At 68.3% G+C, this 57671-nt stretch carries 54 protein-coding genes and 2 tRNA genes (2 of these 56 cut by a window edge); 15 read left to right on the top strand and 41 right to left on the bottom strand.

Annotated features, from left to right (window positions below; translation table 11 throughout):
* Positions 1-551, bottom strand: partial view of a hypothetical protein gene (locus tag OG700_RS27585; protein WP_405618105.1) — the 5' portion only. It extends 562 nt beyond the left edge of the window; the window shows 551 of its 1113 coding nt (coding positions 1-551); it begins with the start codon at positions 549-551; its stop codon lies off the left edge, out of view.
* A gap of 356 nt (positions 552-907) precedes the next feature.
* Here OG700_RS27585 and OG700_RS27580 point away from each other — a divergent pair, with 356 nt between their 5' ends.
* From OG700_RS27580 to OG700_RS27565, 4 genes are all read left to right on the top strand, one after another.
* A complete protein-coding gene (locus tag OG700_RS27580; RefSeq protein WP_405618103.1) occupies positions 908-1882 on the top strand; it encodes an SGNH/GDSL hydrolase family protein in 975 nt (324 codons plus the stop codon).
* A gap of 135 nt (positions 1883-2017) precedes the next feature.
* Positions 2018-3622 (top strand): recombinase family protein, encoded by a 1605-nt coding sequence (locus tag OG700_RS27575; RefSeq protein ID WP_405622015.1) that lies wholly within the window; start codon positions 2018-2020, stop codon positions 3620-3622.
* Between the two features lie 424 nt (positions 3623-4046).
* Complete coding sequence (locus OG700_RS27570; protein ID WP_258036404.1) at positions 4047-4334, top strand: hypothetical protein; 288 nt, start codon at positions 4047-4049, stop codon at positions 4332-4334.
* Positions 4335-5278: 944 nt separating this feature from the next.
* On the top strand, positions 5279-6115 hold the full coding sequence (locus OG700_RS27565; protein WP_383298668.1) for a recombinase family protein: 837 nt from the start codon (positions 5279-5281) through the stop codon (positions 6113-6115).
* Between the two features lie 71 nt (positions 6116-6186).
* Here OG700_RS27565 and OG700_RS27560 read toward each other — a convergent pair whose 3' ends face one another.
* The 17 genes from OG700_RS27560 to OG700_RS27480 all read right to left on the bottom strand — a co-directional run bounded on the left by OG700_RS27560 (position 6187) and on the right by OG700_RS27480 (position 27533).
* Positions 6187-6888 (bottom strand): hypothetical protein, encoded by a 702-nt coding sequence (locus OG700_RS27560; protein ID WP_405618099.1) that lies wholly within the window; start codon positions 6886-6888, stop codon positions 6187-6189.
* Positions 6889-7021: 133 nt separating this feature from the next.
* Positions 7022-7885 (bottom strand): aldo/keto reductase, encoded by an 864-nt coding sequence (locus OG700_RS27555; protein WP_405622013.1) that lies wholly within the window; start codon positions 7883-7885, stop codon positions 7022-7024.
* A gap of 38 nt (positions 7886-7923) precedes the next feature.
* On the bottom strand, positions 7924-9111 hold the full coding sequence (locus tag OG700_RS27550; protein WP_405618097.1) for a JmjC domain-containing protein: 1188 nt from the start codon (positions 9109-9111) through the stop codon (positions 7924-7926).
* A 14-nt stretch (positions 9112-9125) separates the two neighbouring features.
* Positions 9126-9263, bottom strand: a complete 138-nt coding sequence (locus OG700_RS27545) for a hypothetical protein (protein ID WP_405618095.1) — start codon at positions 9261-9263, stop codon at positions 9126-9128.
* Between the two features lie 702 nt (positions 9264-9965).
* Positions 9966-10814 (bottom strand): helix-turn-helix transcriptional regulator, encoded by an 849-nt coding sequence (locus OG700_RS27540; RefSeq protein WP_365911329.1) that lies wholly within the window; start codon positions 10812-10814, stop codon positions 9966-9968.
* A gap of 18 nt (positions 10815-10832) precedes the next feature.
* Positions 10833-11357, bottom strand: coding sequence for a DUF6879 family protein (locus OG700_RS27535; RefSeq protein ID WP_405618092.1), 525 nt, complete (start codon positions 11355-11357; stop codon positions 10833-10835).
* A gap of 571 nt (positions 11358-11928) precedes the next feature.
* Positions 11929-13863 carry a TIGR03960 family B12-binding radical SAM protein gene (locus tag OG700_RS27530; RefSeq protein WP_405618090.1) on the bottom strand — a complete coding sequence of 645 codons (1935 nt, stop codon included), beginning with the start codon at positions 13861-13863 and terminating at the stop codon, positions 11929-11931.
* Between the two features lie 272 nt (positions 13864-14135).
* Complete coding sequence (locus OG700_RS27525; RefSeq protein WP_405618088.1) at positions 14136-15701, bottom strand: CHAD domain-containing protein; 1566 nt, start codon at positions 15699-15701, stop codon at positions 14136-14138.
* Between the two features lie 62 nt (positions 15702-15763).
* Positions 15764-16963, bottom strand: coding sequence for a rod shape-determining protein RodA (rodA, locus tag OG700_RS27520; protein WP_405618086.1), 1200 nt, complete (start codon positions 16961-16963; stop codon positions 15764-15766).
* 3 nt (positions 16964-16966) lie between these two features.
* A complete protein-coding gene (gene mrdA, locus OG700_RS27515) occupies positions 16967-19222 on the bottom strand; it encodes a penicillin-binding protein 2 (protein WP_405618084.1) in 2256 nt (751 codons plus the stop codon).
* Positions 19219-19884, bottom strand: coding sequence for a rod shape-determining protein MreD (mreD, locus tag OG700_RS27510; RefSeq protein ID WP_405618082.1), 666 nt, complete (start codon positions 19882-19884; stop codon positions 19219-19221). Before mreD ends, mrdA begins: the two co-directional genes overlap by 4 nt.
* 11 nt (positions 19885-19895) lie before the next feature.
* On the bottom strand, positions 19896-20855 hold the full coding sequence (gene mreC, locus OG700_RS27505; RefSeq protein ID WP_405618080.1) for a rod shape-determining protein MreC: 960 nt from the start codon (positions 20853-20855) through the stop codon (positions 19896-19898).
* A gap of 262 nt (positions 20856-21117) precedes the next feature.
* Positions 21118-22137 (bottom strand): rod shape-determining protein, encoded by a 1020-nt coding sequence (locus tag OG700_RS27500; RefSeq protein ID WP_331916554.1) that lies wholly within the window; start codon positions 22135-22137, stop codon positions 21118-21120.
* Positions 22138-22422: 285 nt separating this feature from the next.
* A complete protein-coding gene (ndk, locus tag OG700_RS27495; RefSeq protein ID WP_405618078.1) occupies positions 22423-22833 on the bottom strand; it encodes a nucleoside-diphosphate kinase in 411 nt (136 codons plus the stop codon).
* A gap of 117 nt (positions 22834-22950) precedes the next feature.
* A complete protein-coding gene (locus OG700_RS27490; RefSeq protein WP_405618076.1) occupies positions 22951-23313 on the bottom strand; it encodes a DUF4233 domain-containing protein in 363 nt (120 codons plus the stop codon).
* Positions 23314-23317: 4 nt separating this feature from the next.
* Positions 23318-24841, bottom strand: a complete 1524-nt coding sequence (locus OG700_RS27485; RefSeq protein WP_405618073.1) for a bifunctional folylpolyglutamate synthase/dihydrofolate synthase — start codon at positions 24839-24841, stop codon at positions 23318-23320.
* A gap of 70 nt (positions 24842-24911) precedes the next feature.
* On the bottom strand, positions 24912-27533 hold the full coding sequence (locus OG700_RS27480; protein ID WP_405618071.1) for a valine--tRNA ligase: 2622 nt from the start codon (positions 27531-27533) through the stop codon (positions 24912-24914).
* A 136-nt stretch (positions 27534-27669) separates the two neighbouring features.
* Here OG700_RS27480 and OG700_RS27475 point away from each other — a divergent pair, with 136 nt between their 5' ends.
* Positions 27670-28641, top strand: coding sequence for a hypothetical protein (locus tag OG700_RS27475; protein WP_405618069.1), 972 nt, complete (start codon positions 27670-27672; stop codon positions 28639-28641).
* A 97-nt stretch (positions 28642-28738) separates the two neighbouring features.
* Here OG700_RS27475 and clpX read toward each other — a convergent pair whose 3' ends face one another.
* The 5 genes from clpX to OG700_RS27450 all read right to left on the bottom strand — a co-directional run bounded on the left by clpX (position 28739) and on the right by OG700_RS27450 (position 33653).
* Positions 28739-30031, bottom strand: coding sequence for an ATP-dependent Clp protease ATP-binding subunit ClpX (clpX, locus tag OG700_RS27470; RefSeq protein WP_405618067.1), 1293 nt, complete (start codon positions 30029-30031; stop codon positions 28739-28741).
* Positions 30032-30362: 331 nt separating this feature from the next.
* Positions 30363-31046 (bottom strand): ATP-dependent Clp protease proteolytic subunit, encoded by a 684-nt coding sequence (locus tag OG700_RS27465; RefSeq protein ID WP_405622011.1) that lies wholly within the window; start codon positions 31044-31046, stop codon positions 30363-30365.
* A 55-nt stretch (positions 31047-31101) separates the two neighbouring features.
* Entirely contained in the window at positions 31102-31707 is a 606-nt protein-coding gene (locus tag OG700_RS27460) for an ATP-dependent Clp protease proteolytic subunit (RefSeq protein WP_405622009.1), read from the bottom strand.
* Positions 31708-31962: 255 nt separating this feature from the next.
* Positions 31963-33396, bottom strand: coding sequence for a trigger factor (gene tig / locus OG700_RS27455; protein ID WP_405618065.1), 1434 nt, complete (start codon positions 33394-33396; stop codon positions 31963-31965).
* A gap of 180 nt (positions 33397-33576) precedes the next feature.
* A tRNA-Pro gene (locus OG700_RS27450) sits at positions 33577-33653 on the bottom strand.
* A 135-nt stretch (positions 33654-33788) separates the two neighbouring features.
* Between OG700_RS27450 and OG700_RS27445 the strand changes: the two genes are divergently transcribed.
* Positions 33789-33862, top strand: a tRNA-Gly gene (locus tag OG700_RS27445).
* Positions 33863-33929: 67 nt separating this feature from the next.
* Here OG700_RS27445 and OG700_RS27440 read toward each other — a convergent pair.
* The 4 genes from OG700_RS27440 to OG700_RS27425 all read right to left on the bottom strand — a co-directional run bounded on the left by OG700_RS27440 (position 33930) and on the right by OG700_RS27425 (position 37001).
* The gene (locus OG700_RS27440) at positions 33930-34445 is read right to left on the bottom strand and encodes a hypothetical protein (RefSeq protein ID WP_405618062.1); all 516 of its coding nucleotides are present in this window, start codon (positions 34443-34445) and stop codon (positions 33930-33932) included.
* A 4-nt stretch (positions 34446-34449) separates the two neighbouring features.
* Entirely contained in the window at positions 34450-36177 is a 1728-nt protein-coding gene (locus tag OG700_RS27435; protein ID WP_405618060.1) for an alpha/beta hydrolase, read from the bottom strand.
* Between the two features lie 6 nt (positions 36178-36183).
* The gene (locus OG700_RS27430) at positions 36184-36636 is read right to left on the bottom strand and encodes a hypothetical protein (RefSeq protein WP_405618057.1); all 453 of its coding nucleotides are present in this window, start codon (positions 36634-36636) and stop codon (positions 36184-36186) included.
* Positions 36637-36806: 170 nt separating this feature from the next.
* Positions 36807-37001, bottom strand: a complete 195-nt coding sequence (locus OG700_RS27425; protein WP_405618055.1) for a hypothetical protein — start codon at positions 36999-37001, stop codon at positions 36807-36809.
* Positions 37002-37446: 445 nt separating this feature from the next.
* On the opposite strand from OG700_RS27425, the gene OG700_RS27420 reads away from it, so the two are divergent.
* Positions 37447-38682, top strand: coding sequence for an acyltransferase family protein (locus tag OG700_RS27420; protein ID WP_405618053.1), 1236 nt, complete (start codon positions 37447-37449; stop codon positions 38680-38682).
* On the opposite strand, the gene OG700_RS27415 is transcribed toward OG700_RS27420, so the two are convergent.
* Positions 38659-39108 carry an HD domain-containing protein gene (locus OG700_RS27415; protein ID WP_405618051.1) on the bottom strand — a complete coding sequence of 150 codons (450 nt, stop codon included), beginning with the start codon at positions 39106-39108 and terminating at the stop codon, positions 38659-38661. The genes OG700_RS27420 and OG700_RS27415 overlap by 24 nt on opposite strands.
* A 166-nt stretch (positions 39109-39274) precedes the next feature.
* On the opposite strand from OG700_RS27415, the gene OG700_RS27410 reads away from it, so the two are divergent.
* On the top strand, positions 39275-40483 hold the full coding sequence (locus OG700_RS27410) for a cation:proton antiporter (protein WP_405618048.1): 1209 nt from the start codon (positions 39275-39277) through the stop codon (positions 40481-40483).
* A 109-nt stretch (positions 40484-40592) separates the two neighbouring features.
* On the opposite strand, the gene OG700_RS27405 is transcribed toward OG700_RS27410, so the two are convergent.
* Both OG700_RS27405 and OG700_RS27400 read right to left on the bottom strand, forming a co-directional pair.
* Positions 40593-41837, bottom strand: coding sequence for an MFS transporter (locus OG700_RS27405; protein WP_405622007.1), 1245 nt, complete (start codon positions 41835-41837; stop codon positions 40593-40595).
* Positions 41838-41978: 141 nt separating this feature from the next.
* Positions 41979-43124 carry a PP2C family protein-serine/threonine phosphatase gene (locus OG700_RS27400; protein ID WP_405618046.1) on the bottom strand — a complete coding sequence of 382 codons (1146 nt, stop codon included), beginning with the start codon at positions 43122-43124 and terminating at the stop codon, positions 41979-41981.
* A 108-nt stretch (positions 43125-43232) separates the two neighbouring features.
* Here OG700_RS27400 and OG700_RS27395 point away from each other — a divergent pair, with 108 nt between their 5' ends.
* Positions 43233-44522 (top strand): GNAT family N-acetyltransferase, encoded by a 1290-nt coding sequence (locus tag OG700_RS27395; RefSeq protein WP_405618043.1) that lies wholly within the window; start codon positions 43233-43235, stop codon positions 44520-44522.
* A 28-nt stretch (positions 44523-44550) separates the two neighbouring features.
* Here OG700_RS27395 and OG700_RS27390 read toward each other — a convergent pair whose 3' ends face one another.
* Together OG700_RS27390 and OG700_RS27385 are read right to left on the bottom strand one after the other, a co-directional pair.
* Positions 44551-45384, bottom strand: coding sequence for an Fpg/Nei family DNA glycosylase (locus OG700_RS27390; protein WP_405618041.1), 834 nt, complete (start codon positions 45382-45384; stop codon positions 44551-44553).
* A gap of 143 nt (positions 45385-45527) precedes the next feature.
* Positions 45528-46016 (bottom strand): ribose-5-phosphate isomerase, encoded by a 489-nt coding sequence (locus OG700_RS27385; protein WP_405618039.1) that lies wholly within the window; start codon positions 46014-46016, stop codon positions 45528-45530.
* Between the two features lie 177 nt (positions 46017-46193).
* Here OG700_RS27385 and OG700_RS27380 point away from each other — a divergent pair, with 177 nt between their 5' ends.
* Positions 46194-47555 carry an FAD-binding oxidoreductase gene (locus tag OG700_RS27380; RefSeq protein ID WP_405618037.1) on the top strand — a complete coding sequence of 454 codons (1362 nt, stop codon included), beginning with the start codon at positions 46194-46196 and terminating at the stop codon, positions 47553-47555.
* Here OG700_RS27380 and OG700_RS27375 read toward each other — a convergent pair.
* Entirely contained in the window at positions 47552-48145 is a 594-nt protein-coding gene (locus OG700_RS27375) for a biotin transporter BioY (RefSeq protein ID WP_405618034.1), read from the bottom strand. The genes OG700_RS27380 and OG700_RS27375 overlap by 4 nt on opposite strands.
* A gap of 406 nt (positions 48146-48551) precedes the next feature.
* Between OG700_RS27375 and OG700_RS27370 the strand changes: the two genes are divergently transcribed.
* The 3 genes from OG700_RS27370 (at position 48552) to OG700_RS27360 (ending at position 51881) form a co-directional block, all read left to right on the top strand.
* A complete protein-coding gene (locus OG700_RS27370; protein ID WP_405618032.1) occupies positions 48552-49967 on the top strand; it encodes an amino acid permease in 1416 nt (471 codons plus the stop codon).
* 214 nt (positions 49968-50181) lie between these two features.
* A complete protein-coding gene (locus tag OG700_RS27365) occupies positions 50182-50619 on the top strand; it encodes a hypothetical protein (protein WP_405618030.1) in 438 nt (145 codons plus the stop codon).
* 182 nt (positions 50620-50801) lie between these two features.
* Positions 50802-51881, top strand: coding sequence for a hypothetical protein (locus tag OG700_RS27360; RefSeq protein ID WP_405618028.1), 1080 nt, complete (start codon positions 50802-50804; stop codon positions 51879-51881).
* Here the strand turns inward: OG700_RS27360 and OG700_RS27355 are convergent.
* From OG700_RS27355 to OG700_RS27320, 8 genes are all read right to left on the bottom strand, one after another.
* On the bottom strand, positions 51844-52809 hold the full coding sequence (locus OG700_RS27355; protein ID WP_405618026.1) for an erythromycin esterase family protein: 966 nt from the start codon (positions 52807-52809) through the stop codon (positions 51844-51846). The two genes, OG700_RS27360 and OG700_RS27355, sit on opposite strands and share 38 nt — an antisense overlap.
* Before the next feature lie 260 nt (positions 52810-53069).
* The gene (locus OG700_RS27350) at positions 53070-53876 is read right to left on the bottom strand and encodes an aminoglycoside phosphotransferase (protein ID WP_405618023.1); all 807 of its coding nucleotides are present in this window, start codon (positions 53874-53876) and stop codon (positions 53070-53072) included.
* A 327-nt stretch (positions 53877-54203) separates the two neighbouring features.
* Positions 54204-54575: a hypothetical protein gene (locus tag OG700_RS27345; RefSeq protein ID WP_405618021.1), complete on the bottom strand. Its 372-nt coding sequence runs from the start codon at positions 54573-54575 to the stop codon at positions 54204-54206.
* A 447-nt stretch (positions 54576-55022) separates the two neighbouring features.
* Positions 55023-55322 (bottom strand): hypothetical protein, encoded by a 300-nt coding sequence (locus OG700_RS27340; protein WP_405618019.1) that lies wholly within the window; start codon positions 55320-55322, stop codon positions 55023-55025.
* 262 nt (positions 55323-55584) lie between these two features.
* Positions 55585-55797, bottom strand: coding sequence for a DUF397 domain-containing protein (locus OG700_RS27335; RefSeq protein WP_405618017.1), 213 nt, complete (start codon positions 55795-55797; stop codon positions 55585-55587).
* Positions 55794-56000 (bottom strand): DUF397 domain-containing protein, encoded by a 207-nt coding sequence (locus OG700_RS27330; protein ID WP_405618015.1) that lies wholly within the window; start codon positions 55998-56000, stop codon positions 55794-55796. The genes OG700_RS27335 and OG700_RS27330 overlap by 4 nt, the downstream gene beginning before the upstream one ends.
* Positions 55997-56203 carry a DUF397 domain-containing protein gene (locus tag OG700_RS27325; RefSeq protein ID WP_405618012.1) on the bottom strand — a complete coding sequence of 69 codons (207 nt, stop codon included), beginning with the start codon at positions 56201-56203 and terminating at the stop codon, positions 55997-55999. The genes OG700_RS27330 and OG700_RS27325 overlap by 4 nt, the downstream gene beginning before the upstream one ends.
* A complete protein-coding gene (locus OG700_RS27320) occupies positions 56200-57084 on the bottom strand; it encodes a helix-turn-helix domain-containing protein (RefSeq protein WP_405622005.1) in 885 nt (294 codons plus the stop codon). The genes OG700_RS27325 and OG700_RS27320 overlap by 4 nt, the downstream gene beginning before the upstream one ends.
* Positions 57085-57303: 219 nt before the next feature.
* Here OG700_RS27320 and OG700_RS27315 point away from each other — a divergent pair, with 219 nt between their 5' ends.
* The gene (locus OG700_RS27315; protein WP_405618010.1) at positions 57304-57639 is read left to right on the top strand and encodes a hypothetical protein; all 336 of its coding nucleotides are present in this window, start codon (positions 57304-57306) and stop codon (positions 57637-57639) included.
* Positions 57636-57671 carry the beginning of a recombinase family protein gene (locus OG700_RS27310; RefSeq protein WP_405618008.1) on the top strand. Its footprint extends 297 nt past the window's final position, so 36 of the gene's 333 nt are visible here — the first part of the coding sequence; it begins with the start codon at positions 57636-57638; the stop codon falls past the right edge of the window. The genes OG700_RS27315 and OG700_RS27310 overlap by 4 nt, the downstream gene beginning before the upstream one ends.

The following is a 57671-nucleotide window of genomic DNA, read 5'->3' as shown; positions in this document are numbered from 1 at the left end:
ACCGGCACCAGTACATGGCGCCACAGCGCGACCCACGGCCACACGAACACCGCCTTGCCCAGCCACACCAGCGCCACGCCCAGCACGCGCCCGGTCGGCGTGACCAACGTCTCGTACAGCCAGGAGCAGACGAAGCCGACCCCGTGGCCGATCGGGGTGAGGACGCTCCCGTACAGCCACACCACCGGCACCACGAATCCGTACCACGCCACGGGCACCACCACGTACCACCACAGCGCCACCCACGGCCACACGAACACCGCCTTGCCCAGCCACACCAGCGCCACGCCCAAGGCCCGCCCGAGCGGGGCGAGCAGCGTCCCGAAGAGCCACGAGCAGGCAAGGCCGATACCGCGTCCGACCGGCCGGAACACCGAACGATGCAGCGCCCGCGCCCCGGCCGCGAGCAGATCCCACACCAGGCGCACCGGAACGACCAGCACCAGCACGACGATCCGGACCGGAATCCGGACGGCGGTGGTCAGACACCCCTCACCCGGCTCGTACCGCTCGGGTGCCGGCGACCCCGCGGGCGTCTTGTCCAGATCCATGCCCCTCATGACGCACCCGACGTGCGCCCGGCTCCCGGATCGGGATGTCCCATCACATTCGTGCCCGATTCGAGACCGGCACGAGCCAGGCCCGTCGATGATCGGGAACCGGACAGCGGCCGCGAGCCTGGCGCCGAGCCGGGACGTGGCCAGTTGATCAAACATCCGACTCACATCGCGCAAATACCGCACCGCACCCGTCAACTGTCGGATGCGAATCGGCAGCACACCGAAGCAAACCGCCCAAAAGTGGCTTTTTTCGCGATCGTTCGTAACTGTCCGTATCGGATCTGTTGCGGCGAGTCACAACCCCTCTACGGTCATAGCGGCATCAACGCCGTACACCTGGAGGATTCGTGACCCCTTTCCGCAAGCGCCTGACACTGCTGGGCTCGACCGCCGCGCTGGTCGCGGGGGCCCTCGTGCCGACGCAACTCGCCGGGGCGGCCCCGGCAACCGCGGCGGCGGCGTACGAGTGGGTGGCCCTGGGCGACTCGTACACCGCCGGGGTCATCCCGGCCGCGGGCGAGGTCTTCGAGGTCCCCCGCGACGGCTGCGAGCGCACCGACCTCTCCTATCCGCAGGTCATCGACCGCGACCTCGGCTCGCTCATCGAGCTGACCAACGTCAGCTGCGGCGCCGCCACGATCGAGGACATCACCTTCCGGGCCCAGAACCCGATCGGCCGCCATCTGCCGCCCTTCTCCGAGGACCCGGACTACCCGTTCCCCCCGGTGCCGCCCCAGTCCGAGGCCGTCAGTCCCGGTACCGACGTGATCACCGTCGGCGTGGGTGGCAACACCCTCGGGTTCGCCGACATGCTCTTCACCTGTCTGCAAGTGGGCTCTGGCAGCGGCGGCGTGGGCACACCGTGCCGGGACGAACTCGCCGACAGCGTCCCCGATCGGCTGTCCAAAGTGAGCAAGGAGTACGGCGAGATGCTCGCCGCGCTCAAGGAGAAGGCCCCGCACGCCAAGACCCTGGCCGTCGGCTACCCGACGGTCGTCCCCAACGACACGTCCAAGTGCCGGTACAACGACTGGGAGCAGTTCGCCTCGATCACCCCGGGCGACCTGGACTGGCTCCGTGACGACGTGCTGGAGCCCCTGAACAAGGTCATCGAGAAGTCCGCCGGCAACCACGGAGCGTCCTTCGTCGACCTGTACGACTCCTCCCGGAACCACAGCGTCTGTGACTCCGGCAAGTGGGTGGAGGGCGTCTTCACCGAGTTCCCGTCCGAGGTGGCCTTCGTCCACCCGAACGCCAAGGGCCACCAGAACGCCGCCGAGCACGTCTCATCGGCCCTGCTGAACGCCCTGGGCATCAACTGACCCAAGCAAGCCGCCTCCGGCCCATCGGCCGGAGGCGGCTTGTCTCCCGGCCTACTTCACGACGGTGAGCGGCAGCAACTTCTTGCCCGTCGGGCCGATTTGAATGTCCAGGTCCAGCTGAGGGCAGATGGACACATGGCTAAATCCATCGCTACTCTCCGAGCCATGAAGACGTACGACATCGACGCTGAGTGGACCGCTGCGGACCTGGCTCTGCTTAAGGAGCTGAAGAAGGCGGAGGCTCTGCTTCCTGCGGACGCCCCGCGCGCTCTGCTCTCTATCCGCCTGTCCGTACTTACCGAGGACACCACCTCGCCGGTGCGGCAGGAACTCGACCTTCGCCTACTGGCCAGGGACAAGGGGTACCGCGTCGTCGGCGTCGCTTCCGATCTCAACGTCTCGGCAACGAAGGTTCCACCGTGGAAGCGCAAGGAACTCGGCGAGTGGCTCAACAACCGATCACCCGAGTTCGATGCTCTGCTCTTCTGGAAGCTCGACAGATTCATCCGCCGCATGTCCGATCTCTCCACGATGATCGAGTGGTGCCAGCGGTACGGGAAGAACCTGGCCTCGAAGAACGACTCGATCGACCTTGAATCCACTGTCGGCCGGATGATGGTCACGCTCATCGGAGGCATCGCCGAGATCGAAGCGGCGAACACGTCAACCCGCGTGGCTTCACTCTGGGACTACACGCGGACTCAGGACGCGTGGCTCGTGGGCAAGCCCGCGTACGGCTTCGTCACGACGAAGGTGAACGGAAGATCGGCCCTTGCCATCGACCCTGTCGCACAGAAGGCGTTGCAGTGGGCGCGCCGCATGGCGCTGCGGGGAGTGTCCGCCCGGCGCATGGCTGTGTGTCTCGTCCGGTCCGGACTCATGTCCGCAGGGCTCACCACGACGACTCTCCTCCGTCGCCTCCGCAACCCGGCACTCATGGGTTACCGAGTGGAGGAGAACAAGAACAAGGGTGTGCGTCGCTCCAAGCTGATCCTCGGACACGATGGCAAGCCGATCAGGGTGGCCGAACCGATCTTCACTGAGGACGAGTACAACGAACTGCAAGAGGCCATCGACCGGCGCGGCAAGAACCAGCCCCAGCGTCAGACGCACGGCGCGACGCAGTTCCTCGGCGTACTGGTCTGCGCCGACTGCACGTCCAACATGACGGTGCACGTCACGTCCAACAAGTTCGGCCAGTACCGCTACCTCCGGTGCCAGAAGTGCAAGAGCGGGGGACTCGGCGCACCGGACCCACAGGGCGTGTACGACGTCCTGGTGGGCGATGTGCTGCGGGTGCTTGGCGACGTCCCCGTGCAAGTCCGCGAGTACGCCCAGGGTGCTGAAGCTCGCGCCGAGGTGAAGCGGCTTGAAGAGGCCATCGCCTACTACATGAAGGGACTTGAGCCGGGAGGCCGCTACACGAAGACGCGGTTCACTCAGGAGCAGGCAGAGAAGACGCTCGACAAGCTCACGGACGAACTGAGTGCGATCGATCCCGAGACCACACAGGACCGATGGACTCTCATCCACAACGGGAAGACGTTCCGTGAAGCATGGGAGTCCGGAGGGATGGAGGTCATGGCTGAGGACCTCCGCCGCGTGGGCATCACGTGCGAGGTCACACGCACCAAGGTCAAGGGCGTGCGTGCGCCCTCCGTACATCTGCGTCTGAAGATTCCCCGTGACGTACGCGAACGTCTCGTCATCAAGAGCGACGACTTCGCAGCGAAGCTCTGACAGCAGGGACAGGGAGGGGCTCGGCTTGACAGCCGAGCAACCCGCCACGTAGGAATACCTCCCCACTCTTTGACGGAGCGGGGACCGTAGCTCCCACCGTTCAGCGGTGGTAGAGCTGGCCACTCCGCGAGAGGCCGCGATCCCGAGGGGCTCGCAGGGACGTCGAGGGACTCCCGAAGCGCAGGACGGAACTGCGCGACTTCCAACCGCCGAGCCGTGGCTACGTGCTGCGCTCCATCGACAGGAGTCGCGAACCCTTGATCATCACGAGCGAAATCGTCTGGACCTGCGAGGCGTGTGCGTCGCCCCTCATCGATGGACACGCCCACACCTGCGGCCCCAACGACGGGAGCCGCGACCGGTGACTATCAGCTTCGGTCATGACCGCCCGTGGGGCGGGGTCTCTCAGCATGAGTACCGGCGCATGGCGCAGGACCATGGGCACCCACTCGCGTACCGGGTCCACTTCGCCGCCATCGGATGGGCCGACCGCCACGGACACGCCGCGTTCGAGCCGGGCCGCCTGGCCGCACTGCTCGGCAAGGACGGCAAGCGGCTATCCGACCAGAGCACCCGCAACGCGGTAGCACGCGCCAAGGATCTCCACCTCATCTCGCCCCGTTCCGGCGCGGCCTGCCTGGTGCTTCCGCCTCACCTGTTCCAGAAGGCCAAGGGTGCGCCGGTACCCTGCCGCGTCCACCAGGACAGGTGACCGCACACCACGCGTGTAGTCAGAGCACGCCTGGCGTGTGCTCATACAGCACCTGACCTGCACGAACGTTCACGCCCTCTCTTATCTATTTGGCTCCAGTGCAGTGCGGCCCCCTCCGGGGCCGACAAGGCGTAGCCCCTTGGCTCTACGGCGAACGGAAGCAGGGCGCGGCAGCGCCCACAAGGCAGGGCAGCGGCGAAGGGATAAGCGGCAGGCGGCGGCTACGCCGCCACAGTCCGCAGCCACTACGACAGAGCGGCCCGCAAGGGCCGAAGGAAGAAGCCCGGGAAGCAAGCCCAGTGGGGCGCTGCCACGCCCCCAGAGAGCTTGCCCGCAAGCAGTAGGGGCCTACTCCTTTGGCCGCTACGCGGCCACCTGTCGCAGCCACCTGAGGCAGGGCCAGTCAGCCCATATTCCTTGCACTCTTCCGCCGTCGCCCAGGCGGCAGGCGCAAGCCTGTGACCAGGCGCTACCCCGCAGCCGGCCGGACCTGAGAGCCCACCTGGGAAGGTCTGGAACCGTGGCACGATCTGAGCTGCTAAGACTAGGCGGTGCGAGCTTGCCCCTTTCGGGGGTCATCCCCCACCCCCTCGCCAGCCTGCTTCGACGGGCGTAACCCGAGCGGTCCGGTCGGCGTTGTCCAGACCGTGACAAGGGATGAGTGGATCGCTTACTGGCTTGCTCGCGCGCCGAGGCTTGGTGAAGAGCAGCTCGAAACAGTGCTTCGGCACTTCGGTATCGAGCGCACCCCGGGCGGTGAGTGGCGATCGACCGGCGTCGCTAAGAGTGACCAAGGCCATGCGTCTCAATAACCATCGATAGTGAGACGGTCTGCCACCGTCCCGTCGGTGTCCGTTTCGCTCCCGTCTCGCCGTCTCATAACCCGTCTCAAAAGATCCGCCTCATCACTGGCTTTCGAGACACGTTTATGAGACGGTCCTGTCATGACGAAGACGATCACCCCGGCCGAACAGGTCGAGCGCCACGACTGCCCGAAGTGCCAGGCACCCGCAGGAAGCCCTTGCCGTACCGGCGCGGGCAAGGTGGCAGCGAACTACCACACAGGCCGCTTCGCTCTGGTGCCCGCGCTCAAGGCTGAGCTGACCGTGAAGACTCCGGCCGACCGCAACCCCGGTAAGGCATGGGCGCAGGGCGCAACCGTGGCACAGGCACCCGAAGGGACGCCGGGCGCAGCGATCCGGCTTGGCTACGCTCGTTGCTCGACCGTGGGTCAGGAACTCCAGTCCCAGTTGGACGCGCTTGCCGGGGCGCAGTGCACCCGCGTGTTCTCGGAGAAGATCAGTACCCGTGTGAAGGAACGCCCGGAGCTGGAGAAGGCGCTCACGCTGGCACGCGAGTTCAAGCAGGCAGCACCTAACCAGCCGGTCATCCTGACCGTGGTCGAGATGAAGCGTCTCGCTCGCAGTGCGGCAGAGCTGATGTCCCTGTCCTCCGCCCTTCAGGCGGACGGCATCCAACTGGAACTCCTGTCCGGTCCCCTCCAGGGTGTGTACGACCCGAACGGGGCGGGCGCGATCGTGTTCGCAGTTCTCGCCGTCAGTGCGGAGGTCGAGCGGGAAGGCATCCGGGAGAAGACGTTGGAAGGCTTGGACGCTGCGGCCCGCAAGGGCAACCACGGAGGACGCCCGACTGTGGTGGACGACGACAAGCTAGCCGTGGCCCGTGCCCGGTACGCCAAGGGCGAGAGCGTGAGCGCCATCGCTAAGGCGCTGGGGATCTCCCGCGCCACTCTGTACCGGCACATCGGCGAGAGCGCCTGAGACGGACCTCTGCCCCTGTGTGCGGCGTGCCGCGCAGGGGCAGAGACTTCCGCACCAAAGGCCCCTCCCCGTCAGGCCGTGACTTCGGAGTGAGCCGGTACCGGCGGGCGAACGCCCGTCAGGATCTCCGCGTGAGCGAGCAGACAGGGAGCAAGGTCCGGGTACCAGCCACGGGCGACGGCTTGCAGCATCTCAGCCAGGGCCGCGAGTTCTCCGATTCGGCCGGCTGGACTGTCCAGGATCGAAGCGAACCTTTTCCGGATGCGGTCCGCTACGCCCGGCACCAGCAGGCTGTTCGCGTGGAGTAGACCCGCGTCGAAGCCGAGGGGCACCCGCCCCCACCGCTCCCAGTCCAGCAGGTTCATGGGCACGACCGTGAGGTTGCCCCAGTGCAGGTCACCGTGCCCTGTCATCCGCTCCACCTTGGCCGGGGCAGGGATACCGAGGAACAGCGGGAAGGCGCGTTCCATCCACTCGTCCCGGACGGTGACCCTCACTCCGTCCGCTTCGCTCAGCGTGCCGAGTGCCTGGCACAGGTCGTCCCACCATGCGTCAGGCAAGCCGGGGTCGCGGTCCAGGTCCGCCCGGTCCGGGGACACAACGGGTTGTGCCACGTAGTCGAAGGCTTCCGCCTCGAACGCCCACTCGCTGTCAGTCCAGTCGTGCACCGCGTGCAGGCGTGGACGCGGGACAGCGTCAGACACCAGCAGGGATGCGCCGACGATGCCCTCCCCCTGCATCCGGCCCGCGTTCCTCAGAGCAGTGCGGCTCACCCGTAGCCACCGGTCCCCCGCTCTCCGGCCGAGGGTGACCCCTTGGAACCCCCACGCCAACGGGCCAGTGCACGTCAGGGCCAGAGCCTTCGCCGCCCGGTCGTGGGCGGCTTCCATCAGGGTCTGTACGTCCTCACTCGGAGGAGAGTTCATCGGTCACCTTCCTGAGTTCTCCGGCCGTCAGAGAGGCAGCCAGAGCTTTCGCCGCATCGTCCCAGTGCTCGCGGGTGCTCGCCGAAGTCAGGACCACATCGAGGCCGGGGCACGATCCGGCAGCCAGCAGGGCAGCGGCTGCGGGCGACAGGCCGGGGCGGATGAAGTCCACCAGTTCCGGTGTCATGGCACTGAGCAGTTCGCCGCCGTGCAAGGGAGCAGACCCGAACGTGATGAGCCCCGCGTCTTTCGCGTCCATCAGCGGTCCAACCCCGTTGAGCGCCCGTCTGATCAGGTCGTCCATGATCAGGCTGACCGGCATCTGCAAGCCCGTGAGGTGGTGCTCTACCGAGCCCGCTGCCTCTCGGGCCAGGCCGAGCAGCTCGGGGACCGTGAACGCTTCGGAGGTCAGACCCGACCACGTAGCTACCCCGTAACCGCCGATCCGGCCAGCCTGGGAGTATTCCTCCAGCACGGCGAACGCTTCCCGTACACGCCCGTGTAGAGCGGAACGGTCGAGGCCGTGCCCGTGGTGCTCAGGGTTGTGCACGAACACGATGTCCGCCCGGCCGAGCACGGCCAACGAACGCTCCGTCTGCCATCGAACGAAGTGCGGAGCGAGGCTGTGCCCACAGGCGGCCTCTTCCTGGCTGAGTACCCTCTCCGCCTGAGCGGCGTGCCCTTGCTTGCCCGTGAAGAACCCCGTCTTCGTGGATACCCGCACGGTCGGGTACGTCCGGAGTACCGGGCGCAGCGCCTCGTGTGCGTAGCCGTGGGCGTAGTTGGGTGCCGTGTCCACCCATGGGCTACCCGCAGCCAGGGCGGTACGTGCCGCCTGACCCACGGCACGCACGCGGTACGTCCCCAGGGACAGCACGGCCGTCACCGCTCTGACCCCACGACCGCGACGACGTGCCCCTCTATGAGGGCCGAGACAAGCTCGGCCATGTCCTTGACCTCCAGTCCCGCACGATCGGCGATGTCCCCGAGCGTGACGGGCGCACCGGCCAGCAGCGCACTCAGGGCAGGTTCGGCCGACTCGGCGAAGTCCCAGGCGGTACCGGCCGCCGAGAGCGTGACCGTGCCATGTGCGCTGTTCGCCGTCAGGCGGCCCCGGGCAGTGGTCACCTTGACCGTGATCCCCCGCTGTGCTGGCAGCCCTTCCACGTAGGGCAGTGAGGGGATCGCGTGACCCAGGTCTGTCGTGTCGATGGACTCCGCCCACCGCTCCACCAACCGAGGGTCCGCCATCATGTCGAGCACCTCACCGCGCACGGCCGCGATGAAGTCCGACTGTTCCGCCAGGGGCAAAAACCGCGGGACGTCCTTGCGCAGTGAGAGGGACGACCGGAGCTGATCCACGACCCAGATCATGAGGTCCGCGCCCGTGTGCGGAACCATGCCGAAGGTCAGGTGTAACGACTCCGTCCCTTGGTCTGCGGTGACCGCGTGCCACCAGCCGCGCGGCAGGTAAAGCACGTCACCAGGGGACAGAACGATGTCGGCTACGGGGTCGCCCTCGGGTGTTTCGGGAGACTCCACGTCCCGGAAGGTCGGAGCCTCTCGGGTGGAACCGTACAAGCGCCACCGCTTCGAGCCGTGAACCTGCACGACCACCACATCGTGATCGTCCCAGTGCAGGCCGAAGCCCTCCCGGTCGGTCCAGGACGCGTACGCGTTGGCCTGCACGGACGTGCCGAGGAACCGTTCGAGACCTTCGGCAGCCGCACCCACCGCCGGGTGGATCTTCTCTACCGAGTCCAGAACCAGCGATGCCCCGTCCCTGAGCTGGGTGTGGAATTCCGCCGGCTGGATACGGGACCAGCTCACCGCGCGACGGTTCGTGGTCGGGATCGCGTAGCGATGAAGTGGGACCATCTCGCCGTCGAGCGACAGGCGCAGCCGGGGCGGCTCAAGGCGCTGCGAAGCGATGATCCGATTCAAGTCGTCGAAGGAGAACAGGCCCGCCGTATCGGCGGTGCCAGGGAAGTGCGCGTAGGAGCGGTGGTACGTCTGGGCGAGGAACGCATCCCCACCCAGACGCCCCGCCCACGAAGCCGCATCAAGCATCGTGGGCTACCCCGCTAGTCGTTGCCGTCGGAACGGCCACTGGTGTTGTCGGACTCCTGCTCGGTCCGCGTCCTCGCGGCCACGATCTGCCGCTTCGCGATGAGCAGGCCACCCCCTACGGGGGCCGTCGAACCGGTGTTCTCTTCCACCATCGGACTTACCTCTCTACTCGGGAACACCCGCCGGGAATCCGGCGGGGAGTCTGGGAAGGCATCAGCCTCACGGCAGCTACCGCATGGCGATGACTCCGGCCACAACCAGGGCGGAACCACCGAGGACCATGGCTAGGTAGAGCGGGCCCGCGTACCGGCCTACGTGGCGCAGCGTCCACTTCGCTCCCGGCATCAGTGCTCTGTGGGCACGCGGAGTGCCGCCGCGATCTGCTCGACCGCGTCAGCGCGGATCATGCCGAGATGGACGTACGCGCCTCCGCTGTGGGTCACTACGGGACGCACGCTGCTCCACACGCTTTCGTGGATACCCAGAGCAGCGAGAGCCGCACGCAGGGACTCAGCTGCCTCAGTGGCCTTAGCGCGCGAGTCTCTCCAGGTCTGCATCTCCATCAGCCAGCCACCGACCTAGGGCAGCCGTTCGCGTGGCGATACGTGGTCAGGGGCGACCCGGACGTCCGATCAAGGACGATGCGACGGGCAACCTCCAAGGGCTCCAGAGGGCGCAGGCACGCGGCACAGTCCTGCCCCGCAGGGGCATAGGTCACGTACTCCAGCGCACCCCGCTCCGGGGCCTCCTCGCTCACCCTGACCATGTCGCCGCCTCCGCCTGACTCGGTGTGCAGACGACGCTAGGGACCTACGGGCATGCGGCTCTACCTTGTTGCACGCTGTTGCACGGGATCACCCGAGCGTGGAGAGCGCGTCACGGATCAGACCCTTCGCCGGCTCGCCCCGCACGGCCACCCGTGACAGCTCAGCGAAGGCGCGTAGGTAAGTGTGGATCTCTCCCGGAGTGGTCAGGTTGATCTCAGCTGTCAGCGTCTCCACGGCTACCTGCTGATCGTCGAAGGAGTAGAACGCTTCGAGCGGCCACACCGTTCTACGGGCGTGCTTCGGGATGATGCCGAGCGCCACGTTCGGCCGACGCATGACAGTGAGCAGATGCTCAAGCTGGTCCCGCATGGCTTCGTCATCGCAGACCCGATAGTGGAGAACTGTCTCTTCGAGGAGCAGCGCGAAGCGGTGGTCACCCTCACGGATCACCCGCGACCTGTCGAGCCTGGCAGCCACCGCGTCAGCCACGTCATCCGGTGTGCCCTGAAAGGCCGTGATGGCTCTCAGAAGCCCTGTCGCGTACCCGGCGGTCTGGAGCATGCCCGGCATGACGTTCGAGGCGTAGACGCGGAACGAGCGGGTGCGCTGGTAGAGCGGGACAGTCTGCTCATGGACACGGCGCATGCCGTCCTTGTGGATCTGCCGCCACTCGACGTACATGGACTCGGCGTTCCGCGACGCGGCGATGAGGTCAGCCGCCTGGCCGTCCGCTCCACAGGCCGAGCACCACGCCCGGATGTCCGCATCCGAGGGAGGCGTGATCCCCCGCGCGATGCGGGAAGACTTCGCCCGGTGCCAGCCGCACCGAACGGCCAGCTCATGACCAGACAACCCCGCGTCCTTCATCAGCCCTTGCAGGCGGGAGGCAACCGCCTGACGCGCGGCTTGGGCACTGGAAAGCGGAGAGGTAGGCATGAGCTGGCCGGTCAGGAATCAGACGGTGTACTTCTCGTGCGGGATGCCCCGCTCCCACACCGCCTCGAACGCCGACGCGCACAGCTTGGCTACGGCCGCGTCCTCCGTCTGGTCGGTGTGGACCCACCTGCCGACGCCGTCGAAGACGTTGAACTGAACAAGCCTGCCGTCGAACAACCAGAAGTCGTTGCCCGGCAGGGCCAGGTCCGAAGCGCTGCGCCGGGGCAGCCAACGGATCTGCTCTCCGGCCGCCACGTTGGTGAACGTGCCGGAGTGCTCGAACGCGATGTAATCGCTGACAGGCTCCGACACGATGCGGGCACGCCGGATGACGACACCCTTGGCCGTGACCTCCTGAACGAGGTCAAGCCACGGACGCCACCAGGAACCCCGGTCATCCGGGTCCAGCCGGTGCCCCTCCTGCCACGCCGCGAAGCCTTCGATCTCGTTGTCCACGCCGTACCCGTCGCGCATCTCAAGATGCACCGCTGACTCTCGCACCGACCTGATGAGGTCAGAGAAGTCAGTCAGACTCTGCGACACGAAGCGCCTCCCTGAGAAGCGGGACCATCCGCTTCGGAACCCTGATCACCGACTCATGCCCAGGGATCAGAACATCCTGCGAGCTTTCCCCCGTGGTCTGCTCGTCTGCTGTCCACCCCTGGATCACAAGATCCTTCGACTCCTGGTCCACCCACACAGCAGGTGATCCGTGATCTCCGGACTCAGGATCTTTACCAACGAACCGTAAGGCCATGAGGTCCCTCCCTGTCGAGCGCGTTGCGCCTGGTTGCACGACCCTCACCCTGCCGGACTGTGCTGGTCAAGGGGGCGTGTTCACCCCAGCCGGTCAGGGGCGGTTGCGTCCCAGGGAGGGCACGCAAAAGGCGTCCGGCTCTGTGTCGGGCCGGACGCCCCCTACCTACCTACACCCACTCCACGGCCGAGACGATGCGCCCGCCGTCTTGCCGAGGGGCAGGGAGCGGCGTTCGCCGCAGCGTGCGCGAAGCCTGCTCACGCTCTCTCGCACCGAGCCCTCGAAGGATCTCGGCCCGCTCCGCATCGGTCATGCCCGCGAGCGACTCAGCCATCCGCCGGACAGCATCTGCGCTGGTCACGAGGGTTTTACCACCGTGAGCGGGAGCATCTTCTTACCGCTCTCACTCAGTTGTGGCCATGTGTCGAACTGCGGGCACACGCCGCAGTCGAAGCACGGTGTCCAGCGGCAGTCCTCGACCTCGGTCTCGTCGAGCGCGTCCTGCCAGTCCTCCCAGAGCCAGTCCTTGTCGAGACCGGAGTCCAGGTGGTCCCAGGGCAGGACCTCCTCGTAGGCGCGCTCGCGGGTGGTGTACCAGTCGACGTCCAGGCCGACCTCGGGGAGCGTCTTGGCGGCGGCGGTCATCCAGCGGTCGTAGCTGAAGTGCTCGCGCCAGCCGTCGAACCGGCCGCCGTCCTCGTAGACCGCGCGGATGACCGCGCCCACCCGGCGGTCGCCGCGCGAGAGCAGACCCTCGACGATGCCGGGCTTGCCGTCGTGGTAGCGGAAGCCGATCGAGCGGCCGTACTTCTTGTCCGCGCGGATCTTGTCGCGGAGCTTCAGCAGCCGCGCGTCGGTCTCCTCGACGCTCAGCTGCGGCGCCCACTGGAACGGGGTGTGCGGCTTGGGTACGAAGCCGCCGATGGAGACGGTGCAGCGGATGTCGTTCTGGCCGGAGACCTTGCGGCCCTCGGCGATGACCTTGACCGCCATGTCGCCGATCTGCAGGACGTCCTCGTCGGTCTCCGTCGGCAGCCCGCACATGAAGTAGAGCTTCACCTGACGCCAGCCGTTGCCGTACGCGGTGGAGACCGTACGGATCAGGTCCTCCTCCGAGACCATCTTGTTGATGACCTTGCGCAGCCGCTCGGAGCCGCCCTCGGGGGCGAAGGTGAGGCCGGAGCGCCGGCCGTTGCGCGTCAGTTCGTTGGCCAGGTCGACGTTGAAGGCGTCGACGCGGGTGGACGGGAGCGAGAGGCCGATCTTGTCTTCCTCGTACCGGTCGGCGAGGCCCTTGGCGACGTCGGCGATCTCGCTGTGGTCGGCGGAGGACAGCGACAGCAGGCCGACCTCCTCGAAGCCGGTCGCCTTGAGCCCCTTCTCGACCATCTCGCCGATACCGGTGATGCTGCGCTCGCGGACCGGCCGGGTGATCATGCCGGCCTGGCAGAAGCGGCAGCCGCGTGTGCAGCCGCGGAAGATCTCGACGGACATCCGCTCGTGCACGGTCTCGGCCAGCGGTACGAGCGGCTGCTTCGGGTACGGCCACTCGTCCAGGTCCATGACGGTGTGCTTGGAGACCCGCCACGGGACGCCGGACCGGTTGGGGACGGTACGGGCGATACGGCCGTCCGGCAGATACTCGACGTCGTAGAAGCCGGGGACGTACACCCCGCCGGTCTTCGCGAGCCGCAGCAGCAGCTCCTCGCGACCGCCGGTCCTGCCCTCGGCCTTCCAGGCCCGGATGATCTCGGTGATCGTCAGGACGGCCTGCTCGCCGTCGCCGATCACGGCGCAGTCGATGAACTCGGCGATCGGCTCCGGGTTGAACGCCGCGTGGCCGCCCGCGAGCACGATCGGGTGGTCGACGGTGCGGTCCGCCGCGTTGAGCGGGATCCCGGCCAGGTCGAGCGCCGTGAGCATGTTGGTGTAGCCCAGCTCGGTGGAGAAGGAGAGCCCGAAGACGTCGAAGGCCGAGACGGGGCGGTGCGCGTCCACGGTGAACTGCGGGACCCGGTGCTCGCGCATCAGCGCTTCGAGGTCGGGCCAGACGCTGTACGTGCGCTCCGCGAGGACACCCTCGCGCTCGTTCAGGACCTCGTACAGGATCATGACGCCCTGGTTGGGCAGCCCGACCTCGTACGCGTCGGGGTACATCAGGGCCCAGCGGACGTCGCACTCGTCCCAGTCCTTGACGGTGGAGTTGAGTTCACCGCCGACATATTGGATCGGCTTCTGCACATGCGGGAGCAGAGCTTCGAGCTGTGGGAAGACCGACTCAACAGCAGACATCACGGCGACTTTCGTGGGCTGACGGGCTGACGGGGTGACGGGGTGACCATCCAGGCTACCTTGACCACCACCCACCCCTCACCGCGCGAACGCGGCCTCTCGCGCCGCGGGCGGGGCGTTGACCGGTCGCGCGGCTCGTCGGCCGCGCTTGTGCTCAATCGCCGGGCGGGCTCAAAAGAGCCCGCCCGGCGATTGCGGACGAACCGGCCACCGGACAGAGCCGGTGAACCTTTCCTGGCCCTCGCGGCCTCTCGCGAGGCGCACGCCGGCGCTCAGCCCGCCAGCGCCGTCCGCAGCCTCCGCTTCGCCGACTGCCGCCAGACCCGGGGCAGTTCGCGCTCCCGGTCCGCCGCCCGCGCCTCTTCCTCGCCGTACAACAGGCCCCAGGTGAAGGCGGACTCGCCGGCGGCGTGCGCCTGGATCGCGAGGTCGCGCAGGGCGTCGCGGGCCACCACGCTGTCCTGGTGGTCGCCGAGCACGCCCTGCACGGCCTTCATCCGCGTCGAGAAGCGCTTGGCGGGCTTCCCGAGGGCGGGCCGGGCCGCCTCGGCGGCGTACCGGACCCGCTTGGCGGCCTTGCGGGCGTCGTGCAGCGCCAGGTCGCGCTCCTCCCCCGGCGCGAGCGCCAGCGCGTGCTCGACCCGGCCCGCGAGGCGGTCGTAGTCCTTGACGATCGCCCGGGGCAGGGCCTTGGCCGGTTTCCGGCCGGCGCCGTCCAGCAGGGGCGGATCGGCGAGCAGCGCCTCCACGGAGTCCAGCAGGCGCAGATAGCGCGCGCTGTCGAGGACGCCGAGGGTCCTGGCCCGCGCGTCGGTGCGGCCCGCCGCGTCCCAGATCCGGAGCCGGGCGTGCACCGGTCCGAGCAGCAGGGTCGTGTCGTGGGCACTGACGCGTTCGGCCAGCCGCTCGGCCAGTACCTCCTGGTCCCGGTCGACGCCCAGCTCCCCGGCGAGCCACTTCAGCTCCGCGCCGATCGGCCGGGTGACCTCCCGGTCGAGCACCTTCTTGTACGTACGGAACGCGGACCGCATCCGCCGCGTGGCGACGCGCAGTTGGTGCACCGAGTCGGGCAGGTCGCGGCGGACGGCGGGGTCGTAGGAGACGATCGCGTCGGCCTGCTCGCGCAGATAGGCCAGTACGTGGTCCCCGGCGGTGGCCGGTGCGCGCTTCGATGCCGCCCTGGCCCGCTTCCCACCGGCGGGCGCGGTCTCGGCCAGTGCCCTGGCGAGCTTGGAGGCGGCGGACGCGGGACGTACTCCCGCCTTGCGGAGCACCTTCTCCACGGCGTCGAGCAGCGCCGGGTCGCCGTCGTCGGCCAGCTCGACCTCGATCTCGGTCCAGTCGGCCGTACCGCCGCCGGCGGGCAGGCGTTCGGCGCGGACGGAGTCCACGGCCACCTCGGCGAGTGTCCGGCCGGCCCCGTCGACCAGCAGGCGCAGGTCGCGTGCGGTCCGCAGCCGTACGACGGGGGTCAGTTCCGCGCTGCGGACCCGCGAGCGCACCAGTGCGGCGAGCTCGTCGGGGAGGGTGTCGGAGAGCGGTGCCTGGATCTCGTCGCGCACGCCGGCGCCGACGGGGAACTTGAGGTGCCAGCCCTCGTCGGCGCCGCCGGTCCGGCGGCGGAGCGTGAGGGAGTCGGCGGTCAGGCGCAGGTCCGGGGTGTCGTGGTAGACGGCGTCCAGCTCGGTGACGCCCTCGTGGGTGACGGCCGAGACGGCGCGGACCTTGGTGAGGTCCGGCAGGAGGGATCGCCCGGGTGGCTCCGATCCGCTGCCACCGGCCATCGACCGCTCCGGGAGAGCGTACTTGCGTTCGATCTCACGCTTTGTGTCAGCCATCTTCACCAACGTAGCCGCAGGGGCCACCGAGCGGCAGCCCCCGCGACGGTCGAACCGGCAGATCAAGCCGACATGGGCCGCTGCACCCTGATCGACTGGAGCAGGCCGACCGCGATCCAGACCGCGAACATCGACGTGCCTCCGTAACTCACGAACGGCAGCGGCAGCCCCGCCACCGGCATGATCCCGAGCGTCATCCCGACGTTCTCGAAGGACTGGAAGGCGAACCAGGCGATGATCCCGGCCGCCACGATCGTCCCGTACAGCTCGGTCGTCTCACGGGCGATCCGGCAGGCCCGCCACAGCACCACACCGAGCAGCAGCAGGATCAGCCCGGCGCCGAGGAAGCCCAGCTCCTCGCCCGCGACGGTGAAGACGAAGTCGGTCTGCTGCTCGGGGACGAACTGCCCGGTGGTCTGGGAGCCCTTGAAGAGCCCGGTGCCGGTGAGCCCGCCCGAACCGATCGCGATCCGCGCCTGGTTGGTGTTGTAGCCGACGCCCGCCGGGTCCAGCTCCGGATTGGCGAAGGCGGCGAAGCGGTTGATCTGGTACTCGTCGAGCACCCCGAGCGCGGCGACCGCGACGGCGCCCACGACACCGGCGCCGACGAGCCCGAAGATCCACCGGTTGGACGCCCCGGAGGCGAGCAGCACACCGAGCACGATCACCGCCATGACCATCACCGAGCCGAGGTCCGGCATCATCATGACGATCACGATCGGGATGACCGCCAGGCCCAGGGACTTGGCGACCGTCCGGTGGTCCGGATGGACCTGATCACCGGCGTCCACTCTGGCCGCGAGCATCATCGCCATGCCCAGGATGATCGTGATCTTCACGAACTCCGAGGGCTGGAGGGTGAATCCGCCGCCGAGCACGATCCAGGCGTGCGCGCCGTTGATGGTGGCGCCGAGTGGGGTGAGGACCAGCAGCACGAGCACGACGGAGACGCCGTAGAGCACCGGCACCGCGCCGCGCAGGGTGCGGTGGCCGAGCCAGATCGTGCCGATCATCAGGGCCACCCCGATGCTCGTGTTCAGTATGTGGCGGAAGAGGAAGTGGTACGGGTCGCCCTGGTTGAGATCCGTACGGTTGCGGGTCGCCGACCAGACGAGCAGCGACCCGACCGCCGAGAGCGCGAGCGCGGAGAACAGCAGCGGCCAGTCCAGCCTGCGCGCCAGGGAGTCACGGGCCGCGAGCGTGGCCCACCACCCGCGCTCGGGACCGTATCCGGAGACGGAGAAGCCGCTCGTGCCGGCCATCGTTCAGTCCCTCCGCGCGGCTGCGCCCGCAAGCTGCTGTGGGTCGTCGGCCGGCGCCTGCCCCGGATCGGCCGGGGTTTGGCCGGTGCCGTCGGGTGCCTGATCGGTGTCGCCGTCCGGCGGGGTCTCGCCGCCGTCCAGGGGCTTCTTGTCCGGTACGTACGGCTTGACGGCCGGTGCGTCGATGGAGCCGTCGGGCTCGATCTTGGGCAGCGACGTGCGCGGCTCGGGCAGCAGGGCCTTCTTCAGGTTCTGCCCGCCCTTGGCGTCGAGGCCGTACATCGCCTCGTAGATCTTGCGTACGGCGGGGCCCGAGGCCCCGGAGCCCGTACCACCCTGCGAGATCGTCATGACGATCGTGTAGTCCTCGGTGTACGAGGCGAACCACGAGGTCGTCTGCTTGCCGTAGACCTCGGCCGTACCCGTCTTGGCGTGCATCGGGATCTTGTCCTGCGGCCAGCCGCCGAACCGCCAGGCGGCCGAACCGGTGGTCGCCACTCCCGCGAGGGCCTTGTCCAGCTGGTCGCGGAGCTTGCGGTCGATCGGCAGTTTGCCGTGCGACCGGGGCTTGATCTCCTCGACGCTCTTGCCGTCGGGGCTGACGATCGCCTTGCCCACGCTCGGGTTGTACATCGTGCCGCCGTTGGCGATCGCCGAGTAGATCGTGGCCATCTGGATCGGGGTGACGAGTGTGTCGCCCTGGCCGATCGAGTAGTTGACCGCGTCACCGGCGCGCATCTTGTTGCCTTCGAGGCAGCCCTCGTACGCCAGTTGCTCGACGTACGTGCCGCCCTTCTTGCCCTGCTTGCACCAGCCGGCCTTGTTGGCCTCCCAGAAGTCCTGCTTCCAGGCGCGGTCCGGGATGCGGCCGGCGGTCTCGTTGGGGAGGTCGATACCGGTCTCCTTGGCGAGACCGAACTCCTTGGCGGTCTTGTAGAACCAGTCGTTGGCGCCCTTCTTGGGCTTGTTGCCGCCGTCCTTCTGCCACTCCTTGTGCGCGAGCCCGTAGAAGACGGTGTCGCAGGAGACCTCCAGGGCGCGGCCGAGGTCGATGCTGCCGTAGCCCTGGGACTCGAAGTTCTTGAAGACCTGGTTGCCGATCGAGTACGAACTGGGGCACGGATAGCTGCCGTTGAAGTCGTATCCGGCCCTGACCGCCGCCGTCGACGAGATGACCTTGAAGATCGAGCCGGGCGCGGCCTGCGACTGGATCCCCCGGTTCAGCAGCGGGAAGTTGGACTTCTTGCTGGTGAGCTTCGCGTAGTCCTTCGCGGAGATCCCGCCGACCCAGGCGTTGGGGTCGTACGTCGGCTGGGAGGCCATCGACACGACGCGGCCGGTCTTGGACTCCAGGACGACCACGGCGCCCGCGTCGGCCTTGTAGTTCTCGTTGGTGTTGCGGTCCATCTCCTTGCGCGCGGCCTTCATCGCCTCGTTCAGCTCGTACTCGGCGACCGCCTGCACCCGCGCGTCGATGGAGGTGATGACGTTGGAGCCCGGCTCGGCCTGGTCGCTCTTGGCCTGGCCGATGACCCGGCCGAGGTTGTCGACCTCGTAGCGGGTGACGCCCGCGTCGCCGCGCAGATACCTGTCGTACGTGCGCTCCAGACCGGAGCGGCCGACCTGGTCGGAGCGGAGGAACGGCGAGTCGGTGTCCTGCGCCTTGGTGATCTCCTCGTCGGTGACCGGCGAGAGATAACCCAGCACCTGGGCGGTGTTGGCCTTGCCCGGCGCGGCGTATCGGCGCACGGCGGTCGGTTCGGCGGTGATGCCGGGGAAGTCCTCGGCGCGCTCACGGATCTGGAGCGCCTGCTGGGTGGTGGCCTCGTCGGTGACGGGGATCGGCTGGTACGGCGAGCCGTTCCAGCAGGGCTGCGGGGTTTCGTTGTCGCAGAGCCTGACCTTGTCCTGGACGTCCTTGGGCTTCATGTCCAGGACGTCGGCGAGGCGGGTGAGGACCGCTTTCCCGCTGTCCTTCATCTTCATCAGCTCGGTGCGGCTGGCGGAGACGACGAGACGGGTCTGGTTGTCGGCGAGCGGCACTCCGCGCGAGTCGAGGATCGAGCCGCGGACGGCCGGCTGGACGACCTGCTGCACATGGTTGTTCTTGGCCTCGTCCGTGTACTCCTCGCCGTTGCGGACCTGGAGGTACCAGAGGCGTCCGCCGAGCGTGAGCAGGAGCGAGAAGACGAGGACCTGGATGACGACGAGCCGGATCTGGACCCTGGGCGTCCGTCCGGTCTCCGGAATGTTGCTCACAGTCGTTTGACCCCCTTGATCCGTCCGGCCCGTGCCGCGCGGGAGCGGGCCGTCCTGAGCCGCAGTCCGCCGCGCTGGTTCCCGATCTTCAGTCCGGTCCCCGCCGCCAGCCAGCCGGAGGCGACATCGCTGCCGCCGCCCGACTTCTCGGCGAGCGGGTCGTTCTCCGCGCGTCTGGCCAGCGCCATGATCAGCGGGACGGTGAACGGGGCGAGCAGCAGATCGTAGATGGCCGACGTGACGACCAGGTTGGTGAGGCCGACATGGCGGGCGGCGGTGTCACCGACGAGGGCGCCGACCCCCGCGTACAGCAGGGTCGTGGTGACGGCCGGGCCGACCACCACGACCATCGGGCCCAGCGCGGTGCGCAGTTGGCCGTTGTCGGGCTTGGCGAGCCCGGCGAGATAGCCGATCAGGCAGAGCACCAGCGCGTAGCGTCCCACGGCGTGGTCGGCGGGCGGCGCGAGGTCGGCGAGGAGCCCGGCGCCGAAGCCGATGAGCGCGCCGCTGGTGTGTCCGTAGACCAGGGCGAGCGCGACGACGACGAGGAGCAGCAGATCGGGTACGGCGCCGGGGAGTTGGAGGCGGGCGAGTACGGACACCTGGATGACCAGCGCGACCACGACCAGGGTGACGGAGAGCAGCGTCCGGTTGAAGCGCATGGGGATCAGCTCTACTCCTGCTCGTTGACCTGGCCGTCGCCGGGGGCGGCCTGGCCGCCTGGCGACGGGGTGACCGTGACGGTGACGGTCGGTGTGGGCTTGGGCTTTTCGGGCTTCTTCGGCAGGACCATGTCGCGCGGGTCCTCGCGGGGTGCCTGGACGACGACGCCGACGATGTCGAGCTTGCTGAAGCCGACGTACGGGCGTACGTAGATGTCGCGCGTGAGGTCGCCGCCGGCGGGGTCGACGCGGACGACCTGGCCGACCGGCACTCCGGGGACGAACGGCCGGTCCTTGCTGGATCCGAACGTGACCAGCCGGTCGCCGTTCTTCACCTTGGCCTTGCCGTTGAGGAGCTGGACGTTGAGCGGCTGGTCGCCCTGGCCGGTGGCGAAGCCCAGTTCGTCGGACTTCTCCATCCGGGTGCCGACCGTGAAGTCCGGGTCGTTGGCGAGCAGTACGGTCGCGGTGTTCGGCCCCACGGTGGTGACGCGGCCGACGAGCCCGTCGCCGTTCACCACGGTCATGTCGCGCTTGAGGCCGTCGTGGGCGCCCGCGTCGATGGTCACGGTCCAGGAGAAGCCCTGGGCCGCTCCTATGGCGATGACCTCGGCGGCCTTGATGCCGTACTGGCCCGCGCCCGCGGTCTTCAGGAGCTTGTCGAGCTCCGCCACGCGGCTGCGGTTGCGGTCGTCGCTGCCGAGCCGCTGCTTGAGCGCCGCGTTCTCCCGCTCCAGGGCGGTGACGCGGTCGTGCCGTTCACCGGAGTCCCGTACGGCGCCGATGGCGTTACCGACCGGGTCGACGGCTTTCGCGACCCCGTTCTGCACGGGCCCGAAGACCGTGGCAGCGGCCTGGCGGGCACCGTCGACGGGTGACGCCTCTCCCCCGCGGATATCCACCGTGATCAGTGCGAACGCGATGGCGATCAGCAGCACCAGGAGCAGCCGGCTCTCTCGTGTGTCCCTCACGTGCGGCGGCCGTGCCTTCCTCGTTGGAATGCCTCGTCGGAAAGTTCCGCGCGAATCACGGAATCCCCGGAAGGGATTCGTCGTAATTGGCACATCGGATAGGTCTTGATCGGATTGGCCTTGTCTGTATATCAACGATCCACCGGCGGCGACGCCGGCGTGCCATATGGGGTGTCCCCCGGGCCTGTTGGGACCCGGGGGATATGCACGCCCTTTTCATGATCCGCTTCATGATCCGCGGATCAGGCCGGCCGGCGATCCGTCATCTGCGTGGTGAGGCGTCCAGCACCTGCTGGAGAGCCTCGAACTCCTCGACACACTTGCCGGAGCCGAGAGCCACCGAATCCAGCGGGTCCTCGGCGATGTGGATCGGCATGCCGGTCTCCCGGCGCAGCCGCTCGTCGAGGCCGCGCAGCAGGGCGCCACCGCCGGTGAGGACGATGCCGCGGTCCATCACGTCGCCGGACAGCTCCGGCGGACACTTGTCGAGTGTGGTCTTCACCGCGTCCACGATGGCGTTGACCGGCTCCTCGATGGCCTTACGGACCTCGGCGGCCGAGATGACGACGGTCTTCGGCAGCCCCGACACCAGGTCGCGGCCGCGGATCTCGGTGTGCTCGTCCTTGTCGAGGTCGTAGGCCGAACCGATGGTGATCTTGATCTGTTCGGCGGTCCGCTCACCGAGGAGGAGCGAGTACTCCTTCTTGATGTGCTGGATGATCGCGTTGTCCAGTTCGTCACCGGCGACCCGGATCGACTGGGCGGTGACGATGCCGCCGAGCGAGATCACCGCGACCTCGGTGGTGCCGCCGCCGATGTCCACGACCATGTTGCCGGTCGCCTCGTGAACGGGCAGCCCCGAGCCGATGGCGGCGGCCATGGGCTCTTCGATGATGTGCACCTGGCGGGCACCCGCCTGGGTGGACGCCTCGATGACGGCGCGTCGCTCGACTCCCGTGATGCCCGAGGGCACACAGACGACGACCCGCGGGCGGGCCAGATAGCGGCGCTTGTGGATCTTGAGAATGAAGTAGCGCAACATGCGTTCGGTGATCTCGAAGTCGGCGATCACGCCGTCCTTCAGTGGCCGGACGGCAACGATGTTGCCCGGTGTCCGGCCGATCATCTTCTTCGCTTCGGAGCCGACCGCGAGGATGCCGCCCGTGTTGGTGTTGATGGCGACGACGGACGGCTCGTTGAGCACGATCCCCCGACCCCTGACGTACACCAGCGTGTTGGCGGTCCCGAGGTCGACAGCCATGTCACGGCCGATGAACGACATCTTGTTCCCCATGAGGATGCGTCTGGCCTTCCCAAATCGAGCATTGACGGCTTTTCAGGATGGCGAGGTGGATGCTGTGGCGTGGAGGCTTCCATCGTAGTGCCGCCCGCACGGACGCGGCGCGGCAGATCCACCTCTAATAAAGGTGACGATGTGTCGCAGCCATGCGTTCCCGATCTGGCTCCGCATATGCCGGGGGTGACCGAATTCCGTCGGTCGCCGTAGGAGCGCTCAGCGCTGTATGGCTGACGTGTGGTCAGGAAAGACCAGGGTAAGGGGTGTCTTTCAGTGCTCGGGAAAGAAAAGTTTCAGTTCCCGAATGGCGGACTCCTCCGAGTCCGAAGCGTGGATGAGGTTCTCCCGGACGATCGTGCCGAAGTCCCCCCGAATGGACCCCGGGGCCGCGGCGATCGGGTCAGTGGGACCCGCGAGGGTCCGTACGCCCTCGATGACGCGCTCGCCCTCGACGACCAGCGCGACGACCGGGCCCGACGCCATGAACTCGATCAGCGGCTCGTAGAAGGGCCGGCCCTTGTGCTCGCCGTAGTGCTGCTCCAGCGTGCTCCCGTCGAGCGTGCGCAGCTCCAGCGCGGTGATGCTCCAGCCGGCCTTGCGCTCGATACGGCCGATGATCTCTCCCACCAAAGCGCGGCGGACGGCGTCCGGCTTGAGGAGGACGAGAGTGCGCTGGGTCATGGTGTGCGGCTCCTTGCGGGCATTCGCTGCGGGCAAACGGGTGAAGTGGTGTGAGGCTACAGGTGCGCGGGGGCCGTGCCGTACCCGGTCCGGGTACGGCACGGCCCCGATCCCCGCCTACGTCTGCGGCTCCGCCGACGCCTGTGTGTCCGCCTGCTCCGCCCACCGGGCCTTCGCCTCGTCGATCTTGCGCCCGAAGTGCACCGAGGCCCACCACAGCAGACCGAAGAGCACCCCCAGGAAGAACATCACCGGCACCACGAAACCGCCCGCGATCAGCGCGATCTGGAACGCCCACCCGAGCCGCACCCCGCCCGGCCTGGTGACCATCCCGCACAGCAGCAGGGACACCAGCATCGCGATCCCGCAGACCGTCCACACGGCCGTCATCGACAGGTCGTCCGACTTCATGGCGACGAGCCCGGCGAAGCCGATCACGAAGAACTCGCCGATCAGCGTCGACGCGCAGAGCGTACGCATGCGATCAGCCCTTTCCCAGAAGCAGCCGGGCCTCGCCGACCGTGATCACCGAACCGGTCACCAGCACCCCGGCGCCCGCGTACTCGTCGTCCTCCTCGGCGAGCGTGATCGCCGCCTCCAGCGCGTCGTCCAGCCGGGGCTCCACCTGCACGCGGTCGTCGCCGAACAGCTCGACGGCGACGGCCGCCAGCTCGTCCACGCCCATCGCCCGGTCGCTCGAATTCTCAGTGACGACGATCTCCGCGAGGACCGGCTCCAGCGCTTCGAGCAGCCCGCGCACGTCCTTGCCGGCGCTCGCGCCGACCACCCCGATCAGTCTGCTGAAGCCGAAGGACTCGCCGATCGCCGCCGCGACGGCCCGCGCGCCCGCCGGATTGTGCGCCGCGTCCAGAACGACCGTCGGCGAGCGCCGTACGACCTCAAGACGGCCCGGCGAGAGAACGGAGGCGAACGCCGCGCGCACCGTGTCCAGGTCCATGGGGCGGGCGTGCTCGGCGCCGACCCCGAAGAACGCCTCGACCGCCGCCAGCGCCACCACGGCGTTGTGCGCCTGGTGGGCGCCGTGCAGCGGGAGGAAGACCTGCTCGTACTCACCGCCGAGACCGCGCAGCGTCAGCATCTGCCCGCCGACCGCGACCTCGCGCGAGACGATGCCGAACTCCATGCCCTCGCGCGCCACCGTCGCGTCCACGTCGACGGCCTTCTTCAGCATCACCTGCGCCGCGTCCACCGGCTGCCGCGCCAGCACGACCGTCGCACCCTGCTTGATGATCCCGGCCTTCTCCACGGCGATCTCGCCCGGCGTGGAGCCGAGCCGGTCGGTGTGGTCCAGGTCGATCGGGGTGACGACGGCGACGGTGGCGTCGATCACGTTCGTCGCGTCCCAGCTGCCGCCCATGCCGACCTCGACCACCGCGACGTCCACCGGGGCGTCCGCGAAGGCCGCGTACGCCATGCCGGTGAGCACCTCGAAGAACGACAGCCGGTAGTCCTGCGCGCCGTCCACCATGTCGACGTACGGCTTGATGTCCTCGTACGTCTCGATGAACCGGTCCGCGGTGATCGGTTCGCCGTCGAGGCTGATCCGCTCGGTGACCGACGAGACGTGCGGGCTGGTGTAGCGGCCGGTGCGCAGGTCGAACGCGCCGAGCAGCGCCTCGATCATGCGGGCCGTGGACGTCTTGCCGTTGGTGCCGGTGATGTGGATCGACGGATACGCCCGCTGGGGGTCCCCGAGCACGTCCATCAGTGCCTCGATGCGCGCGACCGACGGCTCCAGCTTGGTCTCGCCCCAGCGGCCGGCCAGCTCCTGCTCGACGGCGCGCAGCGCCTTGTCGACCTCGGGGTCGGCGGGCCGGGACGGGACGCCGTCACCCTGCGGGGGGCCCGCCTGGGCGCGCAGCGTGCGGCTCCCGGCCTCGATCACGGCGAGGTCGGGGTCGCGGGTTGTCTCGGCGCGGACGATGTCGTCGAAATCGTCGTCGTGCTCGCCGGGCTGGTCTGGCTGGTCGGGCTGGTGCTCGCTCACGGGGCCAGTCTACGGAGCGGGTACGACACGTATGCCGCCCCGCCCCGTCGACCGGTACGGACCCCCGCTCTCAGCTCTCCGGGAGAGCCGCGAGCTGCGCCGTGATCCGCTCGATGTCCGCCTCCGCCTTGGAGAGCCGGCCGCGGATCTTGTCGACCACGTTGTCCGGGGCCTTCGCCAGGAACGCCTCGTTGCCGAGCTTGGCCGTGGCCTGCTGCTTCTCCTTCTCGGCCGCGTCCCGGTCCTTCGTCAGGCGCTTGCGCTCCGCCGGGACGTCGATCGTGCCGGACAGGTCGAGCGCGACCGTGGCGCCCGCGACCGGCAGGGTCGCGGTCGCCTGGAAGGCGTCGCCCTCCGCCTGGAGACGCAGCAGCTGCCGGATGGCCGCCTCGTGCGCGGCGAGCGGCGTGGCGGACAGGTCGAGCCGGCCCGGGACCTTCTGCCCCGGCTTGAGTCCCTGGTCCGCCTGGAAGCGGCGGACCTCGGTGACCACCTGCTGGACGTGCTCGATCTCACGCTCGGCACCCTGGTCGCGGAAGCCCGAGTCGGCCGGCCAGTCGGCGACGACCACCGACTCCTTGCCGGTGAGCGTGGTCCACAGCGTCTCGGTGACGAAGGGGACGATCGGGTGGAGCAGACGCAGGGTGACGTCCAGAACCTCGCCGAGGACCCGCCCGGACACCTTGGCCTGCTCGCCGCCCGCGAAGAACGTCGTCTTGGACAGCTCGACGTACCAGTCGAAGACCTCGTCCCACGCGAAGTGGAAGAGGGCGTCGCTGAGTTTGGCGAACTGGTAGTCCTCGTAGAGCGCGTCGACCTGGGCGACGGTCTCGTTCAGCCGGGAGAGGATCCAGCGGTCCGCGGCGGACATCTGTGAGGCGTCGGGCAGCGGTCCTTCGACCGTCGCGCCGTTCATCATGGCGAAACGGGTGGCGTTCCAGACCTTGTTGGCGAAGTTGCGGGAGCCCTGGACCCAGTCCTCGCCGATGGGGACGTCCACACCGGGGTTGGCGCCCCGCGCGAGGGTGAAGCGGACCGCGTCGGCGCCGTACCTGTCCATCCAGTCCAGCGGATCGACCGCGTTGCCGAAGGACTTCGACATCTTCTTGCCGAACTGGTCGCGGACCATGCCGTGCAGGGCGATGGTGTGGAACGGCGGGGTGCCGTCCATCGCGTACAGGCCGAACATCATCATCCGCGCGACCCAGAAGAACAGGATGTCGTAGCCGGTGACCAGGACCGAGTTCGGATAGAACTTCTCCAGGCTCGGGGTCTGTTCGGGCCAGCCGAGTGTGGAGAACGGCCACAGGCCGGACGAGAACCAGGTGTCCAGGACGTCGGTGTCCTGGTGCCAGCCCTCACCGGTCGGCGGCTCCTCGTTCGGGCCGACGCAGACACTCTCGCCGTCCGGGCCGTGCCAGATCGGGATCCGGTGGCCCCACCACAACTGCCGTGAGATGTTCCAGTCGTTGAGATTGTCCATCCACGCGAAGTAGCGCGGCTCCATCTCCTTGGGGTGGATCGTGACGCGGCCGTCGCGGACGGCGTCGCCGGCCGCCTTGGCGAGCGTGGCGACCTTGACCCACCACTGGAGCGAGAGGCGGGGCTCGACGGTCGTCTTGCAGCGCGAGCAGTGGCCCACGGAGTGGACGTACGGCCGCTTCTCGGCGACGATCCGGCCCTCGGCGCGCAGCGCCGCGACGATGGCGGAGCGGGCCTCGTAGCGGTCGAGTCCCTGGAAGGGGCCGGGGGCCGTGATGACGGCCCGTTCGTCCATGACCGTGATGTTCGGCAGGTCGTGGCGGCTGCCGATCTCGAAGTCGTTCGGGTCGTGGGCGGGGGTGACCTTGACGGCGCCCGTGCCGAACTCGGGGTCGACGTGGGTGTCCGCGACGACCGGGATCGTACGGTCGGTGAGCGGCAGCTTGATCCGCTTGCCGACCAGGTGCGCGTAGCGCGGGTCGTCGGGGTGGACGGCGACGGCGGTGTCACCCAGCATCGTCTCGGCGCGGGTGGTGGCGACGACGAGCGTCTCGTCACCGTCCCCGTACTTGATGGAGACCAACTCGCCGTTGTCGTCCTGGTATTCGACCTCGATGTCGGAGATGGCGGTCAGACAGCGCGGGCACCAGTTGATGATGCGCTCGGCGCGGTAGATCAGCCCGTCGTCGAAGAGCCGCTTGAAGATGGTCTGGACGGCGTCGGACAGCCCGTCGTCCATCGTGAACCGCTCACGGGACCAGGCGACGCCGTCGCCGAGTCGGCGCATCTGCCCGGAGATCTGCCCGCCGGACTCTTCCTTCCACTGCCAGACCCGCTCGACGAACGCCTCGCGCCCCAGGTCGTGCCGGGACTTGCCCTCCTTCGCCAGCTCCCGCTCCACGACGTTCTGCGTGGCGATACCGGCGTGGTCCATGCCGGGCTGCCACAGCGTCTCGTAACCCTGCATGCGCTTGCGGCGGGTCAGGGCGTCGATGATCGTGTGCTCGAAGGCATGGCCGAGGTGCAGGCTGCCGGTGACGTTCGGCGGCGGAATGACGATGGTGTACGGAGGCTTCCCGCTCTTCTCGTCAGCCTCGAAGTAGCCGCGTTCTACCCAGCGCTCGTACAGTTTCCCCTCCACCTCGGCCGGCGCGTACTGGGTCGGCAGTTCAGGGTTGGCTGCGGGCTGCGCTTGAGAGTTCTCGGTCACAGCCACAGTTTAGAGGCGTCACAGCTCTGCACTGAAACGGGATAGTTCGGTAACGGTGCGCCCCCCGATGGTCCATGTCGCCGGTACTTCAGTCAGGATGTCGGATACGCATAAGCATCTGGAGGGGACAGAGCACATGAGCTACAACCAGCCGGGCCCGTACGGTGGGCAGCAGCCGCAGGGCCAGCCCGGACCGTACGGACAGCAGCCGCCGCAGGGCCAGCCCGGCTACGGGTACCCTCAGCAGCCGCCGCAGGGTGAGCCCGCGTACGGCTACCCGCAGCAGCCGCCGCAGGGTGAGCAGCCCGGATACGGCTACCCGCAGCAGGCGCCGCAGGGAGTCCCCCAGCAGGGCTACGGCCAGCCGCAGCAGCCGGGCCCGTACGGCGGAGCCCCCGGCTTCCCGCCGCCGGAGGGTGGCACACCGAAGAAGAAGACGGGCCTGATCATCGGCTCGGTCGTCGTGGCACTCGCGGTGATCGGTGGTGGGGCGTACTTCCTGGTGGGCGGAGGCAGCAGCGATGTCGCCGACGACGGCGCGCACAAGCTGACCACGCCCGCCACGGTGATCGACGGGGAGTACAAGAAGAGCGAGGACTCCGGCTCCGACAGCGGCGGCATGTCCAAGGACGACCTCAAGGACGCCGAGAAGTGGGGGGTCAAGAACCCCAAGGACGTGGCCGCCCAGTACGAGTCGGGTGACGCCGAGAAGAACCCGTTCGAAGCGAAGTTGCTCGTCTTCGCGGGTGTCTGGGGCGAGGTCGAGAACCCGGACAAGGCTGTCGACGGCATGTTCAACTACATGAAGTCGCAGTCCGAGAAGGAGAAGGGCGGTGACACTCCCACATTCGAGGGAGAAGCCAAGTCCTTCAAGCCCGAGGGGCTCGACGGCGCGGTCATGAAGTGCCAGATGGCCAAGATGAAGATGGCCGAGGGCGAGGGCCCCTCGGAGATGAACTTCCCGATCTGCATCTGGGGTGACTACAGCACGCTGGGCTTCGCCATGCCGGTCGACATGGCGACCGCGCTGGCCGGCAAGGGCGGCTCACTCGAGGACGCCGCGAAGACAACCGCCAAGCTGCGCAACGACGTTCGCGTCAAGGTCTGAAGCGGTCGCTCGAAACGACAGGGGCGCCCGGCCGGTTGAACCAACCGGCCGGGCGCCCCTCTTCGTACGTATGCGTGTGGCGTGACGTGTGACGCCGTTACGCGGACTTCTCGTGGCGGCCGTCGTTCTTCACGATCCGCGGCTCGCGCGGGACCAGCGTCGGGTTCACGTTGTTGCGCACGACGTCCGCCGTGATGACCACCCGGGCCACGTCCTTGCGGGACGGGACCTCGTACATCACCGACTGGAGGACTTCCTCCAGGATCGCGCGCAGACCGCGGGCGCCCGTGCCGCGCAGGATCGCCTGGTCGGCGATGGCTTCGAGCGCCGGAAGGTCGAAGTCCAGCTCCACACCGTCGAGTTCGAACAGCCGCTGGTACTGCTTCACCAGCGCGTTGCGCGGCTCGACCAGGATCTTGAGGAGCGCCTCACGGTCCAGGTTGTGCACCGAGGTCAGGACCGGCAGACGGCCGATGAACTCGGGAATCATCCCGAACTTCACCAGGTCCTCCGGCATGACCTCCTGGAACTGGTCGCTCTCCTCGATCTCGCGCTTGGAGCGGATCGTCGCGCCGAAGCCGATGCCCTTGGCACCGGCCCGTGACTCGATGATCTTCTCCAGGCCCGCGAACGCGCCGCCCACGATGAACAGCACGTTCGTCGTGTCGATCTGGATGAACTCCTGGTGCGGGTGCTTACGTCCGCCCTGCGGCGGGACCGAGGCCGTCGTGCCCTCAAGGATCTTCAGCAGGGCCTGCTGGACGCCCTCGCCGGAGACATCGCGGGTGATCGACGGGTTCTCGCTCTTGCGGGCGACCTTGTCGATCTCGTCGATGTAGATGATCCCGGTCTCGGCCTTCTTGACGTCGTAGTCGGCCGCCTGGATCAGCTTCAGCAGAATGTTCTCGACGTCCTCGCCGACATAGCCGGCCTCCGTCAGCGCCGTCGCGTCCGCGATCGCGAACGGTACGTTCAGCATCCGGGCCAGCGTCTGGGCGAGGAGCGTCTTGCCGGAGCCCGTGGGGCCCAGCAGCAGGATGTTGGACTTGGCGAGCTCGATCGCGTCGTCACGGCTCGTGCCGCCGCCGTTCTCGCCGGCCTGCACGCGCTTGTAGTGGTTGTACACCGCCACCGAGAGGGCCTTCTTCGCGGGCGCCTGCCCGACGACGTACCCCTCAAGGAACTCGTAGATCTCCCGCGGCTTGGGCAGTTCCTCCCACCGCACCTCGGAGGTCTCGGCCAGCTCCTCCTCGATGATCTCGTTGCAGAGGTCGATGCACTCGTCGCAGATATAGACCCCGGGACCTGCGATGAGCTTCTTCACCTGCTTCTGGCTCTTCCCGCAGAACGAGCACTTGAGCAGGTCGCCGCCATCACCGATGCGTGCCACGAGGTGCTTCCCCTTCGCCTGGGAGCAGCCTGGTTCAGCGGCTCCTGTGCCTCATACCCGACGGTACCTTGCCTGGCCCCCCGTACGGGCCCCCCTTGGCGCGGTTCAGGCGCACGTGCGACCACCAGGGCCGCGCCAAGGGCACCGGACGGGTCTAGGTCGTGTCTGACAAATCCCGCCTGGCGTGCGACGCCCGGCACGCACGCTCGCCGCGTTGTCGGACCCGCCCGAGTACGTCCAGTACGCGGGCGATCCTCCGCCTCGCGATCGCACGCACCGGACGCCGCACGCCCCGCCCTGCGGGCGGACGGCGCCATTTGTCAGACACGACCTAGGCCGCTGCCGCCGCCGTGGTCTTACGGGTCGAGACGATCTGGTCGACCAGACCGTACGCCAGAGCGTCGTCGGCGGTCAGGATCTTGTCGCGCTCGATGTCGTCGCGGACCTTCTCGATCGGCGTCGTGGAGTGCTTGGCCAGCATGTCCTCAAGCTGCGCGCGCATGCGCAGGATCTCGTTGGCCGCGATCTCCAGGTCGGAGAGCTGCTCGCGGCCGGTCTGGCTGGACGGCTGGTGGATCAGGACGCGGGCGTTCGGCAGGGCCAGGCGCTTGCCCGCCGTGCCGGCCGCCAGCAGGACCGCGGCCGCGGAGGCGGCCTGTCCCATGCAGACCGTCTGGATGTCCGGCTTCACGAACTGCATCGTGTCGTAGATGGCGGTGAGGGCCGTCATCGAGCCGCCGGGGCTGTTGATGTAGATCGAGATGTCACGGTCGGGGTCCATGGACTCCAGGCACAGCAGCTGCGCCATGACGTCGTTGGCCGACGCGTCGTCGATCTGGACACCGAGGAAGATCACGCGCTCCTCGAAGAGCTTCGCGTACGGGTCGTACTCGCGTACGCCCTGCGAGGTGCGCTCCACGAAGCGCGGGATGACATAGCGGTTGTCCACCTGAGGGCCGGTGTAGAGGCCGCTCGCAGAGGCGCCGGGGTAGTTGTTCATCTGGGTGTTCACCATCCTGGTGGCGTTCGATGGGCTGACGTGGCCGGGCCGGGGCGTGCTGCTCACCCGCTCAGGCGCCGGTGCCGCCGCCGCCCGGAACACCCGAAGCAGCGGAGATGATCTCGTCGATGATGCCGTAGGACACGGCCTCCTCGGCGGTGAACCAGCGGTCGCGGTCACCGTCGCGGATGATGGTCTCCTCGGTCTGACCCGTGTGGCGGGCGGTGATCTCGGCCATGCGCTTCTTCGTACGGAGCAGCTGCTCGGCCTGGATCTTGATGTCGGAGGCGGTGCCGCCGAGGCCCGCGGAGCCCTGGTGCATGAGGATGTCGGTGTTGGGCAGCGCGAAGCGCTTGCCGGCGGTGCCGCCGGTCAGCAGGAACTGGCCCATGGAGGCCGCCATGCCCATACCGATGGTGATCACGTCGTTCGGGATGTACTGCATGGTGTCGTAGACCGCCATGCCCGCCGTGACGGAACCACCGGGGCTGTTGATGTAGAGGTAGATGTCCTTGTCCGGCTCGGCCGCGAGGAGAAGGAGTTGCGCGGTGATCTTGTTGGCGATGTCGTCGTCGACCTGCTGGCCGAGGAAGATGATCCGCTCACCGAGCAGTCGGCTGTAGACCTGGTCGCCGAGGCCACCACCGAGGGACGGCTCACCGGCGGCGTAAGGCATCAGATTCGTCACGTATCCACCTGCTCGTCTCTGACGGCTCCGGCCGTCTCAGCGTCTTTCGTTCCGGGGGACGGGGGAGACCCCAGCCCTCGTATTCATGGACCCTAACGCGCTGGTCGGCGGGCGCCATCCCGCTTCCTGGACTGTTCGCTGGCAGCGCAAGGTAGTTGGGTCGTCGCAGGGGGCGGGGGAACGGAACGGGCCCCGGGCGCGAGTCGCGTCCCGGGGCCCGGAGATCCGGACGAGCGAGGGCGCTCAGCCCTCGTTCTTCGCGTCGGCCTTGGCGTCCGCCTTCGCGTCCGCTGCTTCCGCGGGCGCGTCGGCCTCGTCGGAGGACGCCTCGGCGGCGTCGACCGTCTCGGCGGTCGCGTCCTCCTCGTCGTCCTCCAGGTCCACGACCTCACCGTTGGTGTCCGTGACCTTGGCGGCCTCGACCACCACGGCGAGCGCCTTGCCGCGGGCGACCTCGCCGACGAGCATCGGCACCTGACCGCCTTCGACGACGGCCTGCGCGAACTGGTCGGGCGACATGCCGGAGGACTGCGCGCGACGCATGAGGTGCTCGGTGAGCTCCTCCTGGTTCACGTTCAGCTTCTCCTTGTTGACCAGCTCGTCGAGGATGAACTGGGTCTTGATGCCCTTGACCGCCTGCTCCTTGGTCTCCTCGTCGAACTCCTCCTCCGTCTTGCCCTGGATCTCCAGGTACTTCGGAAGGTCGAGGCCCATCTGACCGAGCTGGTGGTGCTCCAGGTTGTGCTTGCGGGTCTTGATCTCGTCCTCGAGAAGCTTCTCGGGGATCGGGACCTCGGTGAGCTTCAGCAGCTCGTCCAGGACGCGCTCCTGGGCCTGGGTGGCCTGGTCGTACTGCTTCATGCTGCCGAGGCGCTTGCGGCTGTCGGCCTTCAGCTCGTCCAGGGTGTCGAACTCGCTCGCCATCTGCGCGAACTCGTCGTCCAGCTCGGGCAGCTCGCGGGAGGCGACCAGGGTGACCTTGACGGCGACCTCGGCGTCCTTGCCCTCGGCGGTGCCGCCCTTCAGCTGGGAGGTGAAGGTGGCCTCGCCACCGGCCTCCAGGCCGGTCACGGCCTCGTCGATGCCTTCGAGCAGCTCGCCGGAGCCGATGGTGTACTGCACGTCGCTCGCGACGCCGTCCTCCAGGACCTCGCCGTCGACCTTGGCCTCAAGGTCGATCGTCACGACGTCACCCTCGGCGGCGGCGCGCTCGACGGGGTTGGTGGAGGCGAAGCGCTCGCGCAGCTCGTCGACCGACTTGTCCACGTCCTCGTCGGACACGTCGACCGCGTCGACGGTGACCTCGATACCGGAGTAGTCCGGGACCTCGATGACGGGACGGATGTCGACCTCGGCGGTGAAGGACAGCAGTTCGCCGTCCTTCAGCTCCTTGATGTCGACCTCGGGCTGCCCCAGGACATTGAGCTCGCCCTCGTTGACGGCCTCCGTGTAGAACTTCGGAAGGGCGTCGTTGACGGCCTCCTCCAGCACAGCTCCACGGCCGAACCGCTGGTCGATGACGCGGGCCGGGATCTTGCCCTTACGGAAGCCCTTCACCGTGACCTGGTCGTTGATCTTCTTGTACGCCGCGTCGAGGCTGTCCTTGAGCTCCTCGAAGGGCACCTCGACAGTGAGCCGAACCCGGGTCGGGTTCAGGGTCTCCACGGCGCTCTTCACGGTTTCGGTCTCCTTGGTGGCTGATTCTGGGGTTCTGCCGCACCCGCCGTGAACTCCGGCGGACCAGCGGATTCGGCCCGGTTCTGCACGGTCTCTTCAGACACATGGGCACGCAGCTTGCATAGTAGCCGCAAGCAGGATGAGGCCCACAACGCGATCATGAACGGGCACATGTACTGATGGTCGGGGTGGCCGGATTCGAACCGACGACCTTCCGCTCCCAAAGCGGACGCGCTACCAAGCTGCGCCACACCCCGTCGGTGCGACACGTAGGGTACATGCCCACGGGCGGTACGCCGGACGTATTAAGCGCCGAGGACGCGGTGTGCGTGGGACGCCACCGACCCGCTACGATGTTTCCCGTGCCGGAGTCCTTGTGACCTGCGGCGCGTGCGGGCGTAGCTCAATGGTAGAGCCCTAGTCTTCCAAACTAGCTACGCGGGTTCGATTCCCGTCGCCCGCTCCATATGACTCAGGGCCAGGCCGGAGGTTGATCCTCCGGCCTGGCCCTGAGTCGTTGCCCTGCCGTGCCGTCAGATGACGACCTTCGTTCCCTCGGGGACCTGGAGGCAGGGGGAGCCGAGGTCGACGGTGATCATGGATGGATCGTCACTACGTCCGCGCCGGTCCAGGAGTGTGATAACCAGCGAGTATCTCTTCTTCGTTGCTGTGGCGGTGAGTTCGAGGCTCTTCGCGCGACTGGAGTTGGGACCGTAGCTTTCGATCTTCCAGCCTTGCGCGGGAAGTTCGCCCTTGAGCCGAAGCATCGCCTTTTCCATGTCTGGCACAGATACGCCGTACAGGCTCCATGGGTGAACCAGCGAGTAGAACTTGTCGAAGTCCCTGTCACCGCACGGCGTAGGCGTGGGGCCGGCGTCGGATGTTTTGCCCGGCAGATCGATGATGCTCCTGATCTGGTCGGCAAAGGTCACCGCGTCGGCTCGCGCGACGTCCACTTCTCGCGTCTCGGGGTTATCTTCAGAGCCATTCATTCCTGAACATCCTGTGATTCCGGCGGCAATTGATGTCACGAGCATTGCTATCGCCACACGCCTAGTCAAGCGTCACCTCGTCGTATTTCCCAGTGATCACTAGAGCCTGATTCCTCAGACTCAAGGATCCACCCTCCCAGTAGCCACTGTGATCCGCGGTGTCGGTACGCATGATGTTGGCGCCGAATTCGCGATCGGTGGGGACGTTGCCGTCGCCCCCGAGACCGACCAGGCCTCCCCCTGTAGGCACTTGATCGACACTGAAGGAACCTGCCATCGCCCATACGTGTCCCTTGTCCACGTCAAGGTTGTCCGCATGGCCCGTCTGCATGCCGGGGCTGCCCGCGACCACGATGTCGTCCGCGGCGAGGTCACCATGTTTCGATGCCTCACCGATGGCGGTGCTGCCATAGCTGTGCCCGACGATCGTGGTGTGACTGCTGTCGGGGCCGCCCTGGGCTTGCTGAACGCCGCTCATGAACTGGTTGAGAGCGGGAGCCGCCTTCTGGGCGTATTCGGGGTCGGTGGCCTCCGGAATAAGGTCACCGTCCATGATCGGAACCGCAGACCTGGGGGTTTCGTAGTCGAGCCAGGTGATGGTGGAAATCTCTTTCTCAGGGGAAAGCCGCTGACTCGATGACCAAAGGGTCTCACCCCGTGACAGGTCACCACCAATATTGGGAAGACCGGCTCCGGTCCCCGGCACATACACGGCCGTATGATCCGCCGTATCCGGGTTGCCGTTCGCGATGATGACGCGGCCGTCCCCCGCCCCTACGGGGTCGAAACCCAGAAGGTAAGCCTGCGGAAGAATTTGTTCACCAGGTCTTGGGGACGTACCGGTGCGGTCGAAGCGCTCCTCGATCTTCCCCATGCCATTGAGAGATTCCTCCAAGAACTCGATCCGCTCCTCCCCTCCGGTCTTGTCCTCCCATTCTTCGTACTCAATTGTGGTGCCGGACGTCGGAGGCTGGTACTTCATGGGCATCTTCGGGAACGAGTCCAGTTCCTGCTGGAACTTGGCCCTCTTCTCCTCCAGTACCGTGCGGTTGGCATCGTCGCGGACATCGCTCGGCAGTCCGTCGAGTGCGCCCACCGAGGCGGGATAGAGCGCGGTGTATCCGGCCCGTTCGTCGGCGGTGAGTCCTTTCCACCATTTGGCGTTCTCCGCAGGGGACTTGCCGTCCGGGAGGTCGTTCACGCTGAGGTAGCCGCCCGAGGCCTTTCGCATCGCGAGGGTGTCGTTGTGGGCGTCGGCCCAGTCCTTGTCCGAGACGGTGAGGTCGTTGTGAGCCTTGAGCCGCTGCAACTGGGGGGCCCATTTCTGGTCCGCCCTCGTCGCTTGATCGAGCGCGTCACCGATGCGGTCGGCGAAGCCCTGGGCCTTCTTACGCTTGAAGTCCGCGTCTTCCTTGACCTCACCGAACGTCGCTTCCCAGTGCACCGATCCATCGTCCCGGACCGTGAAGCCGGCGCTGACAGCGTCGTCCATCGCGTCGTTCAGCTTCCGCTGCGCCGAGCGCAACTCGCCGGCGAAGCCGTTCAACGCCAAGGTGATCAGGCCGCATTCGACCTGCGCGTAGTGGAAGTTGTCGCTCAGCCGCCCCAGCCGCTTCAGGGCGGCTGTCAGCGCCACGCCCTTCAACTCACCACCGCGCATCTGGACCATGGCCTGGTCGGTGATGCGGTCCTTGGCCGCATGGGCCGCCTTGCCGACCGCCTGATAGCCGTCGGCGGCCTGCTCGAACTCGGCGGGCTTCACATCCCGTAACGTGCTGAGGTTCGTCATGTCGGGTCATCGCCCCCCGGTGGACGGGTGGCCGCCGCCTGGCACCGGCTCCTCGGGCTTGGTCACCTGCTGGTTGAACGCCTCCCTGATGGCCTGGTCGTTCTTGTAGAGGTCGTTGCCCACGTGCCGCAACTTCCCCGCGACTTCGCCGCACTCGCGGCCGACCAGGTTCAGGTAGCGCCGCCAGGTCTGGTAGACCCCGGTCTGCGCCGAGCCGGTCACGAATCCCGTGACCGTGTTGTCGCTCCCTCCGAGTCCGGCCTGTCCGTCGTCGAGCTTGACCGTCGCCTTTTTGAGGTCGCCCCGCAGCTCGGCGATGCTCGTCGCCGCTCTGCTCCAGGCGGCCTTCGAGGTCTTGAGGTCACCGTCGCCCGAGCCGCCGCCGTCACCCGCGGCGGCCAGGTTCATCCTGGTCGCGGCCTCCGCCTTGAGCTGGGCCCACTCCTCATCGAATGTCACAAATGCCTCCCCGTGTCCCCGTATCCGCTGCTACTCGTCCAGCGGTGACGGGAGTTCACCGGCCGCCGAACGAGCTACGTCACGATCACAGCGCGTGTGTTCGGGGACAGCAAGACGGCTCGCCCGGGAAGGAGCAAGCCGTCTCATGTGGCGCCTGGCGTCGGGAGTGGCTAGAAGTTGATCTGGTTGATCGTGTCCGCCAGCGAGTCGAGGAACCTGTTCACCGACGGCGCCATGTCCGTGGACGCCAGGAAGAAGCCGAACAGGATCGCGACCACGGCCGGGCCGCCCTTCAGGGAGCCGCCGCGGATCAGTACCACGAGGACGATCGCCAACAGCAGCACCACAGACAGTGAAATGGCCACAACTGATCACACCCTCGGTCGGTCCGCCTTGCCGGCCGCGGGAGTTCACGGCCTCACACATCCCGCTCCCTCCATCGTGCCACCAACTGCCCCTCAGGTGTTGGCCCGTGACGAATCGCCGAGGTAAGGAACACGCCAATCGGACGGCGGGTGCGCCGGGCGGGCGGGCGGTCACGCCCGGGGCGGGTGGTAAAAGCGGGCGGTAATTCGGCGTGATCATTTCGCTGGACACACAGCTTCTTCACAGCAAATTGCGAGGCGGCTCCCAGATATCTCCGCAGGGAATTCACTCGCAGTCACGTTGAGGGCAATACCCTGATGATATGCCCCATTTAAGGGGGATTAACAGGGTCATATCTATCGGTGGGCGACTGTTTCGGTGTCCAACACCCCGATTGCACGGGACGTTTTACTCATCGCATTGCGCGGCGCTATGGTTAATCAGATGTCCCACGCTCCGCACGGATATGAGAGGGCCCCGCTCCCCCGCACGCGGGAGTTGGATCCCGTCCCCCCAACGGCATCGACCACATCGGCCGCTGTGGCCGAAACCCCTGTACGGACCCCTCAGGATTCCGCGAAGTCGACGCCCCCCACGGCCAAGACGTCCACGAAGCGAGACGCGTTCTTCGACAACGCGAAGTACCTGGCCATCGTGCTGGTGGCCATGGGCCACGCCTGGGAGCCGGTGATGGAGGGCAGCCGGGCGACGAAGGCGCTCTACATGGTCGTCTACTCGTTCCACATGCCGGCCTTCATCATCATCTCCGGCTACTTCTCCCGGAGTTACACCGGCCGCCCGCACCAGATCCGACGGTTGCTGACCGGGATCGCCGTCCCGTACATCGTCTTCGAGGTGGCGTACTCGCTCTTCAAGCGGGCCACGAACGACCCGGGTCACCCGGTCAGTCTGCTCGACCCCTGGTATCTCACCTGGTTCCTGGCCGCGTTGTTCGTCTGGCGGCTGACCACCCCGATCTGGCTGTCGCTGCGCCATCCCCTGCTGGTCGCCCTCGGTATCGCCGCGCTCGCCTCCTTCACGCCGAACATCGGCGAAGACCTCAACCTCCAGCGCGTGTTGCAGTTCCTGCCGCTGTTCGTGCTGGGGCTCGTCCTCAAGCCCGAGCACTTCCAGCTGGTCCGCCGGCGTGAGGTGAAGCTGCTGGCCGTGCCGGTGTTCGTGGGCGCGCTCGCCTTCGCGTACTGGGCGGCCGTCCGGATGCAGAACGCGTGGTTCTACCACAACAGCGCGGCGCAGGATCAGGGGGCGCCGTGGTGGATGGGCGTCGTCATGACCTTCGCGCTGTTCGGCTGCTCGGTGGTGCTGACGGCCGCGTTCCTGGCGTGGGTGCCGCGCCGCAAGATGTGGTTCACGGCGCTCGGCGCGGGCACGATCTGCGGCTATCTGCTGCACGGTTTCCTGGTCAAGGGCGCGGTGTACAGCGGGATATTCGACACCAACGTCTGGCTGACCGAGCCGGCCGGCCGGGTCTTCCTGACGCTGCTCGCGGGCATCGCGATGACGCTGCTGTGCACACCGCCGGTGCGGCGGTTCCTCCGCTTCACGATGGAGCCCGAGATGACGTGGGCGTTCCGGCAGGACCCGGTGCGGGACCCGGTGCGGGACCCGGCTGGGGATGCCGCTCGGGATTCGGCGTCACGCGCCGGGCAGGCCAAGTAGCCGCCGCACCTCCGCGTATTTCTCGGTGAGCCTGATCCGGGTCGCCTCGTCCAGCACGGCGAGGCGGCCCGGATCCGCGTTGTGCGCCAAGTCCGCCTCCTTGACGAGCAGCGCGCCCGGTGTGGCCAGTACGCGACGGGTGTACGCCTCGGTGTCCTCGCCCCGCACCTTCGTCACGGCCAGGACCATGTCCTTGACCGCCCGGGGCAGCGCGGCGGCGTCGAGCCAGGCACGAGAGAGCGCGTCGTCCTCGACGGAGTCGTGCAGCCAGGCCGCCGCGATCTGCTCGTCCGAGCCGCCGCGCGCCCTGACCCCGTCGGCGACCGCCCGGAGGTGTTCCGCGTAGGGCCGGCCGGCCTTGTCGGTCTGGGTGGCGTGGGCCTGACGGGCGATCAACTCCACGTCGGCCAGGCTGAGATGCGTCATGTGTCCGCCTCCAGGCGTTCGATGCGTGTGCGACGTGTGCTTGATGTGTGGTGAGTCAAAAGTTGCAGAATAAATCGTTTGGTAAACTAATTACTGACGCTTCCTTGACGCGCCTTTGACTTGATGGAGGAACGGTCCCATCGGACACGCAGACACGCTCATAGCCATGGGTGGCGCCTTCCTCGCCGCCGCATTCCTCGCCCGCCTCGGCAGCCGGATCGAGCTGCCGACCATCCCGCTGTTCATCCTGGCCGGAATCCTGCTCGGCCCGCACACGCCCGGCATCGTGCTCGTCTCCGACCCGCACGAGCTGGAGATGCTTTCGGCCCTCGGCCTCGTACTGCTGCTCTTCTACCTCGGCCTCGAATTCCATCTCGACGATCTCAAAGCGGGCGGCCGGAAGATGGCCCTCGCCGGCGGCGCCTATCTCGCGCTCAACGTGGGTGCCGGGCTGGGCTTCGGCTTCGCGCTGGGCTGGGGCACCTCCGAGGCGCTGGTCCTCGCCGGTGTGCTCGGTATCTCCTCGTCCGCCATCGTCACGAAGATCCTGGTCGACCTGGGCCGTATCGGGAATCCCGAGACCAAGCCGATCCTCGGGATCATCGTCGTCGAGGACATCTTCCTGGCGCTGTACCTGGCCGCGCTCCAGCCGATCCTGTCCGGCGCCGACAGTCTCTCGGCCGCGCTGGCGGACGGCGGGAAGGCGTTCGGGTTCCTGTTGCTGCTGGCGCTCGCCGCGCGCTTCGGCAAGAAGGTCATCGGCCGCCTCATCAACACGAAGGACGACGAACTGCTCGTCATCTCCTTCCTGGGCGCCGCGGTCTTCATGGCCGGGGTCTCCGAGTGGTTCGGTGTCGCGGACGCGATCGGTGCGTTCATGGTCGGTCTGATGCTGGGCAGTACGGCCTCCGGCGACCGGATCCGTACGCTCGTACACCCGCTGCGGGACGCGTTCGGCGCCATCTTCTTCTTCGCCTTCGGGCTGTCCATCAATCCGGGTGACCTGCCGACGGTGCTGTGGCCGGTGCTGGCCGCCGTCGCCGTGACGTTGACGATGAACATCCTGGCCGGGCTGGTGGCCGCCCGCGTCTACCGCTTCGGGTCCGGTCCCGCGGCGAACATCGCGACGACGCTGGTGGCACGCGGCGAATTCGCCCTGATCCTCGCCACGATGGCGGCGGGCGCGGCACTGGACGCGCGCCTGGCGCCGTTCATCGCGGGTTACGTCCTGATCCTCGCGGTCCTCGGCCCGCTGGCGGCGGCCAAGTCGCACTGGCTGGCACGGATACTGCCGGGCGGCGGGCGCGGCGGCGGTTCCTCCGGCGGTGACGTCCCGGACGGTGAACTGTCGCTGACGAAGACATCGGGCGCCTGAGGCGCGACGGGGGGCCGGCACCGACAGGCGCCGGCCCCCAACCGATCCGCTCAACTGTGGACATCGGCATACCGCGCGGAGCCACGGTCGAGCACCAACGGCATCGCGTTCAGCCACCTGCCGGGCTGGACGCGCGACGGGGCAGCAGCAGTGGCGTGGCCAGGAGCAGCAGGCCGGCGAGTGCGATCGCCGTGCGGGGTGCCGTTGCGGCGGCCAGCAGGCCCCACAGGGCGGTCAGGGCCGCGGTGCTGGTCTTGGTCGTGATCGACCATGCCGACAGCGTGCGGACGAGCCGGTCCTTCGGGATCTGTTCGAGGCGGTACGTGGCGTACACCGGGTTGAACACTCCCATGCACGTGATCAGTCCCAGTTCGACGGTGATGACGAGCGCCAGCCCGGCCGGACCGGGTCCGACGAAGGCCAGGGCCACCGGCCAGCACGCGCGCAGGGTGCCCGTGGTGAGCATGACCCGGTGCCGGCCGAACCGGGCGACCAGGGGCTGGGCGAGGCGTGCGCCGATGATGCCGCCGACGCAGGGCGCCGCGAACGCGAGGGCGTACTGCCAGGGGGCGAACCCGAGCGGGCCGAGCATGAGGACGGCCAGCAGGGGCACCGGCGCCATGATCAGGCCGTTGACGAGGGCCGTGTTGAGGAGCAGCGGGCGCAGGGCGCGGTGGGCGAGGACGTACCGCCACCCTTCGAGCAGGTCGGCGGCGCGGAACCCCGGTGCGCCGGTGCGCGCCGGGCGCGGTTCCTGTCCGCCGATCGCGCGGATGCCCGCGGCCGACAGCAGATGGCTGACCGCGTTGGCCACGACGGTCGTCACCGGGCCGAACAGCCCGATCGCGACCCCGCCGACCGGCGGCCCGAGGATCGTGGCGGTCCAGGTCGTGGACTCGAACCGGCCGTTCGCGACGAGCAGTTGCTCGGGGCGTACGAGCGCCTTGAGGCAGGCGCCGCTCGCCGCCGTGAAGGTGATGTCGGCCGCGGCGACGACGACCGAGACGAGGAGGAGCTGGCCGAAGCCGAGCGCGCCGATGGCGTACGCGGCGGGGACGCTCATCAGGGCGGCGAACCGGATCAGGTCCATCGTCACCATCACGGGCCGCTTGCGGCGGAACTCCACCCACGCCCCGAGCGGCACCGCCACGGCCGCGCCGACCGCGAGGCCCGCGGCGGCCAGCAGGGACACCTGGGTCGGCCCGGTGTGCAGGACGAGGATCGCGATGAGGGTGAACGAGTCGAAGGCGAGCCGGGAGCCGAAGGTGCTGGCCGCGTAGGCCGCCCAGAGCCATGCGAAGGGCCGCCCCAGCGACTGCGGGGGTCCCTTGGGTGCCTTGGGTCCCTTCGACAGCGACCACGGGGGCCGCTTCGACGGGGGCGCCCCGGCGGGCGGTACGTCCGGCGGTACGTCCGGCGGTACGTCCGGCGGTACGTTCGGCGGTACGTCCGGCGGTACGTCCGGCGCCCGAAGACTGAACCGCCGCACCCCTTCCTAGCCCTCGCGGCAGATCAGCAGCAGCGCCCTGTCGTCGTTCACGTGCTTCGCCACCGCCTCGATCAGGTGCCAGGCCGCGCCCTCGAAGCCCGCCGCCACGTAGCGGTCGGCCTCGCCCGAGAGCCGGTCGATGCCCTCGCTGAGGTCGCGGCCCGACGCCTCGACCAGGCCGTCCGTGAACAGCATCAGTACGTCGCCCGGCAGCAGGGACCCCTTCACCGGGTCGAACTCCGCACGGTCGTAGACGCCGAGGAGCGGGCCCTCGGCCGCCATCTCCTCCCAGCGGCCACTGCCCGCGTGGAGTTGGAGCGCGGGCAGGTGGCCCGCCGACAGCAGTTCGTACTCGCCCGAATCGAGGTCCAGGACGAGGTGGATGGAGGTCGCGAAGCCCTCGTCCCAGTCCTGGCGGAGCAGATAGCCGTTGGCGGCCGGCAGGAAGGCGTGCGGCGGGAGCGAGCCGAGCAGCCCGCCGAACGCGCCGGACAGCAGCAGCGCGCGGGAGCCGGCGTCCATGCCCTTGCCGGAGACGTCCGTGAGGACGACTTCGAGGGTGCGGCCCCCGTTGGTGCGGGCCGCGACCACGAAGTCACCGGAGAAGGACTGGCCGCCGGCCGGCCGCAGCGACATCTCGCGGTGCCAGCCCTTGGGCAGGGACGGCAGGGCGCTCTGGACCCTGATGCGTTCGCGCAGGTCGAAGAGCATCGTGCCGCCGCGCCGCCACGGCACCCCGACGCGGGCCCTGAACTGGGCGATCAGCAGCCCGAAGAGCCCGCAGGCCGCCACCACCAGGACGGTGCCCGGTGTCACCGTGGCCGGCCCCTGGTCGTACGGGCCGAGGACGAGCGATTCGATGATCAGCGCGGTGGCGGCCGCCGCGTACAGAGCGAGCAGGCTGGAGGGCCGCAGCAGCAGCCCCCCGGCCACGATCGGCAGGACGAGCGCGGAGGGGGCGAACCAGACGGGAACCGCCATGGTGGCGAAGGCGATCCCCGGGACGGTCAGCAGCAGTCCGACGAGTGCGATCCAGTCGGAGCCGTCGCCCCGGAAGTAGTCGACACCGGACTTGCGCACAGCACTGCGGGCCCGGTGCACCGACTTGCGCATCCGGGCCGTGTACGAATCAGCTTTCGCGCCACCGGCCATTGTCGTTGGACCTTATCCATCAGCGGGCCCCGCGTGCAGGGGGACCCCTGTGACATTGCGTTCGATACCGGGTCGCCTTGACCGCCCGCTCTTTGGTACTCATGGCATATGACCACAGACTTGCGCGTACTTGACCCCTCCGAATGGGACCGCTGGTTCGGGACGTTGGAACGGGCCTTCGGCGGGGCGCTCACCGACTCCGCCGAAGGCCGCGAGGCGTGGCGGTCCGTGACCGAGCACGAACGGTCCATCGGGGTATGGGACGGCGAGGAGTGCGTGGGAACCGCGGGGGCCTTCACGTTCGGGCTGACGGTGCCGGGCGGCGCCGTGGTGTCCGCGGCGGGCGTCACGGCGGTGAGCGTCGCGGCGACACACCGGCGGCGCGGGATCCTCACCTCCATGATGCGGCGGCAGTTGGACGACGTCCGTGCGTGGGGTCAGTCGGTCGCGCTGTTGACGGCTTCGGAGCCCGAGATCTACGGCCGGTTCGGATACGGCGTGGGCACGCGGCAGTTGAGCGCCGAGATCGACTCCTCGCGGGTGTCGGTCAGGGTGCCGGCCGACGCGGGCGGTGCGCGCGATGCAGGTGGTGCGGGCGGTGGGAGCGGTGCGGGCGGGATACGGCTGCGCTTCGTCGCGGTCGACGACGCGCGGAAGCCGATCGAGTCGCTGTACGCACGCCTGGTCGCGACCCGCCCCGGCATGCTGGAGCGGCGGCCCGGCTGGGACCGGAAGCTGCTGATCGACTCCCCGGAGGGACGCGAGGGTGCCGGCGCGCTCCAGTGCGTGCTCGCGCGGCGCGGCGAGGGCGACGACGCCGAGACGGTGGGGTACGCGCTCTACCGCATCAAGCCCGTCTGGGACGCGGCGGGGCCGAACGGCACGGTCGTGGTCGATCAGGTGGCGGCCCTGGAACCGGTGGCGTACGCGAGTCTGTGGCGCTTCCTCACCGACATCGATCTCACCTCGACGGTGAGCGTGGCGAACCTGCCCGTGGACGACCCGATCCAGTTCCTGGTCTCCGACGTCCGGCGTGCCCGCGTGGGCGTGCGGGACTCGCTGCACGTACGGCTGGTGGACGTGGGCACGGCGCTCGCGGCGCGGGCCTATCAGACGCCGGTGAATGTGGTGCTTGAGGTGGACGACGCCTTCTGTCCCTGGAACGAGGGACGTTGGCGGCTGACCGGTGACGCGAGCGGCGCGTCGTGCGAGCGGACGGCGGACACTGCCGATCTGTCGCTGTCCGTACGGGAGTTGGGCGCGATGTACCTGGGCGACAGTTCGCCGGCGGCGCTGGCTCGGGCGGGGCTGGTACGCGAACTGCGCCCCGGCGCGCTGACGGAGGCGTCGGTCGCCTTCGGATCACCGGTGGCGCCGTGGCTGCCGCACGGTTTCTGAGGGCGCTTCCGACGCCCCGCGCTCGTCCTCAGTCGCCGGACGGGCTCGATTGGCAGCCGGGGCACCAGAAGAGGTTGCGGGCGACGAGTGGTGCCGTGCGGATCTCGTGGCCGCACAGATGGCACGGCATCGTCGCCCGCCGGTAGACGTACACCTCGCCGCCGTGGTCGTCCACGCGCGGCGCGCGGCCCATCGCCTCGGGCAGGTGCTCGGGCCGTACGGTGTCGATGCGGTTGTTCCGTACGCCCTCGCGCATCAGCCCGACCAGGTCGGCCCAGATCGCGTCCCACTCGGTGCGGGTGAGGTCGCGGCCGGCGCGGTACGGGTCGATGCCGTGCCGGAAGAGGACTTCGGCCCGGTAGACGTTGCCGACGCCCGCGATGATCTTCTGGTCCATGAGCAGGGCGGCGACGGTGGTACGGGAGCGGGAGATCCGCGCCCACGCGCGCTCCGGGTCGTTGCCGGCCGCGCTCGGCGGGCGCAGCGGGTCGGGACCGAGCCGGTCGTGTATCGCCCGCTTCTCCGGTTCGTTGATCAGGGCGCAGGTGGTGGGGCCGCGCAGCTCCATGTACGACGTGTCGTTGAGCAGGCGCAGCCGGACGGTGTCGGTGGGCGGCGGGGCGGGGGTGTCGCCGAGCGCGACCTTCCCGAAGAGGCCGAGGTGGACATGGATCCAGTCGCTGTCCCCGAAGCCGACGAAGAGATGCTTCCCGTGGGCGCTCGCGCCGTCGATCACCCGGCCGTCGAGGAGCGCCGCGCTGTCGGTGAACCGGCCCTGAGGGCTGCTGACACGGGCCTGGTCCGTGGCGAAGCGGTGAGTCAGGTCCTGGGCGAGCCGGTGGATCGTATGCCCCTCGGGCACGGGGTCTCCTTGGCGCGTGGGGGGGTGACATGGCGGTGCCGCCGGGCACGCGCGCCCGGCGGCACCGTTCGCTGTTCCGGGTCGGACTTCGGGCGTCAGGCGTCAGACTTTGGGCTTCGGACTTGAGGCGTCGGGCTTCGGGCTCAGTCCTGCTTCGGGTGGTGCGCCGGGATCGGGGGCAGTTCGCCGGTCGTCTCGTACGAGGCGAGCATCTCGATGCGGCGCGCGTGGCGCTCCTCGCCCGTGTACGGGGTCGCGAGGAAGATCTCCACGAACTTGGTCGACTCGTCCTGGGTGTGCATCCGGCCGCCGACGGAGATCACGTTGGCGTCGTTGTGCTCGCGGCTGAGCGCGGCGGTCTGCTCGTTCCAGACGAGCGCGGCGCGCACGCCCTTCACCTTGTTCGCGGCCATCTGCTCGCCGTTGCCGGAGCCGCCGATCACGATGCCGAGTGACGACGGGTCGGCCGCCGTCCGCTCCGCGGCGCGGAGGCAGAACGGAGGGTAGTCGTCCTGGGCGTCGTAGATGTGCGGGCCGCAGTCGACGGGCTCGTGGCCGTGGGCCGTGAGCCATTCGACGAGGTGGTTCTTGAGTTCGAAGCCGGCATGGTCGGAGCCGAGATACACGCGCATGGGCGAAGTGTGGCACGTGGGGCGCGGTGCGGAACGCTCCGGGGTCGGGAGTGCCGTACCCATACATGACGGTGGATGTCAGGTATCGGGGTGAGGCTGCCGGTGTCCTGACGCGCTTCGCGGCGCGATGCAGGTGTGCGTGTACCAGTGGCTGTATCAGTGGATGGAGAACTTCCCATGTCCGACCCGACCGACAACTCGCTCTCGGCGCTCCCGCACGTCTTCCGGCCCGGCGGCCCCGGCTACGACGAGGAGTTGTCCGGTTTCCAGCTCGGCTTCTCGCCGCGCCCCGACGTGATCGTCGGAGCCACCGGCGCCGACGACGTGCGGACGGCCGTCGCCCACGCCGCCGCGCACGGTCTGCCCGTGGGTGTCCAGGCCACCGGCCACGGGGTACCGGCGGCGGCCGAGGGCGGGCTGCTGATCACGACGAGGCGGATGGACGGCGTACGGATCGATCCCGGGGCGCGTACCGCCAGGGTCGAGGCGGGGGTGCGCTGGCGGGAGGTGGTCGAGGCCGCTGGGCCGCACGGGCTCGCCCCGCTGAACGGTTCGTCGCCGGTTGTCGGCGCCGTCTCGTACACGCTGGGCGGTGGACTGGGCCTGCTGGCACGGGAGTTCGGCTACGCCGCCGACCATGTGCGCGCCCTGGACGTGGTGACCGCCGATGCCCGGCTGCGGCGGGTGACCCCTTCGAGTGATCCCGAGCTGTTCTGGGCGCTGCTCGGCGGCGGGCAGAACTTCGGCGTCGTGACGGCGCTTGAGATGGGTCTGGCGCCGGTGGCGCGGCTGTACGGCGGGGCGCTGCTCTTCGACGGTGAGCTGCGCGACGACGTCGTACGGACCTATCTGGAGTGGCTCGGGACGGTGCCCGACACGCTGACGTCGACGCTCGCCGTCATGGTGTATCCCGACATTGAGCAGGTGCCGGCGTTCCTGCGGGGGCGGTACACCTTCTCGATCCGGGTCGCGTTCACCGGCGATGCGGCGGAGGGCGAGCGGCTGGTGGCGCCGCTGCGGGCGATCGGGCCGACGATCACGGACTCGCTTCGGGAGATGCCGTACACCGACTCGGCCACGATCCACAGCGATCCGGAATTCCCGCACGCGTACTGGGGGGACAACGCGATGCTGTCGGGGCTGGACGCGGAGACGCTGACGGACCTGCTGGAGCTGACGGGTCCCGGCGCGCCGACGATGTGCGTCGTCCAGCTCAACCCACTGGGCGGGGCGTTGGCGAAGGAGCCGGCGGTGCCCAACTCCGTGCCGTACCGCGACGCGGCGTTCCTGATCCGGGGGCTCTCGCCGCTGGCCGGTCCGGATCTGGCGGTGGTCCGGGAGTTGTACGGCAGGTTCTTCGACCGGCTGGCCCCGGTGACGGTGGGCCGTTCGCTCAACTTCGTCTTCGCCGACGGTGCCAGGACCGAGGGGCTGTACGACGCGCAGACGGCGCGCCGGCTCGCCGGGCTCAAGGCCCACTACGACCCGGCGAACCTGTTCCGCCGCAACTACAACATCGCGCCGTCGGCCACGCCCTAGTCCTGGCGGCCGACGAGCTTCCAGGAGGCGGGCAGCAGGCCCATCGCCAGCGCGGCCTTGAGCGCGTCCCCGAGCAGGAACGGGGTGAGCCCGGCGGCCACGGCCGCGCCGAGTGACAGGTCGGCGACGACTGCCAGGTACGGCACGCCGACCGCGTAGATGATCAGGGAACCGAGCACCATCGTCCCGGCGGTGCGCGGCACGGACCGGTCGCCGCCGCGCCGGGCCAGCGAGCCCACGACCGTGGCGGCGAGCAGCATTCCGAGCACGTAGCCGAACGAGGCGCCGCCGGGACCCGACGAGCCCTCGGAGAACCACGGCATACCGGCCATGCCGACGAGGGCGTAGACGGCGAGCGCGAGGAAACCGCGGCGGGCGCCGAGCGCGGTGCCGACGAGCAGCGCGGCGAAGGTCTGGCCGGTGACCGGGACCGGGGAGCCGGGGACCGGCACGGCGATCTGCGCGGCGATGCCGGTGAGTGCGGCTCCGCCGAGTACGAGCGCGGTGTCGACGGCGTACCGGTTCCGGGCGGCGGGGAGCAGATCGGCGAGGACCGCTCCGGTACGGGTGGTGGCGGCAGCAGTGCTCATCGGGACTCCGCGAGGTGAGGGTGGGACGGGTGGGCAGGGGAGGCTTGCTGACGGTAGCCCACCCGGGTACGCCGGGACACGGGTGACTGAGCACAACACGGCGGCCCGGCTGATGGTGGACTCCCGACAACTGGGGCGCCCCATGCGGCCGATGGGCGTGACGCTCGTCACCCAATTCGCTCAGGTGAGGGGTCGTGCCGTCTCGGCGTAGATCATTTTGCGTGGCGGAGCAGCTGTCGAGCAGACTGTGACTTTCCACCAAAGGGGCTGCCGGGGCCGGTCGGTGGGTGCCTCTTCACCTTGGGTGAGCCGGGTGTCCGGATGCCGGGACCGGGTTTCGGGTGAGCGGTGCGCGCGGCCAGACTGTGGCCTCCTCCCCCCATCCACCAGCGAACAGGGCACCCCCATGTCACCCCCCACCACCGACGCCTCGTCCTCCTCGTCCGCCTCCCCCACTCCCCTCCCCGACTCGGCGCTCACCCACGGACTCAAGCAGCGCCATCTGTCGATGATCGCCCTCGGCGGCGTGATCGGCGCCGGGCTGTTCGTCGGCTCGGGCGCGGGCATCGCCTCCGCCGGTCCGTCGATCGTCCTCGCGTACGGCGCCTCCGGACTGCTCGTCATGCTGGTGATGCGCATGCTCGGCGAGATGTCGGCGGCCAACCCGGCGTCCGGTTCCTTCTCCGTCCACGCCGAGCGGGCGATCGGCCCGTGGGCCGGCTTCACCGCGGGCTGGGCGTTCTGGGTCCTGCTCTGTGTGGCGGTGGGACTTGAGGGGATCGGCGCGGCGCAGATCGTCTCCGGCTGGCTGCCGGGGACTCCGGAGTGGGCCTGGGTGGCGGGCTTCATGCTGGTCTTCCTCGGGACGAATCTCGCGGCCGTGAAGAACTTCGGCGAGTTCGAGTTCTGGTTCGCCTCGCTCAAGGTCGGCGCGATCGCGCTGTTCCTGGTGCTCGGCGTGCTCGCGATCCTCGGTGTCCTGCCCGACACCGAAGCACCCGGCGCCGCCAATCTGACCGGCGACGGCGGCTTCCTGCCGAACGGCTCCGAGGGCCTGGTGATCGGCCTGCTGGCCTCCGTCTTCGCGTACGGCGGTCTGGAGACCGTCACCATCGCGGCGGCCGAATCGCAGGACCCGGTCCGGGGGGTCGCGAAGGCCGTACGGACGGCGATGTGGCGCATCGCGCTCTTCTACGTCGGCTCGATGGCGGTCATCGTCACGCTGGTGCCGTGGGACGACCCGAAGATCGTCGAGAAGGGCTCCGGCCCGTACGTCGCCATGCTCGACCGTCTCGACATCCCCGGCGCGGGCCAGATCATGAACGTCGTCGTCCTGGTTGCGCTGCTGTCGGCGATGAACGCGAACATCTACGGCGCCTCCCGCATGGCCCGCTCCCTGGTGGTACGCGGCCAGGGCCCGAAGGCCCTCGGCAAGGTGACGGGCGGCGTCCCACGCCGCGCGGTGCTCGCCTCGTCCGCCTTCGGCTTCCTGTGCGTACTGCTCAGCTACTGGCGTCCCGACGACATCTTCGCCTGGCTGCTGAACATGACGGGCGCGGTGATCCTCGTCGTCTGGGCGTTCATCGCGGTCTCCCAACTTGTGCTGCGCCGCCGCACGGAGCGCGAGGAACCGGAGAAGCTGGTGGTGCGGATGTGGCTGTACCCGGCGCTGACGTGGGTCGCGCTGGCGGGGATGGCGACGATATTCGTCCTGATGCTCCGTCAGCCGGGCACGCGTGACCAGTTGGTGGCGACGGGGTTGCTGACGGTGGGGCTCGCGACGATCGGGGTCGTGAGGCAGCGGCGGGCGGCGTCGGGGTGACGGAACGGCGCTGACCGCGCCCCTTGCCGGGTCAGGGACGGCCGGCACCGTCCATTACCTTTGGACCCGTTGAGCAGAGGGGGAGTTCATGTCGGCAGCGGGCCGGTTTCAGGCAAGTGGGTGCCGAGGGCGGGAAGTTGAGATACCGCGGCCTGCCGGGAAGCAGGGGCCGGTCATCTTGGAGTTCAAGGGGGGCCTGTCCACGACATTCCAGGTGGACGCGCTGCGGCGATCGACGACACGCAAGGACGACGGCGGGTCGGTGCTGCGCGTGTACGGGTCCCAGCCACACAGAGGGCTGCTGCCGGCCGGCTACAACCGGGTGAAGATCACTCGCGTCAAGCCGAAGCCAAGCACGGGGACCGGCTTCTCCCGCTGGCGCCTGCGAACCGTCGAGGCCGCTGAACTCCCCGTGCTGACAGACACCATGTCCGGCAAGCACCAGGGATTTCTGTACTTCGACGGTCACGCGAGCGTGTCGTTCGCCTGGCTGGGTGACACCGAAAGCGGCGAACTGCATTTCACGCCCGCCGCCGGGGGCAAGGCCGAGAGCCTCACGCGGCGCGGCGACATCCGGGGCGTGGTCACCGTCCCAGGCAGTGGTTTCCTCGCCGTCTCGACCTGGGGCAGGTGGACGCTGGAAAGGCGATGACGCAGCGCCTCGTAGGCCGGGTGCCGGGCCGGCCGGACGACGCCGAGCCGCCACCGCCCCGACACCCATACCGGCAAATACCGGCAAAGGAACCTCGCGGGCTCGCGTTCCTCAGTTGTTGATCGAGCAGTCACAACTGCCCTGCCGCCAGCGCGTGTTGGCGCCCCTCTACACTACGCCGCATGCCAGATGATCTTGCGCTGCCCAGCGCGTACGCGGAACTGATCGCGGAGCTGGCCCGTCCGGTGACGGGGCGGATCGAGAAGACCTTCGGCGACCGCTGGATCGTCCGCGATGCCGAGGACGGCCTGCTCCTGCTGGCGCCGGACCTGTCCGTCGTGGCCCGGTTCCCGATTCCGGGGCGGTTTGTCGAGTCCGGGTGGTTCAACCACGACATCAGCCCCGATGGGCGGTTCGCCTCGTTCGCGGGTACGCGTCACACGGTGTGCGTGCGTGCCGACGGCAGCACCGTGTGGGAGGTCCGGCATCCCGCGCTGGGGGATGTCGACGGCGACGATGTCCCGGCGTGCGCGGTGTTCGCCCCCGGCGGGGCCGAGTTGTGGGCCTTCGTACCGGTCCCGGACGAGGAGTGGGACGAGGACGCCGATGTCACGTACACCGCCCGGCGCTGGGTGATCGCGCTTCCGGACGGCGTCGTGACCGGTACCTCGCCGTCGTACTACCAGGGTCCGCACAAGGTGCTGATCCACCCCGACGGACGGCACGTGAGCTCCGCGGAGTTCGACGGTTCCTCCGACGACGGACGATGGACGCGTTGGGACGCGGACGGTCAACCCACCACGCCGGCAAGGGGTTTCGCGGTACCGCTCGACGCCCATGCCGAGACGGCTACCTGGCTGGCGAACGCGTTCGGCACCCTGCGACTGCACGACTTCGGTCCGTCCGACGACGACAACGCGGCGCGCGATCCCCGCGTCGAGTCCTCGGCCTCTTCGTTCCTGTGGGCCTGGTTCCTGGATCGCGGGCGTGTGCTCGCGCTGAGCGACACCGAGCCGCACCACGTGCTGTTGACGGCCGACACCTTGGAACCGCTGGCCCGCATCCACTACCCCGACTCCTACGACAGCGCCGATCACGTGCACCTGTGCCGCGCCGGCGACGGCACATGGGTGACCGTGACATCCCGCGTCGCGGACGACCCGCCGCGCGTGTGTCGCTGGCGCGTCACCAACCCCGCGAAGGACGCCGCGCGTGAATCCGCGCTCAGTGCGACGGAGGCGCGAGGAGGCCCACAGGGGTGACCACTTGGGAGTGGATGACGGCGTCGAACCAGCCCGCCAGTGATCCGTCCGAAATACGGTAGGCGTCGTTGTCTTCCGGGTCGTACGCGGGACCGATCATGCGGGTCTTGGTCGGGGCGTCGAGCCAGGCCCGCACCGAGGCGGGGCTGTCGGTACGCAGGTTCAGGAGATACGTGTCCAGATCGGCGCGCCCCAAGGTGGCGTCGGCGAAATCCTCCGGTGGTGAGGTGATGAGGTAGGGAGCCGTGCCGTGGTGGAAGGTCAGGCCGATGGATACGTAACGTGTCCCGAAACGCTCCCGTAGGTAGCTGCCGGCGTTCCGGTGCCCATGCGGCGAAGGCGTGGAGTAGGTGTTTCGCGAACTGCTGACGGCGGTGTGCGCGAGTCCGCCCCAGTAGACGATCTTGTCGCCGGTCTCTTCCTGCCAGCGGATCGTGCTCTCGGCCAGACCTTGTTCGATACCGGCGAGGCTGTCCATCCGCAAGCCCGGTGTCCGGGGGCGACCGAGGTCTTCGACGAAGCGAACCGGGTCGTCCTCATGCCGGCGGTTGTACGAGCGCATCCACCGCACGACATCAAGGATCTCCTCGGTCTGCCAGAACGACCGGGCCTCCGACAACAGCGCCTTCGGGTCTCCCGTACCGGTGCTGATGTATGCGTCGAGGCCGAGCCGTACGGCATCGTCGCCTTCCAGGGCCAGCGAACGGAATCCTTGCTGCTCGACCAGGAACCGGACCGCCCGGTGCGCGAGGGTGGACAGTTCGTGGGCCTGGCGGGTGGCGGCGCCGACGGCCACGACCGCGGAGTCGCGTACGAGGTCGGCCAGTGGCAGCAGATCAGCCAAGGGGGCCTGTGGGTCCAGGGTGGTGAGTGGGTGGGCGTGCTGCCTGATCCACTGGGCCACGGTCGTCTCTGTCGTCTCTGTCATCACGAGCGCTCCTTGATTCGGCATGATCCGTCGCTGAGGTGGTCAATGTCCTCTGGCATCGAGCGTCGTACATGAACCAAGGTTGAAGTCAAGTGGCGTCGGACCGCGCGTGGGACAGCACACGGCCCGGCCATCACCCGTGGCGCTTACCGCCTGGGCAGCCAGTGGCCTGGACGTCGACCGCGGTGCCGGCGCGTTCAGCAGTTTTGACGAAACGCCAAGGGTGCTACCGCAGGTCACATGCCCGCATGTCCGCCTCGTCATCCCGCGCCCCAGAAGTCGGCCCACAGTCGGGCGGCCTCGACGGTTGGTCCGATTCCCGCTACGCCGTATTCCTTCCAGTCCTCCCATGACCGTGCCTCCGCCTCCACGAGCACGCGCACTCCGTCACGGGGCGCGTCAGCGAAGGCGGTTACGGTCAACGCCCACTCCGCCGCCTGCTCCGGGGGCTGCTTTCCGTCCAGGACAAGCCGGAATCCCCACAGGGCCGCGTCGATCCATCCCGGCCCGCGTGCCGCCCACGCCCAGTCGACAAGCCACGTCCGGTCGCCGATAAGGAAGTTCGTCGCCGCGGGGTCGGTGTGCAGGAGACACCGGCCGGTCAGCAGCGGTTCGGCCTCGGGGTCGCAGTAGTACCCCCACCTGTCCCAGGCCGTCATCAGCCCGATGTCCGGTGCCTGGCGAGTACTCAGCTCCCGCAGCACCTTCGCCACCGGCGCCAGATGCTTGCCGCCGGGCGTGAAATCGGCCCACGGAGTCGCGGTGACACCCTCGAACCCCAACAGCCGCCAGCCGCCCGCCTCCAACTGCCACAGCAGCTTGGGGGCGTAGCCGGGCAGGAAGAGGCTGACCTTCGCTTCCCTCTCCAACTCCTCGGCCCGCTCGTGCTCGACGGGCAGGCCCTTGACGAAGATCTTCGTGCCGTCCGGGAGGAAGAGCAGCGTGGCGATGCCGGAGCTTTCCCCCGTGGTCATCTCGGCCGTCTCGTACGCGGCCCCCACCCGGCTCTCCACCGCCGCGCGGGCCTGGTCGGGGAGCTGGCCCCAGCCAATGTGTTCGACGCGCATAGTCAGCGAGGCCCCGGCGGGTTCGGAGGGAAGGGCGGGTTCTTGTCCGGCCCCGGACCGCTGGGGGGACGCCCCGGTGGCGGCTGGGAGGGAGGACGGGCGGGAGGACTCCGTACTTCGACCGGCATCGTCATGGGACGAGGTTAGGGCGGCGCGGCGAGCTGTGCCGCCAGAAGGCACCGATGCCCTCGGCCGACGTGAGGGGCATGCGACCAGGGAGCTTCCGCCGATATTGAGCGGACGCCACGCCATGTCCCGGACGGCCTGTCTTCGCCTGGTCGATGTCTCTCACGAGGTCACCCGAACCCGGAACGGTTCACTCGCAGTTCAGGAGGACGGTGCGTCCAGGTTCGGCTTCCGCCTCACCTCAGTCACGGACACGCTCTCGTCTTCGGGGGCGCCGAAGGGTTCCGCGATCACGCCTGTTCCGGTGCCGATGACTTCCACTGCCAGGTGGGAGCCCATGAACCGAAGGTCCACTCGGGCGCGCGGGTCGCCGCCGAGGTCGGGCATCTTGTGGATGCGGTCGGTACGGTATCCGGCGGCGATAATGGTCTGCTGAAGTGTGCTGTAGGTGGTGTGCGGCTTTCCGGCTGCTTTGGTGGTCAGGCGCTCGGCGTGCTTGGCGGCGGCGCACTTTTCGATTTCGCCGAGTTCGACTTCCTGTGGTGGGCCGGACTGCATGGGCTTGTCGGGCATCTCACCTGACTCATCGACGGGGATGGGTATGTCGCCGTTCGCGTCAGGTGTCCCGGCGGGCTTGTCGGTGCGGGGGGCTGCACCGCTGGGGATGCCGCCGGGCAGTGTCCCGGGATCTGGTGCGGCGCCGCTGCCGCTGGGGGCGTCGGGGGAGCATTGGCGCGCGAACTTGGTGAGGATGTCGAGGAACTGCTTCTCGGTGGGCTGCCGGGCGGGTGAGGCGGAGACCTGGGAGCCGACCGGGGTGGTGGATGTGGATGAGGCTGTCTGGGTGCCGCAGGCGGTCAGGGCGAGGGAGCCCGCAGCCGCTATGACGATGGACGCAGTGAAGCGAATTGATGGCATGGATGAATCTTTGCCACACGCTCAATGGGGCGCATGAGCATGCGTACTCATGGTTTGATCACGGGCCAAAAGTAGTCGTCGAGATCTGTGGACCGATTGATCTCAGTCTCGTTGTGATGGCTTGATTTCGACGAGTTCGGTTTCGAAGCCGTCATCGTTCTCCAGGAACGGCCCCGGCGTAGTTCCGCTCTGCCGGGATTCATGATGGTTGATTAGATGTCGTAAACGGCGCGAGCGTCCCGTGGTGGAGTAGGTCGCGGCGGGCGTGGGCGATGCCGGCTCGTCCGGCGAGGCGGATTGACTACGTGCGAAGTGACGAGCCGGCTCCTGGGCGGAGATGTCGATGCCATCGGGGTCGAGCTGGAAGAACGGCCGCAGGCCCGCCATCCTCGGAACGGCCATGTAGAGGAACTTGCCGTCCCTCAGTGCGCGTACCCGTATGGGGAGTTGAGCCCGGTCCGGGTTGGCCTTGACCGTGTCGGCACGCTGCCGTTCCGTCAGTTCGGCCAGCCGCTGAGCAGTCGCCTCGGCACCGTAGAAGCCGGAAATCTTGCCGTACGAGTCCCCCGGCGCACCGGCACCGTCTCTCCCACGCGTTCGACCCGTTCTGCATCGCAAGAGCGCCCGACCTCGGTGGAGGTCGGGCGCTCTTGATGCGGTGGCGCTATGGTCGCTTGAACTCACCGTCCGCCACGCCGCCTTCGAACGCGGCCCACTCGCCGGACGTGAAGACCAGCGCAGGGCCGCCGCCCCGATCCTTGCTGTCACGCATCGCCACCCGACCACCGCCGAGGAACGCGACCTCGACGCACTGGGCGTTGTTTGCCGAGCGGCTGGACTTACGCCACACCGCACCTGTCAGATCGGCACTGTTCACTTGAACTCACCGTCCGCGACGCAGCCTTCGAACGCGGCCCACTCGCCGGACGTGAAGACCAGCGCAGGGCCGCCGCCCCGATCCTTGCTGTCACGCATCGCCACACGGCCGTCGCCGAGGAACGCGACCTCGACGCACTGGTGGTTGTCCGCTGAGCGGCTGGACTTGCGCCACACCGCACCTGTCAGATCGGCACTGTTCACTTGAACTCACCGTCCGCGACGCAGCCTTCGAACGCCGCCCACTCGCCGGACGTGAAGACCAGCGCAGGGCCGCCGCCCCGATCCTTGCTGTCACGCATCGCCACACGCTCGTCGCTAAGAAACGCGACCTCGACGCACTCTCGATCACCGTTACTACGGCTGCTCTTACGCCAGACCGCATCGGTCAGGTCGGCACTGTTCACTTGCTCAGCTCCTTCGCTGCTTGCTTGAGGAGGCTCGTGCTGCCTGCTTCGTCAAGCGCCGAGTCCCAAATGGACATGAACGCGCTGTCGTACCGCTCGACCTCGTTGGGCTTGTCGAGGTAGAGCGCTCCGGTGAAGCCCTCGACGTAAACCGTGGGTGGTTCTGTGCCCCGGCCGCCCCCGACGCTGGGGAACCGCAACGTGACGAACGGGCCGGACATCATCCCGGCGTGCAGACCGGCGGAGTAAGGCACGATGCGGACGGACACGTTACTCAACTCGCTCAAGTGAACCAGGCGCTCCAACTGCTTGGCCATGACTTTCGCACCGCCTACGGGACGGCGTAGAACGGCCTCGTTGAGCGCTACGTCAACCCTGGGTGCCGCCGTCGCCCGGGTGAGGAGTGCCTGCCTCGTGGTGCGCACCTGAACGCGTCGCTCCACCTCGGCGTCGTCCCGGTCAGGATCTGACCGTTTGATGAGCAGACGGGCGTAGTCCGGTGTTTGGAACAGGCCGGGCACCAACTCGGCTCCGTACCAAGACAGCCGTTCCGCCGCTTCTTCCAGCCCGATGTAGAGGTCGAAGCCTTCCGGGATCACGTCACCGTACGAGTGCCACCAGCCGCGCCCCTTCGTCTCCTTGGCCAGCCCCATCAACGCCTCGGTCAACTCCGGAGGCGCGCCGTACACCTTGCACATGGCCTCGACGTCAAGGCTACGAAGCGACGTCTGACCCGTCTCGATACGCCAGATCTTCGGCTCCGACCACTCCAGTTCCTTGGCCGCCGCCCTGACGGTGAACCGCGCCTTGTTACGTAACTCGCGCAAGTGCCGACCGAGTTGCCGACGCGGCACGGTCGAGCCCGTGGTTGCAACAGTCACGCACGCCACCTTCCTTCGATATGAAGCACCCTTACATCCGAAACGTAGGCCCCAGGGCTTCCAATTCGCAATGCCAGACATACATTCGATGAATGCCGTTCGATTATTAAGAAATGTAGTCTTGCATTACCTGGCTTTACAGTGCTTCACTCGCTAACCCAAGGAATCGCCGCGACCACTCTCCGTGATCGCAGGCACGGCGAGGGAGTGTGCGCTGCTGTGAATCCGCTGATCTACGGGTACGTACGGGCGTTGCCCGGCTTGGGCGTTGAGGACATCGACCGCTTACGCGGGGACATCGCGGCGTTCGCCCAACACCAGGGCTTCGTCCTGCCGCATGTGTTCACCGAGCACACCTGGACCCGCGTGACCGCCTGGGAAGCCCTGGTCACCGCCTGCCGGTGGACCCGCACCCGCAACGTGGTCGTGCCGTCCTGGCAGCACCTGAACACCCAGCGCTCCCTCAGCACCACCGCTCAGCAGACCTTGCAGGACGCCATCCGCGGGCAGGTGTGGTTCGCCTCCGCCGTCATCCGAACCGGAGAAGCATCATGAACGAGACGACCAACCAGCCCGCGCCGGCCTAC

This window comes from Streptomyces sp. NBC_01508, from assembly GCF_045040315.1.
GTDB lineage: Bacteria > Actinomycetota > Actinomycetes > Streptomycetales > Streptomycetaceae > Streptomyces.
The sequence above is the reverse complement of the archived record's forward strand: the minus strand, read 5'-3'. Positions and strand labels throughout refer to the sequence as shown.

Coding starts and splice junctions, on each gene's coding strand:
- OG700_RS27460 (WP_405622009.1), bottom strand. CDS start 31,707: ATGCCTTACGCCGCCGGTGAGCCGTCCCTCGGTGGTGGCCTCGGCGAC.
- OG700_RS27340 (WP_405618019.1), bottom strand. CDS start 55,322: ATGGCCGTTCCGAGGATGGCGGGCCTGCGGCCGTTCTTCCAGCTCGAC.
- OG700_RS27410 (WP_405618048.1), top strand. CDS start 39,275: ATGGGTGGCGCCTTCCTCGCCGCCGCATTCCTCGCCCGCCTCGGCAGC.
- OG700_RS27360 (WP_405618028.1), top strand. CDS start 50,802: ATGCCAGATGATCTTGCGCTGCCCAGCGCGTACGCGGAACTGATCGCG.
- OG700_RS27530 (WP_405618090.1), bottom strand. CDS start 13,863: ATGTCTGCTGTTGAGTCGGTCTTCCCACAGCTCGAAGCTCTGCTCCCG.
- OG700_RS27435 (WP_405618060.1), bottom strand. CDS start 36,177: ATGACGAACCTCAGCACGTTACGGGATGTGAAGCCCGCCGAGTTCGAG.
- ndk (WP_405618078.1), bottom strand. CDS start 22,833: ATGACCCAGCGCACTCTCGTCCTCCTCAAGCCGGACGCCGTCCGCCGC.
- OG700_RS27355 (WP_405618026.1), bottom strand. CDS start 52,809: ATGACAGAGACGACAGAGACGACCGTGGCCCAGTGGATCAGGCAGCAC.
- OG700_RS27350 (WP_405618023.1), bottom strand. CDS start 53,876: ATGCGCGTCGAACACATTGGCTGGGGCCAGCTCCCCGACCAGGCCCGC.
- OG700_RS27400 (WP_405618046.1), bottom strand. CDS start 43,124: ATGGCCGGTGGCGCGAAAGCTGATTCGTACACGGCCCGGATGCGCAAG.
- rodA (WP_405618086.1), bottom strand. CDS start 16,963: ATGGCCGGCACGAGCGGCTTCTCCGTCTCCGGATACGGTCCCGAGCGC.
- OG700_RS27420 (WP_405618053.1), top strand. CDS start 37,447: ATGTCCCACGCTCCGCACGGATATGAGAGGGCCCCGCTCCCCCGCACG.
- OG700_RS27415 (WP_405618051.1), bottom strand. CDS start 39,108: ATGACGCATCTCAGCCTGGCCGACGTGGAGTTGATCGCCCGTCAGGCC.
- OG700_RS27550 (WP_405618097.1), bottom strand. CDS start 9,111: ATGCTTGATGCGGCTTCGTGGGCGGGGCGTCTGGGTGGGGATGCGTTC.
- OG700_RS27500 (WP_331916554.1), bottom strand. CDS start 22,137: ATGTCGTTCATCGGCCGTGACATGGCTGTCGACCTCGGGACCGCCAAC.
- OG700_RS27575 (WP_405622015.1), top strand. CDS start 2,018: ATGGCTAAATCCATCGCTACTCTCCGAGCCATGAAGACGTACGACATC.
- OG700_RS27525 (WP_405618088.1), bottom strand. CDS start 15,701: ATGGCTGACACAAAGCGTGAGATCGAACGCAAGTACGCTCTCCCGGAG.
- OG700_RS27345 (WP_405618021.1), bottom strand. CDS start 54,575: ATGCCCGACAAGCCCATGCAGTCCGGCCCACCACAGGAAGTCGAACTC.
- OG700_RS27475 (WP_405618069.1), top strand. CDS start 27,670: ATGAGCTACAACCAGCCGGGCCCGTACGGTGGGCAGCAGCCGCAGGGC.
- OG700_RS27380 (WP_405618037.1), top strand. CDS start 46,194: ATGTCCGACCCGACCGACAACTCGCTCTCGGCGCTCCCGCACGTCTTC.
- OG700_RS27385 (WP_405618039.1), bottom strand. CDS start 46,016: ATGCGCGTGTATCTCGGCTCCGACCATGCCGGCTTCGAACTCAAGAAC.
- OG700_RS27545 (WP_405618095.1), bottom strand. CDS start 9,263: ATGGTGGAAGAGAACACCGGTTCGACGGCCCCCGTAGGGGGTGGCCTG.
- OG700_RS27565 (WP_383298668.1), top strand. CDS start 5,279: ATGACGAAGACGATCACCCCGGCCGAACAGGTCGAGCGCCACGACTGC.
- OG700_RS27540 (WP_365911329.1), bottom strand. CDS start 10,814: ATGCCTACCTCTCCGCTTTCCAGTGCCCAAGCCGCGCGTCAGGCGGTT.
- OG700_RS27465 (WP_405622011.1), bottom strand. CDS start 31,046: ATGGTGAACACCCAGATGAACAACTACCCCGGCGCCTCTGCGAGCGGC.
- OG700_RS27375 (WP_405618034.1), bottom strand. CDS start 48,145: ATGAGCACTGCTGCCGCCACCACCCGTACCGGAGCGGTCCTCGCCGAT.
- OG700_RS27490 (WP_405618076.1), bottom strand. CDS start 23,313: ATGCGTACGCTCTGCGCGTCGACGCTGATCGGCGAGTTCTTCGTGATC.
- OG700_RS27570 (WP_258036404.1), top strand. CDS start 4,047: ATGGCGCAGGACCATGGGCACCCACTCGCGTACCGGGTCCACTTCGCC.
- OG700_RS27370 (WP_405618032.1), top strand. CDS start 48,552: ATGTCACCCCCCACCACCGACGCCTCGTCCTCCTCGTCCGCCTCCCCC.
- OG700_RS27395 (WP_405618043.1), top strand. CDS start 43,233: ATGACCACAGACTTGCGCGTACTTGACCCCTCCGAATGGGACCGCTGG.
- mreD (WP_405618082.1), bottom strand. CDS start 19,884: ATGCGCTTCAACCGGACGCTGCTCTCCGTCACCCTGGTCGTGGTCGCG.